This window comes from Amycolatopsis sp. NPDC049159, from assembly GCF_040648295.1.
Lineage (GTDB): Bacteria > Actinomycetota > Actinomycetes > Mycobacteriales > Pseudonocardiaceae > Amycolatopsis > Amycolatopsis pretoriensis_A.
In genome coordinates this window covers 277,100-333,139 of the sequence record NZ_JBEZDL010000010.1, presented here as the reverse complement: position 1 = coordinate 333,139, position 56,040 = coordinate 277,100, and the positions used below count along the sequence as shown (strand labels likewise).

Sequence of the window (56,040 nt, the reverse complement as noted above, 5' to 3'; positions counted from 1 at the left end):
AGGGCTTGGACGTCGTCGTCATCGGCGGCGGTGACACGGGCGCGGACTGCGTCGGGACGTCGCACCGCCAGGGCGCGCGTTCGGTGACGCAGCTGGAGATCATGCCCAAGCCGCCGGAGTCGCGTTCGGACGCCCACCCGTGGCCGACGTACCCGATGATCTACCGGGTGTCCTCGGCGCACGAAGAGGGCGGCGAGCGGCTGTACGCGGTGAACACGCAGGAGTTCCTGGGCGACGCCGACGGCCGCGTGCGGGCGCTGAAGCTGGTCGAGGTGCGCAACGAGGGCGGCAAGTTCGTCCCCGTCGAAGGCTCCGAGCGCGAGCTGCCCGCGCAGCTCGTCCTGCTGGCCATGGGCTTCCTCGGCCCGCAGAAGCAGGGCCTGCTCGAAGACCTCGGCGTCGAGCTGGACGGGCGCGGCAACGTCGTCCGCGACAAGGCGTTCAAGACCAGCCTCGACAACGTGTTCGTGGCCGGCGACATGGGCCGCGGCCAGTCCCTGATCGTCTGGGCGATCGCGGAGGGCCGCAGCGCCGCGGCCGGCGTCGACGCCTTCCTGACCGGGCGGGACTTCCTGCCCGCCCCGATCGCGCCGACGGACCGGCCGATCGCGTAAAGCCCGGCGCCGGCGGGGGTGTCACTGTCGCCACCTCCGCCGGCGCTGTCCCACTCCTACCCGAAGTAGTGGCCCTTCTCGACGTCTTCGAGGAGGCCGGGCCGCGTCGGGCGCCAGCCGAGCAGCTCCTGCGTGCGCGCGCTGCCCGAGGGCTGGTCCACCGACAGGATCAGGCCCAAGAAGCCCAGCTCCCCGGCCGGAACCGACGTGGGCGGCAGGTTCAGCCGGGTGCCGATCACCGCGGCCAGGTCGCGGATCGCCACGCCTTCGTCGCCGACCGCGTGCAGCACCGCGCCCGCCGGGGCCTGCTCCAGCGCCAGGCGGAACAGGTGCGCGGCGTCCACGACGTGCACCGCGGGCCAGCGCTGCGTCCCGTCGCCGACGTAGGCGGAGACGCCCTTTTCGCGGTCCAGGCCGATCAGCTGGGCGATGAAGCCGTGGCTGTCACCTTCGCCGTGCACCGACCGCGGCAGGCGGACGACGGACGACCGCACCCCGCGCCCGGCCATCGCGACCACCGCGCGGGCGATCTCGGTGCGGCCCGCCACCGGACCGGCGCCGTCCGGGTTGTCGTCCTCCAGCGACGCGCGCCCGGGCACGACCGGCGTGCCCGACGCGACCACGAACGGCTTGCCGGCCAGCGCCGAGCCCATCGCTTCGACGGCCCGCGCGTCGGTCTCGATCGTTTCCTCGATCCGGCTGAAGTCGTGCCCGAAGGCCAGGTGGACGACGCCGTCGGCGTCCGCTGAGGCGTTCCGGAGCAGCTCGAGGTCGGTCAGGCCGCCGCGGAGCGCCTCGCCGCCCATGGCCTCGATCGCGGCCGCCGAGGCGTCCGACCGGGCCAGCCCGGCGACCTCGTGGCCCGCGCCCAGGAGTTCGGGGACGAGGGCCGAGCCGATCCAGCCCGACGCACCGGTGACGAAAACACGCATGACGACCTCCGCGCAGTGATGACACTTGGTGTCATCACCATAGCACCGTGATGACACCGAGTGCCATCGCCTAAGCTGGGCCCATGAGCCGGTGGGAGCCGAACACGCGCGAGCGGCTGATGCGCGCCGCCGTGGCGGAGTTCCTCGACCGGGGCTACGAGAGCGTCACGGTCGCCGAGATCACCGAGCGGGCCGGGCTCACCAAGCGCACGTTCTTCCGCCACTACGCCGACAAGCGCGAAGTGCTGTTCGCGGGCCAGGACATCCTGAGCCGCCTCTTTTCCGAATCGATCGCTTCGGCGCCCGCGGAAGCGACGCCGGTCGAGGCGATCTCGGCGGCCCTGACGGCGATCGGCGAGGTGTTCGGTCCCGAGCGGCGCGAGTGGGCGCGCAAGGTCCAGGTGGTGGTCGCGGGCCACAGCGACCTGCGGGAACGAGAGTTGCTCAAGCGCGCGAAACTGCGGGCCGCGACGGCCGAAGCGTTGCGGGAACGCGGCGTCGGCGAACCGGCGGCGAGCCTGGCGGCCGAGATCGGCGGCCTCGCCTTCACCACGGGCTTCCAGCGGTGGGTGGAGCCGTCGAACGAACGCGGCTTCGGCGAGCTTTGCCGGGAAGCGCTGGCCGAGCTGGTGGCGGCGACCGCTTCACTCGGCTGACGTCAGCTGTCCAAGAGAGCGCTTCCCAGCGGGGTGAGCGAGTGCAGCACGGTGTTGCGCTCCCGGTGCGTGATGATCAGCCCGGCGCGCCGCAGCACCGTCGTGTGCTTGCTGACCGCCGACGGCGTGACCCCCAGCCGGGCCGCCAGTTCCGACGTCGAGCAGCCGACCGCCAGGATGGTCAGCGCCGCCGCGCGGGTCGGGCCCAGCAGGTCCGCCAGCGCGTTGCCCGGCGGCTTCCGGACCGCCCGGTCGAGGCCCGCGGCGTGCGCCGCGTGGCGGACGCACGGGTAGAGCAGCCGGGGGACGCCGCCCGGCACCGGCGGGACCAGCGCCGGGCCCACCGAAAAGTACGTCGGCACCAGCAGCAGGCCGGTGCCTTCCGACGGGAGCGAGCCGGGGAGCCCGTCGTCGGCCTCCAGGACCGGTGCCGCCCAGCGGATCTTCGGGCGCAGGCCGGTCAGGAGCGCGTCGACGCCGCCGTGGAGCAGCACCTGCGTGCGCATCCCGAGGTCCGCGTCCACCTGCGCGCACACCGCGTCCCAGCCCGGCGCGACCGCCAGGTCGTGGTAGTCCTGCATGGCCTGGACCAATCGGGGCAGGCCCGCGGTGTCGCCGTCGGCGAACGCGGCCGCCCACGACGGCAGGTCACGATCGGGCGGCGCGGTGCGCAGCGATGCCTTGAGGCTCACCGGATCCGCCTTCAGCACCGCCGCGAGCCCTGTCTCGAGGTCGTAGCGGCCCGCCGCGGGCACCAGGAACTCCGGGATCGGCGCGTCCGGCCGGCACAGCCACATCAGCACCGCCGCGGAGTCCGGCAGCCCCTGCCAGACGCGGTAGCGCCACCGGTTGAACGCCGCGGAAGCCGCGTTGCGGCCGCCGTCGCGCCGCTGCAGGAGCTGCAGGCTCGCGGCCAGCTCACCCATCGGGTCGGCCGCGGCGGCGAGGCCGACGCGGACGAGGTCCGGCAACGTCAGTTCGATGCGCACGATCCCCCCGGGTCTTTGCCCCTCCATCGGGTGAAGATCTCGTTCCGTTACATATCTGACCTGCGTTTTTGCCTCTCCGGGAAATCTTCTCGACGGGGACGGACCGGCCCTGAATGATGGTTTCAGAGACCGCTTTCGGGGGTTCGCGGTCTCGACGAGGGGGATTCGCCGGCACTTCCCGGCGCCGGGCCGCAGCGGCCCGGCGCCGGTTGCCGCGCGCCTTCGTCGTCAGCACACCGATGATCCGAAAAGGGGAACGATGACGAAGATGAAGCGCCTGATGGTGACGGTCGCCGCGACCGCGGGCCTGTTCGGCCTGATCGCCGTGCCGCAGGCCGGCGCCGCGCCCGCCGACGGCAAGGGCACCGCGGTCTCGTCGCTCGGCCAGCTCAAGCTGCGCCCGGCGAAGGTGGCCGGCGTCCAGCAGAAGAAGTCGACGAACACGATGGCCGCCGCGGCCGTCGACCCGGGCCCGTACATCATCGAGTCCGCGGCCTTCGGCCGCTGCTGGGACGCCGACGCGAACACCATCAACGCCAACGGCACGAAGGTCCAGCTGTGGGACTGCAACGACACCGCCCCGAACCAGGCGTGGTGGCTGACGCAGAACCCGGAGGGCTACTACCGGTTCCAGAACTACCAGAGCGGCCGGTACCTCGACGCCGACGCGAACTCGATCGGCAAGAACGGCACCAAGATCCAGCTCTGGGACTTCCAGGCCGGTGGCAAGAACCAGTGGTGGAGCCTGACCGAGATCCCCGAGGGCTACCTGCGCCAGCAGACCCCGGCCAGCCCGCGCTACCTGACCGCCGAGGGCACGGTGGGCGGCAACGGCACGAAGCTGCAGCTGTGGGACTTCATCGCGGGCGGCAAGTCCCAGTGGTGGTTCTGATCCGCTAGGCACCGGAACGCGGGCCCCGCACGGGGCCCGCGTTTCCGCGTCCCGGCACCGTCACGCGTAGTACCTTGGCAGCTCGGGAAGGTGCTGCGGAGGGATGGGCTTGGACCGGCACGAACGGCTCAGCGCACTGCTGGACATGGTGGGGCAGCGGGAAAAGATCGACGTCGAGGCCTCCGCGGATGAGCTCGACGTCTCCCCCGCGACGATCCGGCGCGACCTTGACCACCTGGCCGGGCGCCGGCTGCTGACCCGCACGCGGGGCGGCGCGGTGGCCAGCAACGTGGCCTACGACCTGCCGCTGCGGCACAAAGCCGCGCGCAACGCCCCCGAAAAGCAGCGCATCAGCGCCGCCGCCGCCGGCCTGGTCGAACGCGGCATGGTGATCGGGCTCAACGGGGGCACGACGAGCACCCAGGTCGCCCGCGCGCTCGCGCTGCGCCCGGAAGCACCCGGCCGGGACGGCTCCCCGGCGCTGACCGTGGTGACCAACGCGCTCAACATCGCCCACGAGCTGGCGGTGCGCCCGCACATCAAGATCGTGGTGACCGGCGGCGTCGCGCGGCAGCACTCCTTCGAGCTGACCGGGCCGCTGGCGACCCTGTTCCTCGACCAGATCACGCTCGACCTGCTGTTCCTCGGCGTGGACGCGTTCGACGCCGAGCGCGGCGCGTACGCCCACCACGAGGGCGAGGCGAGCATCAACCGGCTGATGGCTTCGCGGGCCCGGCACGTGGTGGTGATCGCGGACAGCGGCAAGCTGGGCGGCCACGCCTTCGCCCGCATCTGCGACACGACGGCGGTCGACCGGCTGATCACGGATTCGGGCGCGGACCCCGGCCACGTCGCGGCGTTCGAAGCGGCCGGGGTCGACGTCCTCCTGGCTTAGCCGTCCAGCAGGTCCAGAGCCAGCAGGCCGGCGCCCAGGCGGCCGGCTTCGTCGCCCAGCTTCGCGATCCGCAGCTCCGGCATCGTCTGGAACGTCAGGTGCGCGGCCAGCCACTCGCGCACCGGCTCCAGCACGTAGTCGGCCGCGGTGAACAGGCCGCCGCCCAGGACGATCACCTCCGGGCCGAGCAGCGTCAGCAGCGTCCGGATGCCGTGGCCGAGCCCGTCGAGGGCGTCCTGGACCACCGCGACCGCGACCTCGTCGCCGCCGCGGGCCAGCTCGACCACTTCGCGGGCGCCGTCGGCCGGGCGGCCGGTGCGCTCGGTGTAGCGGCGGGCGATCGCGGCCGCCGACGAGATCGCCTCCAGGCAGCCGGTCGCGCCGCAGCCGCACTTGCCGGGGTGGCCCACGTCGATGTGGCCGACCTCGCCCGCCTGCCCGTGCGCGCGGTGGATCCGGCCGTCGAGCAGCAGCGCGGCCGCGATCCCGGTGCCGACCGGGATGAACGCCGCGTTCGTCGCACCCTGCCCGGCGCCGACCCGGAACTCGGCGATGCCGCCCGCGGTGACGTCGTGCCCGAACGCCACCGGCAGCCCCAGCCGTCCTTCCAGGAGCTCGCCGAAGTGCACTTCGCGCCAGTCGAGGTTGGCGGAGAAGTGGCAGATCCGGGTCTGCTCGTCGACGATCCCGGGCACCACGACGCCGACGGCGGCGGGCTGCCCGGTGCCCGCCTGCTCCGCCAGCGCGGCCACGATGTCCACGACCTGCGCCGCCAGCGCCGTCCCGTCCGCGCTGCGGGCCGTCTCCGCCCGCAGTGCCGCCTGGGGCTGCAGCTGCTCGTCGAGCAACGCCGCCTTGATCGTCGTCCCGCCCACATCGAGGGCCGCCACCATTCGAGTCACCGCGGCATTGTCACATTGACGCGCGCGGAACGGCGGACCTACGCTCAACCGGCCAGACGAGGAGATTCCGGAACGCGGTGCAAGTCCGCGCGGTCGCGCCACTGTGACCCCCGCCAGGGGGAAGCCAGACCCGGACCCTCGTGACCGACCCCGATGAGGCCGCGAAAGCCCGAGGAGGCCACGCTCATGTCCCACCCGGCAGTTCCCGCCGTCCCGCTCCCGATCCGCATCCCGATCCGTGAGATCGTGCCGTGGGCGGTGTTCGTGGTGCTCCTCGCGCTGATCGCGCTGTACTTCGTGAGCGCCGAGCAGGGCGCCACCGCGGTGTTCGCGAACATGTACGTCCACGAGTTCGTGCACGACGGCCGGCACCTGCTGGCCTTCCCCTGCCACTGATCGGCGGCACGCACTCCCATGATGAAGACCCTGCTGGTCCGCGGCATGCTCGCGGGCCTGATCGCCGGTGTGCTCGCGTTCGGGTTCGCCTACGCCTTCGGTGAGCCGTCGGTGAACACCGCCATCGGCCTCGAAGAGTCCGGCGGCCATTCCCACTCGCACGACGCGGGCACCGGCGCCGAGCCCGCTGGAGAGCACGAAGAGGAGCTCGTCCCCCGGGACGTCCAGAGCACCGCCGGCCTGCTCGCCGGCGTCCTCGTCTACGGCGTGGCGATCGGCGGCCTGCTCTCGCTCGCCTTCGCGTTCGCCCAAGGCCGGCTCGGCAACCTCCGGCCGAGGGTGACGGCGCTGCTGCTCACCGCGGGCGCGTTCGCCGTGGTGTTCCTGGTGCCGTTCCTGAAGTACCCGGCCAACCCGCCCGCGGTGGGCCAGCCGGGCACGATCGGCTCGCGCACCGAGCTGTACTTCGGGTTCGTCGCGGTGTCCCTGCTCGCGGGCATCCTCGCGACGGTGTTCGGCCGCAAGCTGGCCGACCGCTTCGGCGCCTGGAACGGCTTCCTCCTCGCCGCGGCGGGCTACCTCGTCGTGATCGGGGTGGTGGCCTGGCTGATGCCGGTGGTCGACGAGGTCCCGGCGGAGTTCCCGGCGTCGACGCTGTGGAGCTTCCGCACGGCGTCGGTCGGCACCCAGGTGACGCTGTGGCTCGCGCTGGGCCTGGCGTTCGGCGCGTTCGCGGAGAAGGCGTTGAACAAGAAGACCGTCGCCGTCGCCGCCTGACTAGGGAGCGCCCGGCGGGACGAACGGAAGTCCCGCCGGCGCGCCCCGGTCGAGCAACGCCAGCAGCGTCGCCGCGTCCAGGTGCTCCTCGATCGCGTCCGCGAGCTTGTCGAGCATTTCCTCGCGCAGGTCCCCGAACCCGGACGCATCGGGCGCCGGGGCCCACTCGATGCCGGCCTGCGCCGCCGCTTCGGTGAGCCACGCGCGGCGGAAGGCATCGTTCTCGAAGGCGCCGTGCCACATCGTGCCCCACACCGGGCCGGCGCGTACACCGTCCAAAAAGGACTCCGCGGCGGTGTTCACAGTCACCGAACCGTGGTGAATCTCGTAGGCGAGCACGGGGTTGCCGCGCCATTCGCCCGACGGCCGGGCGAGGACCTTCTCGGCGGCGAACGTCACCCGCGCCGGCAGCAGGCCGAGGCCGGGCACCGCACCGGCGCCGGACTCGACGTCGTCCACAATGGACTCCGCGAGCATCTGGTAGCCACCGCAGATGCCGAGCACCGGCCGGCCGGCGGTCTTACGGGCCGCGACCGCCGTGTCGAGGCCGCGGTCGCGCAGCCAGGTGAGGTCGTCGACGGTGGCGCGCGAACCGGGCAGCACGACGACGTCCGCGGCCACGACGACGTCGGGATCGGCGGTCAGCGTCACGGTGACCCCGGGTTCCGCAGCGAGCGCGTCGACGTCGGTGGCGTTGGACGCGCGCGGGAACCGCACGACGGCCACGCGCAGGCCACGACCGTGGGCCTCCCGGCGCCAGCCCGCCGCCGCCAGCGCGTCCTCGGAGTCGATCCACACGCGGTCGAGCCAGGGCAGGACGCCCAGCACGGGCCGTCCGGTGACCTTTTCGAGGCTGTCCAGGCCCGGGCGCAGCAGGCCGACGTCGCCGCGGAACTTGTTGACCACCCAGCCCGCGACGAGCGCCTGGTCTTCGGCCGAAAGCAGCGCGAGGGTGCCGAACATCGCGGCCAGCACGCCCCCGCGGTCGATGTCGCCGACGACCAGCACCGGCAGGCCGAACCGCCGCGCCAGCCCCATGTTGACGTAGTCGCCGCCGCGGAGGTTGATCTCCGCCGGGCTGCCGGCGCCCTCGCAGACGACGACTTCGTAGCGCCCGCTGAGGTCCTCGAACGCTTGGAAGGCGATCTCCGCGAGCCCGGCCCGCCCGGTGGCGTACTCGCCGGCTTCGAGCGTCCCGAACGGCTTCCCGAGCGCGACGACGTGACTGCGCCGGTCGCTGCCGGGCTTGAGCAGCACGGGGTTCATGGCGGCCTCGGGCTCGACCCCGGCGGCGCGGGCCTGCACCCACTGCGCCCGGCCGATCTCGGCGCCGTCGCCGCAGACCATCGAGTTGTTGGACATGTTCTGAGCTTTGAAGGGCGCCACACGGACGCCGCGACGGGCGAGCCACCGGCAGATCCCGGCGGTGACCAGGCTCTTCCCGGCATCGGACGTCGTCCCGGCGACGAGAAGGCCGCTCATCGCGCCGCCACCGCTGCCGCGGCGAGGACCGCCGCCGCCCCGACCAGGCGGGACAAGAGCACCGCGCGCCTCAGGTCCACCGGCTCCGGGTCGCGCCCGTCCCCCAGCCTCGCCCGGCTCTCGACCTCACCGCCGTAGCTGTTCGTGCCGCCGAGCCGGATGCCCAGCGCGCCCGCGAAAGCCGCCTCGACCTGGCCGGCGTTCGGGCTGGGGTGCCGCGAACCGTCCCGGCGCCACACCCGCCAGGATTCCCGCGCCCGGCCGCCCGCGCACACCACCACGAGCGCCGCACCCAGCCGCGAGGGCACCAGGTTGGCCACGTCGTCGGCCCGCGCCGCGGCCCAGCCGAAGTTCCGGTACCGCGGGGAGCGGTAGCCGACCATCGCGTCGAGCGTGTTGAGCGCCCGGTAGCCGAGCAGGCCCGGCAGCCCGGCCACCGCACCCCAGAACAGCGGCGCGACCACGGCGTCCGACGTGTTCTCGGCGATCGACTCGGTGGCCGCGCGGGTCAGCTCGGCGGTGTCGAGCGTCGTCGCGTCGCGCGCGCAGAGGTGCGAGAGCCGCTGACGCGCTCCGGGCACTTCGCCCGCTTCGAGCAGTCTGGCCATTTCGGCGCCTTCGGCGGCGAGCCCACGGCCCCCGAGCACGACCCAGGTGGACGCGGCAGTGACCGCGAAGCGCGCGAAAGGGCTTCGCCGCGTCGCCGTCTGAAGCGCGACGCCCAGCCCTACGGCGGCGAAGGTGCACAACCCCGCGTACGCGACTCCGCGCGGCTTCGAGTCCGCCCACAGACGGTGTTCCAGGCGAGCCGCGGCACTGCCGAACAGGGCGACCGGATGGCCCGTTCGGGGGTCACCGAACAGAGCGTCGGCGACGTATCCGGTAACGAGTCCGGCCGCTGTTGTCCCTAGACGGAGTGGCACGTGGCGCACGGTAGCGCGTGCACCACAATGCCGGGTATGACCAAGCTGACCTACCGGCTCGCCGGGTACCTCGAGACCCTGGCACGCGCCCTCCGCCGGTACGGACGCGACGAAGGCAAGGTGCTCGTCCTGGGCGGGGTCCGCTCGGGGAAGTCGCGGCACGCCGAGCGGCTCGTCGCCGGCCACCCGCACCTCGTCTACGTCGCGCCCGGCCTGCCCGCGGGCGAAGACGACCCCGAATGGGCCGCCCGGGTGGCCGCGCACCAGGCGCGGCGGCCGTCGCACTGGAAGACCGTCGAGACGACCGACCTCGCCGGCACCCTGCGCACGGCGACCGAGCCGCTGCTCATCGACTGCCTCGGCACCTGGCTCTCCCGCGTCCTCGACGACGTCGGCGCGTGGGACCAGAAGCGCGGCTGGGAGCACCGGCTGGACGACCGGCTCGAAGACTTCCTCGCCGCGTGGGCCGCGGCGAGGGTGCCGGTGGTCGCGGTCAGCAACGAAGTCGGCAGCGGTGTGGTGCCCGCAACGTCGTCCGGACGGCTGTTCCGTGATGTGCTGGGCGCACTCAACAACCGGGTGTCCGCCGACGCCGACCGGGTCGTGCTGGTCGTCGCGGGCCGGGCGCTCGACCTGTAGCTGGAGGCGCCCGTGTTCGACGTACCCGTGCCCGACCCCGCCGCCCGCGCCGCCGCGCTGGAGCGGCTCGACGGCCTGGTCAAACCGCTCGGCGCGCTCGGCAGACTGGAGGAGCTGGCGGCCTGGCTGTCCGCGGCGCACGGCAGCGTCCCGCCGCGCCCGCTCGACGACGTCCGGGTGGTGGTCTTCGCGGGCGACCACGGCGTGTCGGCGCTCTCGGCGTACCCGCGCGAGGTGACGGCGGCGATGGTCCGGGTGTTCCTGGCGGGCAAGAGCGGCGTGAACGTGCTGGCCGCGCAGGTCGGCGCGCAGGTCCGGGTGGCCGACCTCGGCGTGGATTGGGACGGTTCGGACGTACCGGCCGCGGTGACGGCCCACAAGATCCGCCGCGGTTCGGGCTCGATCGACGTCGAGGACGCCCTGGCTCCCGGCGAAGCACGCGCGGCGTTCGAGGCGGGCCGGGCGATCGCCGCCGAGGAGGCCGGCGCGGACCTGCTGATCCCGGGCGACATGGGCATCGGCAACACCGCGGTGTGCGCGGCGGTGGTCGCGGCTTCCCTGGGCCTCCCGGCCGCGGAGGTGGTCGGCACGGGCACGGGCGTGGACGCGGCGGGCCTGTCCCGCAAGACTTCGGCGGTGGCCGCGGCTTTGTCGCGGGCAGAGGGCCGCGTCGAGGACCCGTTCGACCGCCTGACGACGCTGGGCAGCGCATGCCTCGCGGCCACGGCGGGCTTCCTGGTGGAGGCGGCGGTCCGAGGCATCCCGGTCCTGCTGGACGGCGTGTTCTCCGGCGCGGCGGCCTTGGTCGCCCGGGACATCGCCCCGGGCGTGGAGCAGTGGTGGCTGGCCGGGCACCGGTCGACGGAGCCGTCGCAGGCGTTCGCGCTGAAGGCACTGGGCTTGGAGCCGATCCTGGACTTCGGCCTGCGGCTGGGCGAAGGCAGCGGCGCGGTGCAGGCGGTCCCGGCCCTGCGAGCGGCCCGGGCGATCCTGGCGGACATGGGCCTGCTGGCGGACCTGGCGTGACGCACGAGCCGCCCGGGGGCCCCGACCTGACGTCCACGGCCCCCGGCTCCGGCCCGGGCAGTTGCTGCCTGGCCGCCCCCGGGAGAAGACAAAACCCCACCACTCCCAGGGGGCCGTCCCACGTCCAGTCTACCGGCCGCCGCACCGCCGAAACCCCCGCTCGGCGATCTGTGGACAACTCAGCCACCGCCGAGCCACCTGTGGACAACCAGCCGTGAGCCGCTGGGCCGACTCCGCGCGGATGGCCGTCGGGACCCTCACCACCATCCCCGTCCCGGCGCCCCGGGTCATCGACCGCCGCACGGCGGGCGGCGCCATGCTCCTGGCCCCCCTCGCCGCCGTCCCCCTGGCGCTCGCCGCCGGGCTCGCCGCCGCCGCCGGGCAAGCGCTCCACCTCCCGGCCCTCGCCACCGCCGCCCTCGCCATCGGGGCCGTCGCGCTCGGCAGCCGCGGCCTCCACCTCGACGGCCTCGCCGACACCGCCGACGGCCTCGGCGCGTCCTACGACCGCACCAAAGCCCTCGACGTCATGCGCCGCGGCGACGCGGGCCCCACCGGCGTCGCCACCCTCGTCCTCACCCTCCTCGTCCAAGCCGGCGCCCTCACCACCCCTTACCAAGCGTTCGCCGCCGTCCTCATCGGAAGGTGCACGCTCTCCATGGCCTGCGCGAACGGCGTCCCCTCCGCGCGCCCGGAAGGCCTCGGCGCCACCGTCGCCGGCTCGGTCCCCCGCACCGCCGCGCTCGCCATCGGCCTCGCCGCGGCCGCGCTGAGCACGCTGCTGCCCGGGCTCCCCTGGTGGCGCGGACCGCTCGCCGTACTCCTCGCCTACGGAGTCACCGCCCTCCTCCTCAAGCGGTGCACGACCAGGCTCGGCGGCATCACCGGAGACGTCCTCGGCGCCGGCGTCGAAGCCGCCGTCGCGGCCGCCCTCCTCACGCTCGCCTGAAACTGTCGTACCCCACCCCTAAAGTCGGCCGCGTGAACCGCACCGACCGTCTGTACGCGCTCGTCGAAGAGCTCCGCGCCGTGGCACCGAGGCCGCGCAGCGCGCGCTGGCTCGCGGCCAGGTTCGAGGTCAGCGCCCGCACCGTGGAGCGCGACATCGGCGCGCTGCAGCAATCCGGCGTCCCGATCTACGCCGAACCCGGCCGCACCGGCGGGTACTGCCTCGACCGCGCGCACACGCTGCCGCCGGTCAACCTCACGCCCGGCGAAGCCGTCGCGATGGCGCTCGCGTTGCGCCGGCTGGACGGCACGCCCTTCCGCGCCGAAGCCGGCTCGGCGCTGCGCAAGCTCGTCGCGGCGATGCGGCAGGACGACGCCGCCGCGGCGCAGGACCTCGCTTCCCGCGTCCACCTGCTCGGCGACGCGAGCAGCCCACCGCCGATGCCGCAGGTGCTCGACACCCGCCGCGTCCTGCGCATCGGCTACCGCGATCGCGCGGGCGCCGTGACGCGGCGGGACGTCGAGCCGCTCGGGTACGTCGGCAAGCCCGGCCACTGGTACCTGGTGGCGTGGTGCCGGCTGCGCGAGGAGATCCGCGCCTTCCGCACCGACCGGATCACCTCCGTCGCCGTCACCGCCGAGGTGCCCCCGCCCCGCCCGTTGCGGCGCGAGGACCTCGACATCCCCTACGGCGTCGTCGACCAGCTCACTTTGGCGGGGTGAACACGGAAAAATGGTTGCCGGCCGGGTCGAGCAGGTGCGCGAAGGTGACGCCGACGGGGTTGACGGTGGGCGCGCGCTGCACGCGGCCCCCGGCGGCTTCGGCGCGCTCGCACGCGGCGGCGACGTCCTCGACGAGCACGGTGAAGATCGCGTAGTCCTCGGTACCGGTGGAGAGCCCGCCGCGCGAGCCGCCGGTGTCGATCACCCGGTACGCCGTGTCGGTGCTCGCCGTGTCGTCCTGCGCGACCTTCCAGCCGAAGACGTCACCGTAGAACCGTTCGGCGGCCGCCGGGTCGGTGGCGCCGATCTCGAACCAGGCGACGTCGTTGAATCCGGGCATGCTGTTCCCTTCGCTGCCACACCGGGTGTTTCCCGGCTCCGCCCACTCTGGGCGGTGGCGGCGACAGCCCCCTGTCGGTGTTTAGCGAACTTCTTCCAGCGCCTTCAAGAACGCGTCCGTCGTCGCGCGGTCGCGCACGGCCAGGCGCAGGTGGTCCGGGCCGAGGCCGGGGAACGTGTCCCCGCGGCGGACCGCGTAGCCGGCGTCGCGCAGCCGCTCCCGCAGCGCCGCGCCGCCGGGAGCCCGCACCAGCACGAACGGGCCGCGCGGGTCGCCGAGCACGGCAACGCCCGCCGAAGCCAGCCCGGACACCAGGTATTCGCGGTCGGACTCCGCCGCGTAGGCCAGCTTCTCGGCTTCCTCCAAAGCGGACGGCCGGCAGCACGCCACCGTGGCGACCCCGGCCAAGGTCGACACCGACCACGGCACCTGCACCGCCCGCAGCCGCTCGACGACGCCGGGTTCGGCGAGCACGTACCCCGCCCGCAGCCCGGCCAGGCCCCACGTCTTGGTCAGGCTGCGCAGCACGACGACACCGGGGTGACCGGCGGCGAGGCTTTCCCCTTCGCCGGGCACCGCGTCCAGGAACGCCTCGTCGACCACGAGCAGCCGCCCGGGCCGCGTCAGGGCCAGCAGCGCGGAAGCGGGGTGCAGCACCGAAGTCGGGTTGGTCGGGTTGCCCACGAACACCAGGTCGGCGTCGGCCGGGACCAGCGCCGGGTCGAGGACGAAGCCGTCCGTTTCGGACAGGATCACGCGCGAAACGTCGTGCCCGGCGGCCCGCAGCGCGGCCTCCGGCTCGGTGAACTGCGGGTGCACGACGACGGCGCGGCGCGGCCGCAAAGCCGACGCCAGCAGTGTGAACGCCTCCGCGGCACCGGCCGTGACCAGGACTTCTTCCACCGCACGCCCGTGCCGCGCGGCCACCGCCGCCGCGGCGTCCACCGAGGAGGGATAGGCCGCCAGAGTGTCCAAAGCGGACACCAGTTCGGCACGCAGCCAGGAGGGCGGCCGCGGGAGGCGGACGTTCACCGCGAGGTCCACGAGCCCCGGCCCGACCTCGCGGTCGCCGTGGTGGTGGAGGTCGTAGTCAGGCACGGGCCCGCACCCGCGCGGCGAACCGGTGCGCCAGCTCCGGGTACCCGGCCCAGTGGACGTGCAGGTAGGACGCGTGCAGCGTCGGCGACGCGAACCCGTCCAGCTGCCGGTCCCAGCCCCAGGCCGCCTTAGCGCCGTGCGAAGGCGTCACCTCGGTGCGGTGGAACTCGTGCCCGGTGACGCGCTGCCCGGCCGCGGCCAGGAGGTTGTCCTCCACGGCGACCGCGCGCCGGTAACCGAGCTTGCCGCGGGCGGTCATCTTCGCGTCCGCGGGCACCGCACCGACCATCGGGAGGCCATCCAGGGACTGGCACAGGTAGAGGAGCCCGGCGCATTCGGCGCTGACCGGCATCCCGCGCTCGATCGCCGAAGCGACCTGCGCGCGCAACGCCGTGTTCGCCGACAGCTCGGCCGCGTGCACCTCCGGGAACCCGCCGCCGAAGTACAGCCCGGCGCACCCCTCGGGCAGGGCTTCGTCGCGCAGCGGGTCGACGTCGACCACGTCGACCCCGCACGCGGCCAGCAGCTCGACGTTCTCGGTGTAGCGGAAGGTGAACGCCGCGCCACCGGCGGCGGCGACCGTCACGCGCGGACCGTCCACACCGTGCGCTTCCCACGGCGGCGCCGAAAGCCGCGGTGCGGCGGTCGCGATCCGGACGATCGCTTCGAGGTCGACGCCTTCGGTGACCCACGCGGCCAGCGCGGGCAGCACGTGCTGCGCTTCCGCGGCCCGTTCCGCCGCCGGGACGAGCCCGAGGTGGCGGCTCGGCGCGTGGATCTCCTCGTTGCGGTACAACGCGCCCAAGAGCGGGACGCCGGTCGCCTCCAGCGCGGAGGCGATCTCGTCGAGGTGGCGCTGCGAGCCGAGCTTGTTGAGGATGACGCCGGCGAGCCGCACACGGTTGTCGTAGTGGGCGAAGCCGAGCACGGTCGCGGCGACACTGCGCGAGGCGGCCGAAGCGTCGACGACGAGCACGACCGGCGCGTCGAGCAGCCGGGCGACGTGCGCGGTCGAGGCGTACCCCTCGGTGCCGAGCGCGCCGTCGAACAGGCCCATCACGCCCTCGATCACGGCGATGTCGGCACCGGCCGAACCGTGGCGCAGCAACGGGATCAGCAGGTCCTCGCCCTGCAGGAAGGGGTCGAGGTTGCGCGCGGGCCGCCCGGTGGCGAGCGCGTGGTAGCTCGGGTCGATGAAGTCCGGCCCGACCTTGTGCCCGGACACGCGGTGCCCGGCCGTGCGCAGGGCCGCCATCAGCCCGGCGGCGACGGTGGTCTTGCCGTGCCCGGAGCCGGGCGCGGCGATCACCACGCGCGCTACCACTCGATCCCCCGCTGGCCCTTCTGGCCGGCGTCCATCGGGTGCTTCACCTTGGTCATCTCGGTGACCAGGTCGGCGGCTTCGATCAGCTCCGGCGGCGCGTACCGGCCGGTGATGACGACGTGCTGGTGCCCGGGCCGCGAGACCAGGGTGGACACGACGTCGTCGACCTCGAGCCAGCCCCACTTGAGCAGGTAGGAGAACTCGTCGAGGACGTAGAAGCCGTGCGCCTCGGCCGCGAGCCGGCGCTTGATCTCCGCCCAGCCCTCACGCGCGTTCGCCGCGTGGTCGTCTTCGGTGCCGGACTTGCGCGCCCAGCTCCAGCCCTCGCCCATCTTGTGCCACTCGACCGGGCCGCCCTCGCCGGTGTCGTCGTGCAGCTTGCCCAGCGCCTTGAACGCGGCTTCCTCGCCCACGCGCCACTTCGCCGACTTGACGAACTGGAACACGCCGATCGACCAGCCCTGGTTCCAGGCCCGCAGCGCCATCCCGAACGCGGCCGTCGACTTGCCCTTCATCTCGCCGGTGTGCACGGCGAGCAGCGGCCGGTTGCGGCGCTGGCGCGTGGTCAGCCCGTCGTCCGGCACGGTTTCCGGTTTGCCCTGCGGCATCAGGCGGCCCTTCCGGTCCGGGCGCGGACGGCGCCCGCCAGCGATTCGGCGGCGACGTCGGCGAGGGGAACGTGGTCCGCGCCCAGGTGGGCGGCGAGGTCGGCGGCCAGGCCGAGCCGCATCTTGCCGCTCTCGCAGTCCATCACGACCGTCGTGACGCCGGTCAGGAGCCCGGCGGCGGCCTGGGCGCGCGCGACGGCGTCCGGGCCGCTGGTGGCGCGGCCGTCGGTGACGACGACGAGCAGCGGACGGCGCCGCGGGTCGCGGATCTCCTCGACGCGCAGCACTCGCGCGGCCTCCAGCAGCCCTTCCGCCAGCGGCGTCCGGCCGCCGGTGGGCAGGCCTTCGAGGCGGGACGCGGCGGCGTCGACGCTGATCGTCGGCGGCAGCGCCAGTTCGGCGGCGGCACCGCGGAACGTGACCAGCCCGACCTTGTCCCGGCGCTGGTAGGCGTCGAGCAGTAGCGACAGCACCGCGGTCTTGACCTCGCGCATGCGGGCCTTCGCGCCCATCGAGCCGGACGCGTCGACGCAGAACAGCACGAGGTTGCCCTCGCGGCCTTCCCGCCGCGCGTACCGCAGGTCTTCGGGACGCAGCTTCAGCGCGGCGCCGTCGCGGCCGCGGGCTTTCTGGTGCGGTGCCGCGGCTTTGACGGTCGCGACCAGGTGCGGTCGTCCGTCGCGGACGCTCGGCGGCTGCACGCCGATGGTGCGGCCGCTGTCGGTGATCGCGCGCGAGCGCCGGCCACGCTCGCCCTCGCCCGTGCCCTTGACCCGGAAGACCTTGGCCTTGAACGTTTCCCCGGCACCGACGGTCTTCTGCTGCCCGCCGTTCTGGTGCTGCTGCGGCTGCTGCCCCTGCGGAGCGTCGCCCTGGGGAACCTCCTGCGGGGCCTCGTCCGGCGTCGAACCCGAGCCGGGGCCGTCGTCCTCGGGACCGGGCTGCTCTCCCGCCCCGGCGTCCTGCAGGGCCTGCTCCAGCTGCTCTTCCGAGATGCCGGGCGCGTCGAACGGGTTGCGGCGGCGCCGGTGCGGCAGCGCGAGCCGCGCGGCGACGCGGACGTCTTCGGTGGTGACCTCGTCGCGGCCGGCCCAGGCCGCGTGCGCGACCGCGGTGCGGGCGGTCACGATGTCCGCGCGCATGCCGTCCACCTCGAAGGACGCGCAGATCTCGGCGATCTGGCGCAGGGCGTCGTCGGGCAGCTTGACCGCGGGCAGGAGCTTTTGCGCCGACTCGATCTCCTCGGCGAGCCGGGCGTCTTCTTCGGCGTACCGCGCGGCGAAACCGTCGGGATCGGCTTCGTAGGCGAGGCGCCGGCGGACGACCTCGACGCGCTGCTCGGGGTCGCGGCTGGAGGCGACCTCGACGGTCAGCCCGAACCGGTCCAGCAGCTGCGGGCGCAGCTCGCCCTCTTCCGGGTTCATGGTGCCGATCAGCACGAACCGCGCCGCGTGCGAAACGGAAACGCCTTCGCGCTCGACGGTCGCGCGGCCCATCGCGGCGGCGTCGAGCAGGGTGTCGACGAGGTGGTCGTGCAGCAGGTTGACCTCGTCGACGTAGAGCAGCCCGCGGTGCGCGGCGGCGAGCAGGCCGGGCTGGAAGTCCGTGACGCCTTCGGCCAGCGCGCGTTCGAGGTGCAGCGAGCCGATGACGCGGTCTTCGGCCGCGCCGACCGGCAGCTCGACCAGCTTCGCGGGCCGCCGGTGCGCCGCGGCGCCGTCGTGCGGGCCGTCCGGGCAGAGCGGGTCGGGCGCGGCGGGATCGCAGGAGAACCGGCACCCGTCCACGACGTCGACGCCCGGCAGCAGCCCGGCGAGCGCGCGGACCATCGTCGACTTCGCGGTGCCCTTTTCGCCGCGCACCAGCACCCCGCCGACGGCGGGCGAAATCGAGGAGAGGACCAAGGCGAGACGCAGGTCCGGCAACCCGACGACGGCGGTGAACGGGTAGGGCTTCAACAGCACTCCTGAGGTCGGCGACCGGCCGATCATCGCACAGCGCCCGCCTCGCTTAGGGTGGGAAATCGTGCGCGAAAAATCACGTCGACCTGGCTCGGAACAGGCGGCACCCGACGGCCCCGCCCGCCTGACGGTGGTGGGGATCGGGGCCGACGGGTGGCCCGGCCTGTCCGAACCGGCCCAGGCCCTCGTCCTCGGTGCCGACGTCGTGCTGGGTGCGCCGAGGCAGCTCGCGTACCTGCCGCCGGAGGTAGGCGGGGTGCCGTGGCCCTCGCCGCTGCTGCCGGCGCTCGACGCGTTCATCGCGGAGCACGAAGGGCAGCGGATCTGCGTCCTGGCCAGCGGGGACCCGTTTTTGTCGGGGGTCGGCACTACGCTCGTGGCACATGGATACGAGGTCGACGCGTTCCCCGCGGTCTCGTCGGTGACACTGGCCCGGGCCCGGCTGGGCTGGTCCGCCGAAGAGACCGAGGTGGTGACGATCGTCGGCCGCTCGTCGGCCCGCGTCGCCCGGGTGCTGGCCCCGCGGCGGCGGGTGCTCGTCCTGGGCGCCGACGCGACGGCTCTGCGCTCCCTCCTCACCGTGCGGGGGTATGGCGAGAGCGAGCTGTTCGCGCTGGAGAACCTGGGCGGCCCCGAGGAGCGCATCACCGACGGCTGGTCCGGCGACCCCGGCCCGCTGACGGTGTTCGCGCTGGAGTGCGTGGGTCCGGCGCTGCCCCTGATCGGCATCCCGGACGACGTGTACGCCCACGACGGCCAGCTGACGAAGCGCGACCTGCGGGTTTCGGCCCTGTCGAGGCTCGCGCCGAGCCCCGGCGAGCTGCTGTGGGACGTCGGCGCGGGCGCGGGCAGCGTCGGCATCGAGTGGTCGCGGCTGAACGGGCTGAACCGGGCGATCGCGATCGAGCGAGACCCCGAGCGAGCGGAGCGGATCGGCCGCAACGCGGTGGACCTGGGCGTACCGGAACTGGAGGTGGTGACGGGAGAGGCACCGGAGGTGCTGAGCGCGTTGCCGGCCCCGGACGCGGTGTTCATCGGCGGCGGCGTGACGGTGACGGGAGTACTGGAGGCATGTGTGGCCACGGGAGCGCGCGTGGTGGCGCACGGGGTGACGGTGGAGGCGGAACAGGTGCTGGCCCGGGCGTACGCGGAGCACGGCGGCGAGCTGGTGCGCATCGGCGTGGAGCGAGCGGCCCCACTGGGCGGCTTCACGGGCTGGTCGCCGGCCCGGGTGGTGACGCAGTGGAGCAGCCGATGAGCACGGAAAGCAGCCGCACACGGCCGAGGCCGAGCGGGCGGCCGAGGGCCACCATCGCCAACCGCACCTGGCCTAGTTGGAGCGGGCGGCCAACCACCGCCACCACCGACCGCACACGCCCGAGTCCAAGCGGGCGGCCAACCACCGCCACCACCGACCGCACACGCCCGAGTCCAAGCGGGCGGCCGAGGGCCACCAACGCTGGGCGCACCTGGCCGAGGCTGAGCGCGCGGCCAACCACCGCCACCACCGACCGCACACGCCCGAGTCCGAACGGGCGGCCAACCACCGCCGCCGCCGGCCGCATCCTCGGGAGCCGCCGGTGACCGTCCACTTCATCGGCGCCGGGCCCGGTGCCGCCGACCTCATCACCGTGCGGGGGCGGGACCTCCTCGCCCGGTGCGGCGTCTGCCTCTACCCCGGCAGCATGACGCCCACCGATCTCCTCGCCTACTGCCCGCGGGAGGCGATCCTCATCGACACCGCGAACCTCGCGCTCGAAGCGATCGTCGCGCGGATGGTCGGTGCGCACCAGGACGGGAAGGTCGTCGCTCGGCTGACGTCCGGGGATCCGTCGCTCTACAGCGCCGTCGCCGAACAGATGCGGCGGCTCGACGTCGCCGGTGTCCCGTACGAGGTCGTCCCCGGCGTGCCCGCCTTCGCCGCGTCGGCCGCCGCGCTGAAACGGGAGCTCACCGTGCCCGAGATCGGGCAGAGCCTCGTCATCACGCGCGTCCAGGCGCGGTCCACGAAGATGCCGCCCGGGGAGACGCTCGCCGGGTTCGCCGCCACCGGGGCGACGCTCGCGCTGCACCTCGCCATCAACCACGTCGAGCGGGTGGCCGGCGAACTCGTCCCGCACTACGGCGCCGACTGCCCCGTGGCCGTCGTCGCGCTCGCGAGCCAGCCCGGGGAAACCGTCGTGCGCGGAGTGCTGGGCGATCTCCCCACGCTCGTCCGCGGAGCCGGGATGACCCGCGCGGCCACGATCTTCGTCGGGCGGGTGCTCGCCGCCACGAACTTCCCCGACAGCTTCCTCTACTCGAGTGCCCGTGACCGGGCCGACCAACCGGAGTCGTTGTGACGGAACTGCGCTGGGGCCTGCTGGCCGCCGGGACGATCGCCGGCCACTTCGCCGCGGGTGTCCAAGAGAGCGAGCACGGCACGCTCGCCGCCGTCGGCGCGCGAGATGCCGGGCGGGCGCGGGACTTCGCCGCGCGGTTCGGCATCCCGAAGGCGTACGGCAGCTACGAAGACCTCCTCGCCGACCCCGGCGTCGACGCCGTCTACGTCTCGACACCGCACGCCCTGCACAAGGACTGGGCGATCGCCGCCGCCGAGGCGGGCAAGCACGTGCTGTGCGAGAAGCCGCTGACGCTCACCGCCGCCGACGCCGAAGAGGTCATCGCCGCCGCGCGGGCGCACGACGTCTTCCTCATGGAAGGGTTCATGTACCGGCTGCACCCGCAGACGCGGCGGCTGGCCGAACTCATCGCGAGCGGCGCGATCGGCGAAGTCCGCGCGGTCGACACCACGTTCTCCTTCGACAGCAACCCCGAAGAGACCGCCCGCCTCAGCGATCCGGCGCTCGGCGGGGGCGGGATCCTCGACGTCGGCTGCTACTGCACGTCGCTCGCCCGGCTGGTCGCCCAGGCCGCGACCGGCGAAGACGTCGTCGAGCCGCTCGAAGTCAGCGGGATGGCCCGGCTGAGCGAGCACGGCGTCGACGAGTACGCGACCGGCCTGCTGCGGCTGCCCGGCGACATCCTCGCGACGATCTCGTGCGGCATCCGCCTGACCCGCGAAGACGGCATCCGCGTGTACGGCTCGCGCGGGCACCTCCACATCCCGCGGCCCGCCTGGATCCACCCGCTCCGGACGCCGGGCACGTCGCAGATCATCCTGACGCCGGCCGGCGGCGAACCGGAGGTCATCGAGGTCGAAGCGTCCCAGGGTGTCTTCGCGCGCGAAGCCGACCACGTCGCCACGCACGTCGGGAATCGGCAGGCCCCCGAGCTGAGCTGGGCCGAAACCCTGGCCAACCTGCGGACTCTCGACCGGTGGCGCGAGGCCGTCGGGTACGGACGTCCCCGGTGATCCTCATCCTCGGCGGCACCGGCGAAGCGCGGGAACTCGCCGAAGACCTGACAGCGCGCGAAGTCCGCGTTGTCTCTTCGCTCGCGGGACGCGTGGCGCGGCCGCGGTTGCCCGTCGGCGAAGTGCGCGTAGGTGGCTTCGGCGGCGCAGAAGGACTCGCGGCGTGGCTCCGCGAGAACGACGTGAAAGCCGTCGTCGACGCCACGCACCCCTTCGCCGAACGCATCGGCGCCAACGCGGCGAAGGCGGCCGGGCTCACCGGCATTCCCCTGCTGCGGCTCGCCCGCCCGGGCTGGCAGCCGGGCCCCGGGGACGTCTGGCACTGGGCGGACGACCTCGCCGACGCCGCGAAAAAGCTCCCCGAACTGGGGAACCGCGTGTTCCTCACCAGCGGCCGCCAAGGGCTGCCCGCCTTCGCGCACCTCGACGACCTGTGGTTCCTGATCCGCTGCGTCGACCCGCCCGAGCCGCCGCTGCCGCGCCACCACGAGCTGATCCTCGCCCGCGGGCCGTACGAAGCGGCCGCCGAGCGTGAGCTGCTCGGCCGCGTCGACGTCCTGGTCACCAAGGACTCCGGCGGCGGCCGGACCAGCGCGAAGCTGACCGCGGCCCGGGAGCTGGGCAAGCCCGTCCTGGTCGTCCGGCGCCCGCCGCGGCCGGCGACCGAGACCGCCGCGACCGTCCCCGAAGCCGTCGAATGGGTGCTGCACCGATGATCGAAGAGTTCTACGAGGTCCTGCGCAAGCGGCGGGACGTCCGCGGCGAGTTCACCGGCGCGCCCGTCCCGGAAGCGACTCTGACGAGGGTCCTGGAAGCCGCGCACGCCGCGCCCAGCGTCGGGCTCACCCAGCCCTGGGACTTCGTGCTGGTCGACGACCACCCGACGCGCGAGAAGTTCGCGAAGCACGTCCACGAAGAGCGCGAGGTGTTCGCCGCGCAGCTGGCCGAGGACCGCGCCGGCACCTTCGCGAACATCAAGGTCGAGGGCGTCCTCGAGTCGAGCCTCGGCATCGTCGTCACCTACGACCCGGCCCGCGGCGCGCCCGACGTGCTCGGCAGGCACGCCATCGCCGACGCCGGCCTGTACTCGGTGTGCCTGGCCATCCAGAACCTGTGGCTCGCCGCCACCGCGGAAGGCCTCGGCGTCGGCTGGGTGAGCTTCTACCGGGAGCCGTTCCTGAGCGAGCTGCTGGGCATCCCGGACGGCGTCCGGCCGGTCGCGTGGCTCTGCGTGGGCCCGGTGAGCCGGCTCGAGAGCGTGCCGGACCTGGAGCGCCACGGCTGGCGCAACCGCCGTCCCCTGACGGAGGCGGTCCACCACGGGCGGTTCACCCCACGTGATCCGGGGGCTGCGTCAGCCGCCGACCGCTGACCCGTTAGCGTTGCGCCGATGCGTCTGATTGCCGTAGCGCTGGGGTTGCTCTCGGCCTTGTGCGCGCTGGCTTTCCCCTTCCTGCCGGTGGTGCAGGACACGGCGGAGGTCGTCTGGCCGACCGGCAGCGACACCCGCTCCGTCAACGCGCCCTTGACCGGGTACTGGGCCCAGGACCTGCGTGCCGAACTGCCGTGCGCGGCGATCCGCTCGGTCGACGCCCGCACGAACGGCCCGGGCCTGCTGTTCGCCACCGTGCCGGACGGCCGCACCGACCCGAAGTCGGGCAACGGCGTCGGCATGCAGCTGCGCGTCGACAACGGCGTGCTGCTCGCCTCCAGCCAGGGCCAGCAGATCGCCCAGCAGCCGCTGCCCGCCGAGAAGTGCGACGTCGAACTGGACGTCGACGCGACGCAGATGACCCTCGCCGTGGCCGGGACGCCGATCTTCCACGCCAACGGCGACGTGCGGCCCCGCGTCGTCGGCATCTACTCCTCGATCAACTCGAGCAAGGACCCGATCGCCGGCCTGCACGTCTCGGTCGTGCCGGACACGCGCTACCAGACGTCGCCGACCGCGCTGAAGATCGTCGTCGGCGTGGTCGCCATCCTGTCGTTGATCGGCTGCATGATCGCGGTCTGGCGGCGCGACTCCGGCTTCGCGCGCCGCGCCCCGCGCTGGGCGCCGGTCGGCTGGTGGCGGCTGACGCTGCGGGACGCGACGGTGATCGCCGCGCTCGGCGCGTGGGTCTTCATCGGCCCGGTGACCTCGGACGACGGCTACATCCTCACGATGGCCCGGGTCACCGAATCGACCGGCTACCTGACGAACTACCACCGCTGGTTCGGCGTCGCCGAAGCGCCGTTCGGCTGGTTCTACCACGTGTTCGAGCTGATGACGCACGTCAGCACGGTGCCGCCGTGGATCCGGCTGCCGTCGTTCCTGCTCGGCGTGCTCAGCTGGCTGCTGATCAGCCGCGAGGTGATGCCGCGCCTGGGCACCCAGATCCGCACCAGCCGCCCGGCCAGCTGGGCCGCGGCGACGGTGTTCCTGATCTGGTGGATGCCCTACAACAACGGCGTCCGGCCGGAACCGGTGGCCGCGCTCGGCTCGCTGCTGGCGATCTGCGCGGTCGAGCGCACGCTGGTGACGCGGCGGCTGCTGCCGCTCTGCCTCGGCCTGACCGCCGCCGGGTTCACCCTGGCCGCGACGCCGACCGGGCTGCTCGCGGTGGCGCCGTTCCTGGTCGCCGCGCGGCCGCTGTTCAAGCTGGTGCGCCAGCGCGCGAACGAGAGCGGCTGGCTGCCGGTGCTGGCGCCGGTCGCCGCGGCCGGGCTGCTCGTGCTGGTCGTGGTGTTCGCCGACCAGACGTTCGCGACGGTGCAGGAGGCCACCCGGATCCGCACCCAGGTCGGCCCGAACCTGTCGTGGTTCCAGGAACTCGCGCGCTACCAGCTGCTGTTCGAAAGCCTGCCGGACGGCTCGGCGCCCCGCCGCTTCCCGGTGCTGCTGGTCGGCCTCTGCACCGCCACCTGCCTGGTGATGCTGCTGCGCCGCGGCCGCATCCAGGGCGCGGCGCTCGGCCCCGCGCGCCGCCTGATCGGCACGACGGCGTTGTTCTTCCTGCTGCTGGCGCTGACGCCGACGAAGTGGACGCACCACTTCGGCGCGTTCGCCGCGGTCGGCGCGTCGATGGCGGCGCTGACCGCGCTCGCGACCAGCTCGACCGTGCTGCGGTCCCAGCGCAACCGAGCGGCCTTCCTGGCCGGGCTGCTGGTCGTCGCCGCGCTGGCCGCGACCGGGCCGAACACGTACTGGTTCGTCTCGCGCCTCGGCGTCCAGTGGACGAACGTGGCGCCGTCGATCGGCGGCATCCCGCTGTCGACGATCCTGCTGGTGGCGGCGGCGATCGCCGGGATTTACGCGTTCGTCGAGAACGTCCGCGCGCACCGGCCGGGCGCGCCCCCGCCGGTGCAGGAGGGCCGGCTGCGCGCGCTGCGGCTCGGGTCGCTGTCGCTGGTGGTGGTCTGCGGCCTGGTGGCGGCGGGCGAGTTCGTCACGATGGCGTGGGCGATCCACAACCAGGCCGGCAGCTACAGCCTGGGCGCGGCGAACGTCGGGCACCTGTTCGGCAAGAGCTGCAACCTTTCCGACCACGTGATGGTCGAGCGCGACGCGGCGACGAGCATCCTGCACACGCAGTCCGAGCAGCGGACCGTCGCGGAGAAGCCGCAGGAGAACTCGCCGCTGCCGAACCCGGACCAGGACAACGGCCGCGTCCAGACCGGCTTCCACACCCGTCCGGTCGACGACAAGGACCCGCTGGCCGAGCCGCCGCACGGGTTCACGCCGGAGAAGGTCCCGATGTGGTCGAGCTTCCTCGACCCCGAGACGCGCGCCGGCCGGCTGCGCAGCGACTGGTACGCGCTGACGGAGAAGCGGGCGGACGGCCAGGTCGTGGTGGCGACCGCGGGCGCGGCCCGCCGCCCGACGTCGGTCAGCCTCGACTACGGCCACAACACCCCGGACGGCGTGAAGATCGTCCGCAGCCAGTTCATGCTCCCCCCGGGCGCGGGCACCGGCGGCTGGAACGACACCCGCATCAACCTGCGCGACCTCCCCCCGGAGACGGACGCGGTCCGCATCAACATCGTCGACAACGACCTCACGGAGGACGGCTGGATCGCGGCGTCCGCCCCCCGCGTCCCGACGTTCACGACCCTGACCGACCGCATCGGATCCAAGCCGGTGTACGTGGACTGGCCGGCGTCGTTCGTGTACCCGTGCGTCCAGCCGGTGACGTCCCACGACGGCATCTCGCAGGTCCCGGCGTACCGCATCACGGCGGGCGGCCTGGCGGACGAGGCCCAGTGGGCGTCGTCGACGAACGGCGGGCCGATCGGGTGGCTGGAGGAGCTGGCCGAGGAGCCCGAAGTGCCGAGCTACCTGATCGGGCAGCCGAGCCAGTCGTGGGGCCAGCTGCTGCAGATCGAGCCGTTCACGGAGGGCATCGCCCCGACGGTGGTGCACGGCGAGAAGACGGTGCCGGGCTGGTGGTCGGCCGGGCCCGGACCGCGGCAGCCGAACGGCAAGGACCCGACGCGCTGACGCGGTCGTGAAGGCCACCTTGAGGAACTCCATGTTCCTCAAGGTGGCCTTCACGAATTTCTGGTCGGGTCCCTGATCATGGCCCGGTCGCGCCGCCGATGCTTCTCACGAGTTCGGCCAGCGCGACGAGCATGGCTGGATCGCCCCGATCGATCACGAACAACGCAAGCAGCAGCACACCCGCTATCACGAGCAGCCACAGCGCATTTCCACGGCGCACGATTACGGCGATCGCAGCAACGATCACGACACCCACGAACGCCACTCCGGCGAGCACCAAGTGTGCCGCAAGAAGCCGTTTTCGAGCACTACCCAAAGACTAATATTGATCTTGTTATTGCCATCTCTGCAGCTCAAGCGGCTCAGGGATGCGAAAAATAAATTCTTCGCCGGGCGAAGATCAAAATTCTGAGCCTCCTCAATAGCTGCGCGGGGTCCAGACGATGCCGTTCTCCGCGCGGGTTCGGGACGAGCCCACGATCAGCAGGCAGCGCATGTCCACTGTGGACGGATCGAGGTCCCCGAGGGTCGTGACGCGGATGTCCTCCTCCGGCCCGCCCACATCCCGTGCCACCACCACCGGTGTCTCGGCAGAACGGTGGCGGAGCAGGACCGCACGAGCGTCAGCCAGCTGAGTCGTCCGAGTGCGTGAAGCCGGGTTGTACAGCGCCAGCACGAGATCCGCCGCGCCCGCCGCGTCCAGGCGCTTCTCGATGATCTCCCACGGCTTCAAGCGGTCCGACAGCGAAAGCACGCAATAGTCGTGCCCCAGCGGTGCGCCCACCCGGGACGCCGCCGCCTGGGCCGCCGTCACGCCCGGGACGATGCGGACCCGGACGCCCGTGCCGTGGCCTGCCGCGACCTGCTCCAGGACCGCCGACGCCATCGCGAACACGCCCGGGTCGCCCGAAGACACCACCGCCACCCGGGCACCGGCCGCGGCCAGGGAAAGGGCCTCGCGGGCGCGGTCCGCCTCCACGCGGTTGCCCGACGCGTGCCGCTGCTGGCCCGCCTTCTGCGGCACCCGCGCGACATACGGGCCGTACCCGACGATGTGCTCGGCCTCGGAAAGCTCCGCCGAAGCCTCCGGCGTCAGCCACTCAGGACCGGCGGGACCCAGGCCGACCACCACGACTTCGCCACCGGACCCGGCAGAAACCGGAGCAACAGCAGGCGACTGCCGCGAAGCGTAAGCCGGCGAAGGCAGCAGAGCCAGCGAGAAGTACGGCACCGTCGACGGGTCCACCTCGGCCAGCGGCTCGATCCGCTGCTGTCCCCACGTCGCCCGCTCGACGAACACCGCGTCGTCGAGCTTTCCCGCCTCCGCGAACGCTTCCCGCACCGAAGAGAACGTGCGGCCCAGCTTCAGGACGGCCGCCGCGTCGGTGTCGGCCAGGCGGCGGGCCAGTTCCGGGGCCGGGAGGGTGCCCGGGAGCACCGTCAGGACTTCGTCGCGCTGGACGAGCGGGCGGCCGAGCACCGACGACGCCGCGCTCACCGACGTCACCCCCGGGACGACGATCGCTTCGAAGCGGCTGGAAAGCCGTTCGTGCATGTACATGTACGAGCCGTAGAAGAACGGGTCGCCCTCGCAGAGGAGGACGACGTCGCGGCCCGCGTCGAGGTGCTCCGCCAGCCGCTTCGCGCTCAGCTCGTAGAAGTCCGCGATCGCGCCCTCGTAGCCGCCCGGGTGGTCGGTCGTCTCCGTGGTGACCGGGTAGACGAGCTTCTCCTCGATCTGCCCCTCGCGCAGGTACGGCTCGGCGACCGAACGCGCGATGCTGCGGCCGTGCCGCGCGCTGTGGTACGCGATCACCGACGCCTCGGAGATCAGCCGCGCCGCTTTGACCGTCATCAGTTCCGGGTCGCCGGGGCCGAGGCCGACGCCGTAGAGCTTGCCCAGGCTCATTCTTCGGCGCTCGCGAGTGCGTTGATCGCCGCCACGGCCATCGCGCTGCCGCCGCGCCGGCCGTGCACCACCAGGTACGGGGCCGGGGCGCGCTTCGCCAGTTCCACTTTGGACTCGGCGGCGCCGACGAAGCCCACCGGCACGCCGATGATCGCCGCGGGCGCGTCCACGCCTTCGTCGAGGATCTCCAGCAGGCGGAACAGCGCGGTCGGCGCGTTGCCGATCGCCACGACCGAGCCGGGCAGCTTGTCGCGCCACAGTTCCAGGGCCGCCGCCGAGCGCGTGGTGCCCATCCGCTCCGCGAGCCCGGGCACGCTCGGGTCCGACAGCGTGCAAAGCACTTCGTTGGCCGCGGGCAGCCGACGGCGGGTGACGCCGCTGGCGATCATCTGCGCGTCGCACAGGATCGGCGCGCCCGCTTCGAGCGCGGCGCGGCCGGACTCGACGACGTCGAGGGTGTAACGCAGGTCGTCGACCAGATCGACCATGCCGCAGGCGTGGATCATCCGGACCGCCAGCCCGGCCACGTCGTCGGGCAGGATCGCCAGGTCCGCTTCCTCGCGGATCGTGGCGAACGAGTGCCGGTAGATCTCGGCACCGTCCCGCAGGTAGTCGATCACAGGGTTCCCTTCACCTCGTCGAGCGGCACCCAACGGCCGTCGACCCGATATCCGTCCGCTTCCGCCACAACGTCCACATGGGACTGCGACGGCTTGCCGCACCGCCGTTCACAGCCCGAAAAGTGCGCGCGCAGCCCGGGCCGGAACACCGCGTCGGCGCGCACGTCGGCGCGCGACTTCGCGCAGCCGGGCCGGCCGATGCAGGCGGTCGTGCCCAGAGCGGTCGCGCCGAAACCCAGCCGCTCGAAGACGTCCGCGGGCACGTCCGGCAGGACCACGGACTTCCACGGCGTGACCACCGCCGTCCCGAACTCCGCCAGGGCCCGCGCCTGCGCGGCCGAAAGCTGCCCGAAGCGCGGCACGACCCCCGCCGCGAGCCCGCCGTCGTCCCGCGGGAACACCCCGGCCACGACTTCGGCGTCCGCGAAGGCGACCGGCGTCCCGCGCCAGGCCGGGTCGTCGAGTTCGGCGACGCGCCAGGCGGTCCCGCGCACGCGGACGAACTCCCGCGCGAGGTCGAGCAGCGCGGCGACGGCGTCCGCGCGCGCCACCCGGCGGCCGGTGTCGCCGCCCGCGAGCAGCAGCGTCCCCTCGGCCGGACCGGTCGCCCGCCAGCAGACGTCGGCGCCTTCCCCGGCGACGTCGCCGCGCCCGTCGTCGAAGGCGAAGAGGAACCGCCCGGGCAGCGCGGCCAGCTCCGGCGCCGCGCACAGCGCGAGGTCGAGCGCGGCGGCCAGGCCCCGGACGTCGGCGAGCCCGCCGCGCAGCCCGCTCGACGGCGACGCGAGGACGTTGCGGACCCGCTCGTGCGACGGCGAAGGCAGCAGGCCGGCGTCGGTCAGCCGCTCGGCGAGGCCGGGGCGGGTGACGCCGCGCAGCTGGACGTTGCCGCGCGAAGTGAGGTGGAGGTCGCCGTCGCCGCACGCCTCGGCGGCGTCGGCCAGCGCGCGCAGCCGGACCGCGGAAATCGTGCCGCCGGGCAGCCGCACCCGCGCGAGTGGCCCGTCGGCGGCGTCGTGCGGTGCGAAAACACCAGGGCACGCGTCGGCTCGCACGCGTGCTGGGGTCGGCATGGGGTCACTGTAGCTGGCCGTTTTCCGGCCCCGGCGGGTCCGAACGGGGCCGGATCTTCGCGATCCCGGCGTCCAAGTCCACGTCACGCCACGGAGGCGCCCCTTCGGCGTCCTGCTCGACGAGCATCGACATCGTTTCCCGGTGTTCCAGCTCACGCCGCTTGGTGCCGTAGAGGAACGCGGTCGTCTCCTCGACGTACGTCGCGGACAGCCGCGCCTTGAAGCGCGAGCCGTCCTTGCGCGGCCGCAGTTCGATCGCGGCCACGACCAGCAGGACCACGACGCCACCCGGGAGCGCGAGCCCCAGCCAAGTACCCATGCCCGGCGAACCGGATGACCGCGGGTCAAGTTCCCGCCGAAGCAGAACTCTGATCGAATGTAGTAGGTGTGCTACATTCGATCGCATCAGTCAGATGGGGGTGACGCGCGATGAGAGATCCAGCCGATCCGGTGGTCCGCGTGCGCGGGCTACGCATGCGCTACGGCGCGAACGACGTGCTGCACGGGGTCGAGTTCGAGGCGTACCGCGGTGAGGTCGTCTGCCTGCTCGGGCCCAACGGCGCCGGCAAGACGACCACGATCGAGATCCTCGAAGGCTTCCGCATGCGGTCGGCCGGCGAGGTGAGCGTGCTGGGCACCGACCCGGCGCACGGCGGGGAGGACTGGCGGGCGCGGCTGGGGGTCGTCCTCCAGTCCTGGCGCGACCACGGGAAGTGGCGCGTCCGGGAGCTGCTCGCGCACCTCGGCCGGTACTACGCGCCGTACTCGACGCCGTCGATGCCGCGGCCGTGGGACGTCGACGAGCTGATCGGCGCGGTCGGGCTGACCGACCACGCGCACAAGAAGCTCAAGCAGCTCTCCGGGGGCCAGCGGCGGCGGCTCGACGTCGCGATCGGCATCGTCGGGCGGCCCGAGCTGCTGTTCCTCGACGAGCCGACCGCGGGCTTCGACCCCGAGGCGCGCCGCGAGTTCCACGACCTCGTGCACCGGCTCTCCGACGAGCTCGACACCACGATCCTGCTCACCACGCACGACCTCGACGAGGCCGAGAAGCTGGCCGACCGGATCCTGATCCTCAACGGCGGCCGGATCATCGCCGACGGCTCGGCCGACGAGCTGAGCCGGCAGATCGCCGGGGAGGCCGAAGTCCGCTGGAGCGTCGGCGACCAGCGCTTCGTGCACTCGACGACCGAAGCGACGAAGTACGTGTACGACCTGTTCAAGCAGCACGGCGAGGCGGTCGCGGACCTCGAGGTCCGGCGGGCGTCGCTGGAAGACACCTACATGACGCTGGTCCACCGCGCCGAGACCGCCGGCGAAACGGAGCTCGGCCTCCAGGAAGCGGGTGCGCGATGAACGCCAAGACCGCCGCGTTGCGCACCGGCCTGGCGCGCGGCTGGATCGAGTTCAAGCAGACCTGGACCAACCGGGACGACGTCGTCGGGCAGCTGGTCTTCGTCGCGCTCTTCCTCGGCGCGCTGTTCTTCATGCGCAACGCGACCCTGCCCGGCACCGGCTTCTCGCTCGGCGCGGCCACCGTGCCCGGCGTGCTCGGCGCCGGGATCGTGTTCAACGGCTTGAACAGCACGGCGGGCTACCTCGCCATCGACCGCGAGGACGGCACGCTGCTGCGCGCGAAGGCGACGCCGAACGGCATGCTCGGCTACCTGGTCGGGAAGACGACGGCGGTGGCGATCGCGCAGGTCACCTCGATCCTGCTGGTGCTGATCCCGTGCCTGTTCCTGTTCGACTCGCTGGCCCCGGACGGCGGCTGGTCGTACCTGCACCTGGTGTGGGTGCTGGCGCTCGGGCTGGTGGCGACCCTGCCGCTCGGGGCCGCGCTGGGCTCGCTGACCAACAGCCCGCGGTCGATCGCGCTGATCACGCTGCCGATCATGGGCCTGGGCGCGATCTCGGGGATCTTCTACCCGGTCACCGCGCTGCCGGGCTGGGTGCAGGGCGTCGCGCAGGTGTTCCCGATGTACTGGCTGGGGCTCGGCATGCGCTCGGCGCTGCTGCCGGACACCGCGGTGGTCGTCGAGATCGGCCAGTCGTGGCGGCCGTTGCCGACCCTCGCCGTGCTCGTCGCGTGGGCCGTGATCGGATTGGCACTGGCCCCGGTCCTGCTCCGCCGCATGGCGCGGCGCGAAGCGGGTTCGTCGGTGGCCGAACGGCGGGAGAAGGCCATGCAGCGTGTGGGGTAGTCATGAGTGAGGTCGTCTACAACCGGATCGCGATGCTGCGCGCGGAGCGGTCGATCTCCCGCCGCCAGCTCGCGGAGGCCCTCGGCGTGCACTACCAGACGATCGGCTACCTCGAACGCGGCGAGTACAGCCCGAGCCTCTACCTGGCGCTGCGGATCGCGGAGTTCTTCGAGGTCTCGGTGGAGGTCCTGTTCTCCACGAAGCCGTTCCCCCGCCTCGGAGAACGCTCCGCGTGAGGCGTCAGCGAAACAGGTAGGCCGCCATCGCGAGGACGGCGCCCGCTGCCACGCACAGCGGGTCCGCCGTCCCGAGGGCCGCGCAGCCGGCGCTGCCCGCGGCGAGCACGGCCGCTCTCGCCACCACGGCCCACGAAACGGCCTCGGTGCCGAAGCAGCCGCACGGCACGCCCGGTCGTCGCACGCGCAGCACGCCCGCGTAACCGGCGTACGCGACGTATAGGACAGCCTGCGCAAGCACGGCCGGCGTGGCGGCCGCCGGAACCGCGAGCAGGACCAGCAGCACGGCGGCGCCGACCAGCAGCTCCACCAGCGTCGTCGGGACGGCGAGCGCCGGGGGCAGCAGGCGGTGCGCCCGCAGCACCGCGCGGTGTTCCCGGTGGCGCACCGCGTGCCCGAGCCCGGCCGCGACCAGAAGAATCGCCCCCGTCGCGGACAAAACGGTCATCGCCGCCGTCCAGAAAACATTCACGGAGCGGTATGTTATTCGCTGGCAGAATTGCCGTCCCCATTCGGCGGCAGGCACGCCGCCCGATGGCCGAACAATCGTGACCGGAGCCGAATTCGTCGGTTAGTCTCGCAAGGCGGAATATCCGCCGAATCGGAGGTCCGATGGCGATCCAGACACTGCGGTTGACGGCGCCGAGCGGCGGCCGCGTCACCGTCGGGCTTTCCGCGGGGGCCCCGGTTTCCCACGTCGTCGCCGGAATCCGGTTCGTCGGCGGCTCGTACGGCACCGGCTTCCAGATCGGGTCGCGCGGCTACCACGACTTCGCGTGCACCCGCGTCGCGCCGGCCCGCACCCGCGAACGCCTGCTCGTGCACGGCCGCGAGGTCGTCGTGGCCGAGGCGGCCGACGGGCAGTCGTCCGTGGCCACCCTGCTCGGCGACTACCACGAGCTGATGACGGTGTACGCCGGTCCGGCGCCGCACCGCGACCGCGTGGCCGGCCTGTTCGGCTCCCTGCGCATCGAGGACCAGGTCGGCGGCATGGTCGTCACGCCGCGGCCGGCGACCCTGCTCGACCCCGCCGGCGAGCACCTCGTGGTCGTGGTCCGCGACCACGGCTCGCTGTCCATCCCCGCCCCGCGCGAGGCCGCCGCGCTGATCCCGCCGCACGCCGGCGCGCGCACGAAGCACGGCGAAGTGTGGAAGACGAACGCCCGGTCGTTCGTGCTGGGCTGCGCGGCCGGGGTGGCCGAGGTCCACCTCGCGGACTCCGCGGCGAAGACCGAGCGGGAGCGGCTCGACTGGCTGGACGAGCTCGACGTCGGCTGGCAGCGCCGATGACGACGTCGACCGCGGTGCTGCTGATCACCTGGGCGGCGATCGCCGTGCTCTTCTTCGGCCTCGCGGCGGTGCTGCGCGAGGTGCGGCTGCTGCGCGGGATCGTCACCCGGACGTCCGACGGCTTCGTGGCGGCGCCGCCGGACGTCGTCCTGGGGCCGCGGTTCGCCGGCCGGGTCGTGGCGGCCGTCGACTCCGGCTGCCCGCTCTGCCTGACCGTCGTCGACCGGCTGGCCGAGCTGGGCGCCGGGACGACGCTGCTGACCCACGAACCGGCGTCGGCGTGGCAGGACCTGGCCCGCGGCCTGCCGGTGGTCTCGGACGCCGAAGCGTGGCGCTCGGTCTCGCACCTCTCGCCGCCGGTGCTGATGCTGGCCGACGAGGACGGCCGCGTCCGGCGGCTGCGGCTCCCGGTCCGCGCGGGCGACGTGGACACGACCTTGGCCGGCTGGGCCGGCCCGACGGCAGGAGGGGATGTCGGTGGCACTCGAGCTGGCGCGGATTCCGGAGCTTGACCGGGCGGAGCCGGACGCCGGGCGCACGCGGGCGGGGTCGAAGCTGCCCGGGACCACCGCCCGCCGGACGTTCCTGCGGGCGGTGGCGCTCGGGGTGCTGACGATCGGCGCGACCGCGCTCGACTGGTCCGGCCTGTCGCGGCTGCGGCGCGCGAACGCCGAGACCGGCCCCGACGGCATGCAGGGCTGGGACCGCAACGACTGCCGGGACGCCTACGCCACCGGCTACCCCGAGCTGCTCGACACCAGCGGCACCTACGTCAACACCTACGCCGCCTGCTTCGGCGGCTACTGGCGTGGCAGCACCTACTGCGAAGCGGGCTGGCACAAGTACGGCACGTGGAACGAGAACGGCGTGCAGGTCGACCACCAGCCGCTGTCCAACACCTGCGGCCAGACGATCGCCAAGAACGCGTGGCGGTGGACGACGCCGGACAAGAAGGTCTACCGCTGCTCGGACGGGTTCTCGACGTTCTGGGGCGACGGCAGCACCGGGCAGACCTACCTGACCATCTGCCGGGCCGAGCTCTGACCGCGGCGCTCCCCCGGCGCCGCTGGCACCCGCTGACGATCGCCGGCGGGCTCGTGGTGGCGGCGCTGGCCGTGGCCGGCGCGGCCGTGCTCGCGCCGCCGGGCTGGCTGCTGCCGAGTGCGTGGCTCGTCCTGTGCGCGGCCGCCGGCTTCGCCACCAGCGGCTCCGTTTGAAGCCGGAACTCGGCCTCCGTGCTGAGCTCGCCGGTCTGGCGGGGCACACCGACACTGGCGTTCTGCGCGGGACTCGTCTGCGGGGGCGCCCTCACCGCCCTCGTGCTCGTGGTGGCGGGATCGCTGCTGCGCGCGCCCCTGCCGGTCGCCGTCCGCTGGGGCGTGGTGGCCGTGGCGCTGGCCGCCGTGCTGCTGCGCGAGACCGGCGTGTGGTCGTTCCGGCTGCCGGAGAACCGGCGGCTGGTACCCGACACCGTCTTCCGGCTGGGCCGGCACCTCGGCCCGCTGCAGTTCGGGTTCGAGATGGGCACCGGCGTCCGCACCTACCTGCCCAGCGGCCTGCCCTACGTCGCCGCGGTCGCCGTGGCGCTCACCGCCCCGCTGCCCGCCGCGCTGGCCGCGGGCGCCGGGTTCGGGCTCGGCCGGGCCCTGATGACCACGGCGAACACGCGCTACGACACCGAGGGCGGCTGGGACGGCGAGTGGCTGGCCCACCGCCGGGTGCTCCGGCTGCTGACCACCGCCGCCTTCGCCGTCCCGCTCGCCGTCGTCACCCTGACGTCGTCCGGTACGCCCTGAGCCCACGCCGGCCGCGCCGCCCGCCCGATGTCACGGACCCGCGCAACGGCACGAACCCGACCACCGCCGACCTCGCCGCCGTCACTCCACTGACGCCATTGCCGACGCCGAGGCGCCCCAGCCCTGCCGCGGTGGTCGTCCGCCGCCGCCGACCTCGCCGCCGTCACCCTGCTGACGTCGTCCGGTACGCCCTGAGCACGGTCTGGGTGACGCTGTTCCCCACGGTGTCGCGGGCCGTGATGCGCAGCGAGACGAAGCTGTCCCCCGCCGGGTTGCGCACCACCGCCAGGCCGCCGTCGCCGAGCCGGATCGCGTGCGCGTCCGCCCACGTCGTGCCGTCGTCCGCGGAGGTCTCGACCCGCAGGTCCGCGAGGCGGAACGCGCCCGCGCCCGGCTGCCGCTGCGCCGTCAGCGCGAGCAGGAACGGCCGGCCCGCCGGAGCGCGGCTGTCGTCGTCGAGCGCGCCCTGCGCCCGGACCACCATGAGCGGCAGCGGAACGGCCTCGCCGGTGTCGCGGAACGTCCACGCCACGTCGACGTGGGTGCCGAGCAGCGACCACGGCACGCTGCGGGTGGCGACGGACCGCAGGGTGAGCGGGCCGGCGCCGGCGGGCACGGTGAACGCCCCGAAGGCCGGATCGGGGCTGGTACCCAGCTCCACCCCGCCGCGCGACAGCGTCGCCGTGCCGGACAGGCCCACCGGCGGCGCGCTGTACTGCTCCGGGTCGCTGCCCGAGACCACCGGGATCGCGTAGGTCAGCTGGTCACCCGCGCGCAGCACGCCCCAGCCGTCCCGCGGCGCACCGAACGCGGGCCCCACCGGGCCGCTGTTCCAGTCCGCGCGCTGGGCACCGGGCCGGTAGGTCCGGTAGGAGAACTGGTTCTCCGAGTCGGTCAGGTCCGGCGGGTACACCGCGAGGATGTGCTGCCAGCTCACCGACGGCCCCGGCGTGTAGTACTCGGTCCGCCGGCTCGGCAGCGTGTGCGGCAGGATCTGGTACGCGCCGCTGTCCGCGCCCGGGAAACCGAACGACGCGTAGTCGACGCGCAGGCCGTCCGTGGTCCCACCCTGGGTGCGGTAGCGGGCATCGACGACGGCGAGGTCCCGGTCGCGCACCCGGAACACCGGGTCGGCGGGCACGCGGCCGCGTTCGAGCAGCGCCAGCTGGTAGACGTACCCGGCCGGATCGGTGCCCGGCTCGCGGGCGGCCAGCGTGGCCCGCAGGTACATCGCGTAGGTGTGGTCGGTGACCTGGCGCCCGGAACCGGCGGCGAACAGCTCGTTGCCGGGCTGGACGAGCCAGGCGAGCGTGCTGGTGCGGTCGCCGGCCGGGTTCCCCGACACCAGGCCGAGCTCGCCCGACTGCAGGCGCGCGTCCGCGTGGTCGACCACCGCGCGCACCGGCTTGCCCGTGCGGGCGTCCAGCGTGAATGAGGTGTTCGCGGTGATCGCGACCCCGGGCTTGGACAGCAGGGTCACCGCCTGGCCCGAGACGTCGAACGCGTTGAGGTCGTAGCTGCCCTTGGGCACCCGGACCACGGCCACGCCGTCGGCCCCGATCGGCCGGACGCCGAACGCTTCCCCGGTCGTGGTGCTGACGAGCTTGGCGATGCCCGCGCCGGGCCCGCCGCCGCGGCCGGTCAGCCGGACCGTGACGTCGTAGCTTTCGCGCTCGAGGGAGGCGCCGAACGCGGTCTGCACGGCGATCCCGGGCGCCGTCGCGCTCAGCCGGCCGCTGTGCGGGCCGGTCGCCGCCGCCGTGGGCCGGAGGGTGACGGCGACGTCGGCGGTGCCGTGCGCGGGGACCACCACGGTGGCCGCGGACGGCGTGACGAGCCCGTCGGAGCTGGTGAGCGCGAGGGTGACGGCGGTGGCCCCGTCGTTGCGGTAGGTCACGGTCTTCGTCACCGGCGTGGTGTGCGGCCAGGCGAAGAAGCCGTAGCCGAGGCTCCCGGTGGTGGCGGAGACCTGCTGCGTGACCGCGCGAGCCGCGTCCACCCGGCCCGCGCCCTGACCCGCGACGTCGCCGGTGGGCTGCGCGGTGCTGGTCAACGTGGGCTTGAGCCGGCCGGCGGTCCAGTCCGGGTGCTCCTGCCGCAGCAGCGCGGCCACGCCGGCGACGTGCGGCGCCGCCATCGACGTGCCGGACAGCCGGGCGTAGTCGGCGTCGACCGGCGCCGCGTCGCCGTCCCGCGTGCCCGCGGCCCGTGCCGAGACGATGCCTTCACCGGGCGCGGACAGGTCGGGCTTGACCCCGTAGTCGCCGAGGCGCGGCCCGCGGTTGGAGAACGGGCTGGTCACGTCGGTCGCGGACACGCTGCCGACGGCGAGCGCGGCGTCGGCCGCGGCGGGCGCGACGACCGGCAGCGGCTCGGGCAGGTCGAGCGTCCGGTCGTTGCCCGCCGGGGCGACGAAGAGGGTGCCGTACTGCGCGGTGAGGGTGTTCACCGCCTGGGACAACGGGTCCGTGCCGTCGGTCGCGTCGCCGCCGAGGCTGAGGTTGACCACCGGCACCTGCGGCGCGATCCACTCCATGCCGGCGATCACCGCCGACTCCGGGCAGCCGTAGGCGACGCAGACCTTGCCGCTGATCAGCCGCGCGTCCGGCGCCACGCCCCGGTAGCGGCCACCGGAGGCGGCGCCGGTGCCGGCGATGATGCCCGCGACGTGCGTGCCGTGGCCGAGGTCGTCGCTCGCGTCCGGCCGGGTCCCGGTGAAGTCGCGAGCGGCCACGACCTTGCCCGCCAGGTCCGGGTGGTCGGCCTTGACGCCGGTGTCGAGCAGCCCGACGGTGACCCCGCTGCCGGTGTAGCCGGCCTGCCAGGCGGCCGGGGCGCCGATCTGCGGCACGCTGACGTCGAGGGCGGGGGTGGCCAGGCCGTCCAGCCACACCTTGCCGATGCCGGGCCGCAGCGTGCCCGGGGACGCGGTGAGCCAGGTCCAGAACTCCGGGCCGCGCCGCCGGTCCTGGCGCACGGCCGCCCCGCGCACGCTGGGCAGGTCCCGGACGGTCGTGGCGGCCGCCGCGGCCGGCCGCGGCCCGGCGGCGTAGGTCATGATCAGCGGCAGGCCCGGTTCGGGGTCGGCCAGGTGCTGGCGCAGCAGTTCGGAGACGTCGAACAGGCGCGGGTCGAGCCGCCCGGCGGCCAGCAGCGGCAGCGCGTCCGCGGGCACCACGGTGACGTCGCCCGGCCGGCCGCCGGTGCTCGTCTCGCGCAGGAAGCCGATGCCGCCGCGGCCCGCTCCGGGCTCGACCACGACCGCGGCCGCCGCCCCGCGCGCCCCGGGCAGCACCCGCACTCGGTCGCCGGTGACGAGCGTGACCGACTGGCCGTCCGCCGCCGGAGCCGTGGTCGCCGCCGCGGCCACCGCCGGGACGGGGAATGCCATTCCGGCCGCCGCGGCGATCGCCACCACTCGTTGTTTCCGACGCACGAAGGGCCTCCCCGAATAAAGATCGGAATTGCGGGCCGGTCGCGCTGCGAGCCCCCATGACCCCATTCCGTCGAAATCGTGGAATACGAGAACGACCGGCCTCCGCACTTTACGGCGCAGGGGTGTGGTGTCAATCACCCGTCGCGGTCGAAAAAAAGTATCAGGGTTTGGTGAGGTCGGCTTCGGTCAGCGCGCGGACGACGTCGGCGCGCCGGTCCGGCGCCTCGCGGACCGTCCGGCTCATCTCCACGTGCAGGAACACCGTGTCGTCCGAGGCGGCCATCTTGCCCTGGACGTTCGTCGTGCCTTCCAGGCCCTTGCAGCGCTCTTCCCACGCGCGGCACACGGCGAACCCGTCGGCCGTCAGCCGGTCGGCCGCGCGCCGGGCCGCGTCCCCCGCGACCGTGGCGCCCGAGGAGAGCACCACGTCGGTCGCGGGCAGGTTCTGGTCGTGGAAGCCGTGCAGCTGGACCTGCGGCAGCCCGCGCCCCGCGAGCGCGGTGGCGACGACGTGGAACACCGAGTCCTCTTCGTGGGCGACGTCGGCCTTCCCGTCGCCGGCCTTGCGGTGCGCGCCCGCCACCAGCAGCACCGCGCCCGGCACGCGCCGGAACAGGTCGACGCCGAAGAGCTCGGTGCGCAGGTCGAACGCCGGGTGCGGCACCTCCACCACGAGCGACGGCGGCGCGGACCGGTCGATGACGTACATCCCCCACGCCCGGTCGCCGCCGGCTTCGTTCACCGCGATCGTGTACGGCCGCCCGGTCGCCGGGTCGACGCCGTCGCGCACGGAGAAGCCGAGCTTCTCGAAGTCCGCCGTGCCGCGGCGATCCACCACGGCGGCGAACCCCGCGGCCGCCGTACGACGTTCGTCGGATTTCGGTGAGCGGTACTCCTGGTCAGCGGACAGCCCGGCGGTGAACTTCGTTACGAGTGAATCCAAACCGGCCTCCGGCACGGGCTGCGGTCGCTCGTCGTCACCGAGGACCAGCACCAATGTGAGGACCAGCCCCAGGGCCACGACCACGCCGGCCACGCTGAGCAACGTCCGAGGGCGGCTGATCACCACCAGGAGTGTACTTACTCTGCCCAGTCGTCACTCCGTGCCGCCGTTTGTCCCACGATGGGGTCAGTTGTACGGTCACCGCTGACAACTTCGAGACCTTCACGTGACCCGAAAGAGTGGACCTTCCACTAACGGCCCCTGTGGCCCGTTACTTTCCGGGATCGCTCGACCGAAAGGGCCCTGGGGACCCAGGTGAACCGGCCAACACCGCACGGCGATCGCGTCGCCCGGTTGCGCGCGCAGATCCCGGAAGCGGGTTTCCCGCGCGGAGTGGGCGTCGCGTCCGCGACGACGTTCGCGCTGCTGCTGCTCATCGCCGCCTTCACCGCGCTGTACCTGTCCACCGCGGGCCCGCTTTCCCTGGTCCGCGCCGACGACCGGGCCGGCCGGGTCTCCGACGAGGTCACCGCGAGCAGGCAGCGCACCACCGCCGGGATCGCGCAGAGCGTCGCGACGTCGGCGACGGCCGCCGCGGGCGACCTGCAGGTCGCGGCCGGCTCCGGGGTCTTCGACACCGCCGACGACGACGCGCTCCTCACCCGCCTGGGGGAAACCTACGACGACTGGCGCGGCATCGCCGTCTACGACCTGGCTTCGCAGAAGGTGCTGGCCACGCGTGGCGAGCCGGTGCCGGTGGAGACGCTGCGCGGGGTCGCTGTCACGAACCTCACCGTCCGCCCGGTCGCCCGCCCCGGCGACACCCCGCTCGTGCTGACCGCGCTCCCGCTCACCGGGACCCGCGCCGGCAAGCTCCTCGTCGTCTCGACGGCGTTGCGCGGGATCGGCGGCGAACTGGCCGAGGGCACCCAGGTCCGCCTGGTCACTTCGGACGGCGCGGTGCTGCACACGCACGGCACCGACGTCGCCGCGACCGACCGGCCCGCGCAGGAACTGCTCGCCCGCGCCTCGACCGCGGCCGCCGCGGGCCAGGCCGGCGTCCTCACCGGCGACGCCGAAGCGGCGGGCAAGCGCGCCCCCGTCGTCGCCTACGCCCCGGTCTCGCCGTCCGGCACCGGCGGCAGCCTCGGCCTGTCCGTCGTCTCGTTCGGCCGCTCGCCGGTCGACGCGGTGCCGGTCCGCTGGCCGGGCCTGATCCCCGCCGCCGCGCTGCTCGTCCTCGCCGTGCTCGGGTTCGTCCTGCTGCGGCGCGCGGTCGTCGCGCCGATCCGCCGCCTGCGCACCGACGCGCTCGCCGTCGCGGCCGGCGGGCTCGGCAAGCCGGTCCGGCCCTCGCGGATCCGCGAAGTGAACGTCCTCACGACCGCGGTCGAGCGCTACCGCTGCCGGCTCCGCCGCCGCAAGCCCGCGAAGCCGGTCCGCCCGTTCCTCTCCGCCCAGCTCGTCATCGCGGCTGTCGCACTGGCGCTGCTCGGCTGGTCCGGTGCGGTCGCCGCGACGCTCGGGCGGCAGCACGCCGAGGTCTCGCCGACCACGCTCAGCGAACACGGCGTCCGCGTCACGCGCTCGGCCGACACGCTGCGCCGCAGCCTCGCCGAGGGCCTCACCGACCTGCAGTCCGTCGCGCGGCTCGGCAAGGGGAAGCAGCCGGACCGGCTGCGCGGCATGCTCGACCAGCTGGCCGGCACCGAAAGCCGGTTCCGCAGCGTCTACGTCGCCGACGAGCAGGGGTCGGTGGTGCTGCAGGCCGGGCGCGAGTCCCTGCGCGACCCCGGCAAGCTGCCGGATGGCGAGGGGCTGCGCCAGCACAACACCAGCGGCCGCGTCCCGGTCGTCTACGCCTTCACGCCGCTGCCGGATTCGAAGAACGTCCTGGTCGGCGAGTACGACGTGCCGCGGATGGCCGCGCTGCTCGGGCCGGCGGGCGGCCGCGTCCGCGTCGTCGACGAGGGCAAGCGGACCATCGCCGACACCGAGGGCTACCTCGCCTTCGACGCGCTCACCGATCCGGCGCTGATCAAGAGCGTCGACGCGGCGCAAGCCGGCAAGGACGCCCGCCAGACGACGTCGTCGGCGCTCGTCGCGGCGCAGCGCCTGGCCGACAAGGGCAACGCGGCTTCGCTGAAGTGGGTCGTGGTCGCCGAGCAGCCGATCGGCTCGCTCGGGCTCGCGGACAACACCGTGCGCTCGGGGGCGCGGGTCGCCGCCCTGCTCACCGCCGTCGTCGCGCTGATGCTGTTCGCCTGGCACTTCCTGGTCGTCGTGCGGCCGCTGCGGCGGGTCGGCGAAGAGGCCCGGCGGATCGCCCGCGGCGACACCGGCGCCGTCGTCTACCCGCAGCGGCAGGACGAGATCGGCACCATCGCCTCCTGCGTCGAGATCTGCCGCCAGGCCCTGACCGAAGGCCGGGACCGGCTCGGCGAGGTCCGGCGCCCGGTGGGGGCGGCGACCGACGAAACCGTGCTGCTCCAGCGCATCGAGCTGGACGGGGCCGGGGTCTGACGTGACGTTCCTCTACGTCGTGCTGCTCCTGGCATCGGCGGCGATGCTCACCGCCGGGATCGCCGAACAGCGCCAGCACTACCGGCACCTGCACAGCATCCCGACGCGCGTGCTCGTCAACGGCATCCGCGGCAAGTCCTCCATCACCCGGCTCTGCGCGGGCGCGCTGCGCGGCGGCGGGCTCGTCACGACGGCGAAGACCACCGGCACGGCGGCGCGGTTCATCCACCCCGACGGCAGCGAAGAGCCGGTCTACCGCAAGTTCGGCATCGCCAACGTCGTCGAGCAGATCGGCATCGTCCGCCGCGCCGCGGCCTACCGGCCCGACGCGCTCGTCATCGAATGCATGGCCGTGATGCCGGACCTGCAGGAGATCAACCAGAGCAAGCTCATCCGCTCCACCATCGGCGTGCTGTGCAACGTCCGCGAAGACCACCTCGCCGAGATGGGCCCGACCCTCGACGACGTCGCCCGCTCGCTGTCCCGCTCGATGCCGGTCGGCGGGATCTGCCTGACCGCGGAGAAGGACCGGCTGCACATCCTCCAGGAGGAGGCGGCCAAACGGGACTGCGAGCTCATCGCCGTCGACCCGGAATCCGTGTCCGACCAGGAGATGCGCGGCTTCGGCTGGATCACCTTCAAGGAGAACGTCGCCATCGCGCTCGCCGTGGCGGACCTGCTCGGCGTCAACCGGCAGCTGGCGCTGGACGGCATGTGGGCCGCACCGCCGGACCCGGGCGTGCTCCAGGTCCACCAGTACCGCGCCGGCCGCCGCCACCTGCGCTTCGCCAACGTCTTCGCCGCCAACGACCCCGAATCGACGTTGATGAACATCGACCAGCTCCGCGCGCAAGGCGCGATCTCCCACCCGCTGCACGTGATCATCAACTGCCGGCCGGACCGCGTCGAGCGCAACGGCCAGATGGGCGCGCTGATCCCCCGCATCGCCCCGGAGCGCGTCGTGCTGATCGGCGAACCGACCCGCAGCGCCCGCGCCGCGATCCCCAGCGAGTGGCACGACCGGGTCGTCGACCTCGGTGGTTCGCGCTCGCCGCGGGAACTGCTGCGCGGGATCGTCGGCGGCGTCGAGCGGCAGGCGTCGCTGATCGCCATCGGCAACATCCACGGCCAGGGGGAACTGCTCATCGAGGAACTCGCGAAACTGGAACCGGTCTCCTGATGCTCACCACGTCCCTCGCCCCCGAGGTCGCCACCGTCGGGCTCGCCATCGGCCTGCTGCTGTCGCTGGTCTGCTACCTGACGACGAACCTGTCCCCCGGCGGGATGATCACGCCCGGCTGGATCGCGCTGACGATGGTCGAGGACTACCGGCGCGCGGCGATCATCGTGCTGATGACGGCGCTGACCTTCGGCGGCACGAAGGCGTTGCAGCGCATGGTCATCCTGTACGGCAAGCGGCTCTTCGCCGCGGTCGTGCTGCTCGGCGTGCTGCTGCAGACGACGTTGCTGCTCTTCCTCCAGGCCGACTTCCCGCTGCTGTTCGTGCACCAGACGCTCGGGTTCGTGGTGCCGGGCCTGGTCGCCTACCAGCTGGTCCGGCAGAAGCCGGTGGCGACGATGCTCGCCACCGGCGGCGTCAGCCTGGCCAGTTACGCGGTGCTGATCAGCGGCGTGCTGATCGGCCTGGTCCCGACGGTGTGAGGTGACGATGCGCAAGGCGGTCCGGATCGGCGTCCTCGCCGCGGTCATCGGCCTGTCCGGCGCGGCCGCGCTGTACGTCGCCACGCAGGACCGGCAGGACATCACGGCCATCTCGGCGTCGCCCGCACCCTCGGGAGCGGCGGTCACCGGCGGCTACACCTACGACCGGCTGGCCGACCCGGCCCGGACGATCGTGCGCGACGGGGCGGGCGCCCAGCTGGCGTCGTTCACCGACGGCTCCCGCACGGTCATGCTGACCGGCCGGTCCCGGACGTTCACCGAGCCGAAGTTCACCACGGCCGGCATCACGTCGACGGCCTGGATCCGGCTCGCGCCGCAGCCGTGGCAGGCGGGCGCGGAGAAGGAGCCGTGGTTCACCGGCTGGTTCCCGAAGGCGGCCGCCGACACCGGCCCGGACGTGCTCGCGATGGCGCTGCAGTACACCGACGGCGCGGCCGACCAGGTCGTGAAGAAGCTGCGCGTGGCCGGGGACGCCAGCTTCGGCCCGGACAGCGCCGAGGGGCGGCTCGAGAAGTCCGATTTCTACGACTACCTGGGCATCGGCTGGGACTTCCCGGACGGCGTCCACGAGGCCGCGGAGCCGCGGCGCGCCCGGTCCCTCGACTGCTCGGGGTTCGTGCGGATGGTCTACGGCTACCGGGCGGGCTACCCGCTGCTCGGCACGAACACGAAGGGCCCCGGCCTGCCGCGGCGGGCGTGGGCGCTGGCCGAGCTGGGGCCGGGCACCACGCTGATACCCGACGAGAAGAAGCAGGTGACGGACTTCAGCCGGCTCCAGCCGGGTGACCTGCTGTTCTTCAACCTCGAGCCGCAGCTCGGCCCACAGGTCTCGCACACGGGCATCTACCTGGGCATCGACGGCGACGGGCACCACCGCGTGCTGTCCAGCCGCAAGGTGGCGAACGGCCCGACCTTCGGCGACGCGGGCGGGGTCTCGCTGATCGACGGGTCCGGGACGTACGCGAAGGCGTTCCGCACGGCCAAGCGGCTCTGAGCCGCGCACGTCACCTTGACGCCGGGTCGGCCGCACCGGAGAGTGAGCTGGAACCCACGCGTCGGCAGGTGGAGGAACCCGGTGAGAGTCCGGGGCGGTCCCGCCACTGTGACCGGGAGAGATCCCGGAAGCCAGGAACTCCCGCCGGCGCGTCCGTCTACCCGGGGCGCGGACCCCGAGGAGGAACCTCGTGATCCTGCTGCTGTCCACTTCGGACACCGACCTGCTCAGCGCCCGTTCGGCCGACGGCGAGTACCGGCTCGGCAACCCCGCCCGGCTCGACGTCGCCGAGCTGCCGGCGCTGCTCGACGGCGTGAAGATCGTCGTCGCGCGGATCCTCGGCACCCCGCGCAGCTGGCAGGAGGGCCTGGACACGCTGCGGGCGTCGGGCGCGCACGTCGTCGTGCTGGGCGGGGAGCAGACGCCGGACGCCGAGCTGATGAAGCTCTCGACCGTCCCGGCGGGCATCGCCGCCGAGGCCCACGCGTACCTCGCGCAGGGCGGCCCGGCGAACCTCACCCAGCTGCACCGGTTCCTCTCCGACACGCTCCTGCTCACCGGCGACGGCTTCGAGCCGCCCGCCCGGCAGCCGGGCTGGGGCGTTCTCGAGCGGCCCTCGCGCGCCGAGGGCCCGGTGATCGGGATCCTGTACTACCGCGCGCACCACCTGTCCGGGAACACGCAGTTCGTCCACACGCTCGCCGACGAGATCGAGGCCGCCGGCGGGCGCGCGTTGCCGATCTACTGCGCTTCGCTGCGGACGCGCGAGCCGGAGATGATGGCCGAGCTGGGGAAGGTGGACGCCCTGCTGGTCACGGTGCTGGCGGCGGGCGGAACGAAGCCGTCCGAGGTCGGGGCCGGCGGGGACGACGAGGCCTGGGACGTCGCCGAGATGGCCGCGCTCGACGTCCCGATCCTGCAGGCGCTGTGCCTGACCAGCGACCGCGAGACGTGGGCGGCGAGCGACGACGGGCTCTCCCCGCTCGACGCCGGCAACCAGATGGCCGTGCCGGAGTTCGACGGGCGGCTGATCACGGTGCCGTTCTCGTTCAAGGAACTCGACGAAGACGGCCTGCCCCGGTACGTCCCGGACGCCGAACGCGCGTCCCGCGTCGCCCGCATCGCGCTGGCGCACGCCCGGCTGCGGCACACGCCCCCGGCGGAGCGGCGCATCGCGCTGATGCTGTCCGCGTACCCGACGAAGCACTCCCGCGTCGGCAACGCGGTCGGGCTGGACACCCCGGCGTCGACGATCGAGCTGCTGCGGCGGATGCGCGAGCAGGGCTACGACCTGGGACCGGACGCCTTCCCCGGCGTCGACCCGACCGGGACCGACCAGCCGGACGGCGACGCGCTGATCCACGCGCTGATCGCGGCCGGCGGGCAGGACCCGGAGTGGCTGACCGAGGAACAGCTGTCCGGCAACCCGATCCGCGTCCCCGCCGCGCGCTACCAGGAGTGGTTCGACGCGCTGCCCGCGGAGCTGCGTTCGGAGGTGGAAGAACACTGGGGCCCGGCGCCGGGTGAGCTGTACGTCGACAACGGCGACATCGTGCTGGCGTCGCTGCAGAGCGGCAACGTCATCATCATGATCCAGCCGCCGCGCGGGTTCGGCGAGAACCCCGTCGCGATCTACCACAACCCGGACCTCCCCCCGAGCCACCACTACCTGGCCGCGTACCGCTGGCTGGAGGAGGAGTTCGGCGCGCACGCCGTCGTCCACCTCGGCAAGCACGGGTCGCTGGAGTGGCTGCCGGGCAAGACGGCGGGGCTTTCGGCGTCGTGCGCGCCGGACGCCGTGCTCGGGAACCTGCCGCTGGTGTACCCGTTCCTGATCAACGACCCGGGCGAAGGCGCGCAGGCGAAGCGGCGGGCGCACGCGACGATCGTCGACCACCTGATCCCGCCGATGGCGCGCGCGGAGTCCTACGGCGACATGGCGCGGCTGGAGCAGCTGCTCGACGAGCACGCGAACATCGCGGCGATGGACCCGGCGAAGCTGCCCGCGATCCGCGCCCAGATCTGGACGCTCATCCAGGCCGCGAAGCTCGACCACGACCTCGGCGTCGAGGCACGCCCGCACGACGCGGAGTTCGACGACTTCCTGCTGCACATCGACGGCTGGCTGTGCGAGGTCAAGGACGCGCAGATCCGCGACGGGCTGCACGTCCTCGGCGCGGCACCGGTCGGGGAAGCGCGGGTCAACCTGGTGCTGTCGATGCTGCGCGCGTCCCAGATGTGGGGCGGCAAGCAGGGCGCGGTGCCGGGCCTGCGTTCGGCGCTGGGCTTGAAGGAAGACGCGCCGATGTCCGAAGTGGACGCGGTCGAGAAAACGGCGCGGGAACTCGTGCAGACGATGGAAATGCGTGGCTGGGACGCCACCGCCGTCGCGTCGGTGGCCCCGGACGCCCAGGTCGCGCGGGTGCTTTCGTTCGCGGCGGAGGAGATCGTCCCGCGGCTGGCGGGCACGACCGCGGAACTCGACTCGGTGCTGCACGCCCTCGACGGCGGTTACATCCCGGCCGGGCCCAGCGGGTCGCCGTTGCGCGGGCTGGTCAACGTGCTGCCGACCGGGCGGAACTTCTACACCGTCGACCCGAAGGCGATCCCGAGCCGGCTCGCCTGGGAAACCGGGCAGGCGCTGGCGGACTCGCTGCTGAAGCGCTACCGCGAGGACACCGGCGACTGGCCGCGTTCGGTCGGGCTTTCGGTGTGGGGCACGTCGGCCATGCGGACGTCCGGCGACGACGCCGCGGAAGTCCTGGCGCTGCTGGGTGTCCAGCCGGTGTGGGACGAGGCTTCGCGGCGGGTGACCGGGATCGAGGCGATCCCGCTGGCCGAGCTGGGCCGGCCCCGGATCGACGTCACCATCCGGATCAGCGGCTTCTTCCGCGACGCCTTCCCGCACGTGATCACGATGCTGGACGACGCGGTCCGGCTGGTGTCCGCTTTGGACGAACCGGCGGACCTGAACTTCGTGCGGGACCACGTTTCCGCGGACCTGGCCGCCCACGGCGATTCCCGGCGGGCCACCACGCGGATCTTCGGTTCGAAGCCGGGCGCGTATGGCGCGGGCCTGCTGCCGCTGATGGACTCCGGGAACTGGCGCGACGACAAGGACCTCGCCGAGGTGTACGCGGTGTGGGGCGGCTTCGCCTACGGCCGCGACCTCGACGGCCGCCCGGCGCGCGAGGACATGGAGAACTCGTACAAGCGGATCGTCGTGGCGGCGAAGAACACCGACACGCGCGAGCACGACATCGCCGACTCGGACGACTACTTCCAGTACCACGGCGGGATGATCGCGACGGTCCGCGCGCTGACCGGCTCGGCCCCGGCGTCCTACGTCGGCGACAGCACGTCCCCGGACGCGGTCCGCACGCGGACGCTGGGCGAGGAGACGGCCCGGGTGTTCCGCGCACGCGTGGTGAACCCGCGCTGGCTGGCGGCGATGCGCCGGCACGGCTACAAGGGCGCGTTCGAGCTGGCGGCCACGGTGGACTACCTGTTCGGCTTCGACGCGACGGCGGGCGTCGTCGGCGACTGGATGTACGAGAAGCTGACCGAGTCCTACGTGCTGGACGAGGTGAACCAGGAGTTCCTGCGCCAGGCGAACCCCTGGGCGCTGCGCGGCATCGTGGAGCGGCTGAACGAAGCGGCGGACCGCGGGCTGTGGGAAGAGCCGGATCCCGCGCTCCTGGAGAAGATGCGCGAGGTGTACCTGTCGCTGGAAGGTGACCTCGAAGCGGAGTGAGCCGTAACGCCGAACCGGTTCGAGCGACTACTCCGACATGCTCGAGGTCGAGTCCCCCGCCACGATCGAGGACATCGCGAACGAGGTGTTCGAGCGGCAGGAGTTCAAGCACTACCAGGCCCACCAGGCCGTCATCGTCGAGCGCCTCCTCGCCGAGCACGCCGGATCGATCGCCGTCGCGACTTCGATCGACCGGACCGCTTACGAGGAGGCGCGCCGGCGGGCCGACGAGGCCCTCACCACGCGCACCCGGCGCTCGGTCGCCCGGCTGCTCCTGCTCGGGCTGCTGACGCTCCTGGCTGCCGGGTCCGTCGCGCTCATCACCCAGGTGCCGAAGCCGGAGCTGCTCAAGCTCCTTTCCCTCGACACCGAGCACAGCTGGATCGGCCGCAAGTTCGGCATCGTGGAAGCGGGTGGCTACCTCGTCCTCACCCTCTGCGTGGTCACCTGGTCGGGGTGGTTGCTGCGACGACGGACAGCCGTGGCCGCGCTCAAGCGACCGGCCGCGACAGCAGCCAGCACCTTCGCCCGTTCACTGGCCGCGGCCGTGCAGGAGGCTGTCGCCACGTCGATCAACGACGAGCTCGGTCCCCAGGGCATCATCGCGTTCCCCACCCACGCGCCGAGGCTCGTCGAACTGGACGTCACCCAGGTCCGCCGGTCGGCGACCGCGGCCTACGTGAAGGAGTTCATCCTCGAGCACGAGTCGTCGGCGATCGGCCTCGCCGGCACCCGCGGCTCGGGGAAGTCGACGGTCATGCGGGCGCTGCAGAGCGATCCGGTGATGGCCGGGCCGGTGGTCGTCGTGCCGTCGCCGGTGCGCTACGACGCCGGGGACTTCATCCGGCTGCTGCTGGCCGAGATCGCCGGAGCCATCATCAGCCGGCAGCCGGACCGGCTGACCGACTGGCTGTACCGGTTCGCGGACCGCCTGACCTTCCGACGACTGGTGGCCGTCGCCTTTTCCGTGTCCTTGGTCGCTCTTGTCCTCAGCCTGGACGTTTTCCGCGGCTTCGCGTTCGGCCTCAGCGCCTTCCTCGTGGTCCTCTTCGCGGGCCAGATCCTCAAGGTCGTCAAGCGGCTCGACACCGCCACGCGGAAACCCCACGTGAAACGAGCCGTGGAACTGCTCCGCGACCTGCGCTGGGAAACCGAACGGGCGACCACCGGCAAGATCGTGCTGAAGTTCCAGTCGTTCTGGGAGTCGAGCAGGGAAAACGGCGTCAAGCTGAAGAGCCGTTCCCTCGGCCGGGCCGAGCTCGTCGGCGCGCTGCGGGACCTGCTGCAGACCTTCGCGGCCTTCAGTGAGAGCGAGCGCATGATCGTCTGCATCGACGAGCTCGACAAGATCGGCGAGTCGGCCGACCTGGTCGAGATCGTCAACGAGCTGAAGGATCTCTTTCACATCCAGAAAGTCCACTTCGTGGTCACCGTGTCCACGGATGCCCTCGACTCCTTCGAACGCCGGGGGCTCGCCGGGCGGGACGCGTTCGACTCGGCGTTCGACACGGTGATTCACACCCGGCGGCTGACGCTGGACGAGTCGCTCGACGTCATCCGGGCGCGGGCCACCGGGTTCCCGCCGATCGTCGCGATGCTTTGCCACGCCTGGTCCGGCGGGCTGGCCAGGGATCTGTTGCGCAGCGCGAGAGCGGCCGTCGAGCTGCAGCGACGCACCCCGCTGACGCCGTTGAGCATCGACACGATCACCGCCGCACTGGTGTTCGACGATCTCACCGGCGCGATCAGCGCGTCGATGCGCAGCCTCGACCCCGGCGACGACCAGATCGACACGCTCTGGGCGTTGCAGCAGGCCCTCGACACCGCTCGCGATGGCGACCTCGACCGGGCACTCCGAGCCGTGGCGGCGTTCGACGGGCTCCAGGCCCCGGTGCTCAAAGCGCTTCACTCGAAGGCGAAAGTCGGGCTGTCCCTGCTCCGGCTGGCCCAGGTCGCCCGGTCGCTGCCGCACTACTGGGTGGACGACGGCTCGGCCCTGCAGGGGGTCCGCAAGGCCGCCGGCGAACACGCGAACGCCATCGCGGCGCTGAACGAGCCTGCCCCGGTGCACGAATCCGCGGTCCGGAAGGCCATCCGGGACTTCGATCCGCTCGTGCTCGCCGCGCAGGCTTCGCCGGACGGACGCGAGGAGAAACCGACGGCGGCTGGGCGGACCGGATCCGCTCCCGGAAAACCGACTATCCGACAGGTTTCGCCCAGAACTCCGCCGTCGGCTTGACTTCGTCAATGGTCTAGTCCAATGATCTGTCCACCCTCGATCCCCACCGGGAGGACAGCTCATGCGCAAGAGCAGACTGGCCGCCGTCGGGCTCGCCGCCGCCACTTTCGCCGCCACCGCCGTCAGCCTTGTGCTCGGCGCTCCGGCGGCCACCGCGGCGTTGAGCAACAACTGGTACGCCGCGGCGCCGTACCTGATGCCCCAGAGCAACAACCCGCCCGATCCCGTCACCGTGATGAACGCGACCGGGCTCAAGGCGTTCCAGCTCGCGTTCATCCTGGCGCCCAACGGCGGCGGCTGCAGTCCCACCTGGGACGGCACCGACCCGATTTCCAGCGACACCACCGTCGCCGCGGCGATCTCGAAGATCCGCGGGGCGGGCGGGGACATCTCCGTCTCCGTCGGCGGGTACGGCGGCACGAAGCTCGGCCAGACCTGCGGCACGGTCGCCGCGACCGCGGCCGCCTACCAGCAGGTCGTCACGAAGTACTCGCTCAAGGCCATCGACTTCGACCTCGAAGAGCCCGAGTACGAAAACACCGCGGCCATCGCGAACGAGCTCGGCGCGGCGAAGACGTTGCAGGCCAACAACCCCGGCCTCTTCGTGTCGGTGACCATGCCGGGCACCGCGGCCGGCACCGGCTGGTTCGGCACCCAGCTGCTCGACCAGGCGAAGTCGATCGGGTTCACGCCCAACAACTTCTCGATCATGCCGTTCGACGGCGGCTTCAACGGCGGCTCGTCGCAGATGTCGGCGCTGGAGGCCCTGCACGGCCTGCTGATGTCGCACATGGGCTGGGACAGCGCGACCGCCTACTCGCACGAGGGTTTCTCGGGCATGAACGGCAAATCGGACGCGTCCGAGATGTTCTACACCGCGGACTTCCAGACGGTGTACGACTACGCGACCAGCCACGGCCTCGGCCGCTTCACGTTCTGGTCGGTCAACCGCGACCGCGCCTGCGTCGGCACGACCGACAACGGCGTCTGCAGCAACGTCCCGCAGAACGACTGGGACTTCACGAAGTTCAGCGTCCGGTTCGCGGGTGCGACGCCGCCGCAGACGACGCCGACCCCGCCGACCACCACGACCCCGACCACCCCGGGCGGCGGCTCGTGCACCGCGGCCGAGTGGGACCGGACGAAGGTCTACGTCAAGGACAACGTCGTTTCGCACAACAGCCACAAGTGGACCGCCAAGTGGTGGACGCAGGGCGAGGAGCCCGGCACCACCGGCGAATGGGGTGTCTGGCAGGACAACGGCGCCTGCTGATCGCCGCGCGTCAGAAGTCGAGGTGGGTGTTCTCGCGCTGGACCTCCGGGGTCAGCGCGGGCACCTCGACGACGTGCCGCCCGGCCTGCCGCAGCAGTTCGGTGCCCCGGGCGTCGACGAACACCGGCGGCTCGCGCCACGCGAACACGACGCGCGGGATCCCGGCGTCGAGGATCAGCTGCGTGCAGCTGCGCGGGTGCGAGCTCCGGTGGCTGCACGGCTCCAGTGAGCTGTACATGGTCGCCCCGGCCAGGCGCGGGTCGCCGGCGCACTTGGCGAGGGCGGCTTCTTCGGCGTGGTTCGCCGGGCCGCCCTCGCCGGAGTGCCCGGTGGCGACGACCTCGCCACCGGCGTCGGTGATCACGGCGCCGACGCGGAAGGTGTGGCTGGGCGGGCACTCGGCGGCGAGCGCGATCGCTTCCTTGAGCCGCCGGACGTCCGGTCCGCTCGGCTCGGCCGCGGCGCGGTACTCGAGGATCGCCATCCCCTGCAGTTCCCGCACGCCGGCCAGGGTGAGCGGCCGCGGGTAGAGCCCGGGCCCGACGAACCGCGGCGCACCCGGCTGCCCCACGAAGAACGGCGCGATCGCGAGCCGCAGCTCGTCGGCCAGGCCTTCGGTGAGGAAGCGGGTGTGGATGCCGCCGCCCCCTTCGACCAGCAGCTTCCCGATGCCGCGCTGCCCGAGGTCGTCGAGGACGCGGCCGAAGTCGGGCGGGTTTCCGGCGTCCACGACGGTGGCGACGCGCTTCAGCTCGCCGGCCGCCCCCGGTGGTGCGTAGACGATCTTTTCGGTGTCCCCCACGGTGAAGAACTGCGCCTCCGGGTCCAGCCCGCGCGTGGTCACGGTGACTTTGAGGGGCTGCTCGGGCTTCCCCTGCTCGACCCGCTGCCGCCGCAGTTCGGGCGACCGGACGAGCAGCCGCGGGTTGTCGGCCCGCACGGTTCCGGCGCCGACGAAGATCGCGTCCGCCTCGGCCCGCAACCGGTCCACGACGGCGAAATCGTCCTCAGTGGACAGCACGAGCCGCTCGGGCGAAGTGTCGTCGAGGTAGCCGTCGAGCGACTGCGCGGCGGACAGCAGAACGTGCGGCCGGGAGATCACCCGGACCAGTATGCCGTAACGCCTTCGGGGATCCGGGCGTCCTACGACGTATCCCCCGTCGAGCCCATCCCCCGGAGCTGCGAAGTATGACCACGCGAGGCTGGTACAAGGAACGGACGCTCACCACGGTCGACACGGTCGGCCGGGAGGTGTCGGTGACCACCGGGCTCACCCGCGACCCCGAAGGCCGCCTGGTCGCCGCGATCGCGATCAGTGACGGCCCGACCGCCATCTACCGCCACGCCGCCGACCAGGAAGCTCGGACGGAACTCCTGACCAACGTGACCGAGACGGTCGACGAGCTCAGGAAGCTGGCTCACGTCCCGCCGCGTTAGGGTCCGCGGCCCGGAACCGGCGGCGCAGCTCCTGCCCCGCCGGTGAATCCGGGTCGAACCCTTCGAGCGTGGTCTGAGCGCCGCCCGCGAAGCCGAGCGCGTTGTGGCAGCGGAAGCAGAAGGCGATCTCGAAGAGGACGCCTTCCGCACCGTGCACCCTGAGCGCGTACACCGGGTGGTAGCACCGCATCATCCCGGCGTCCGGGAGCTCGGAGACGAGCCTGACGAGCGCCTCCGCGTCCGCACCCGTCACCGACTCGAGGACGGGACCGGGAACGCTGGTCCACTGTTCCCATTCACGGTCACCCGCCACGCGGATCAGGTCCGCGCGCCGGACGTCCGGCGGGTCGATCGGCAGAAGCACCGTCAGGCCGGCAGGACGGCGTACTGGCGGACGTAGAGGTCCGTGTACGTCACCGGGCCGCGGGGACCGGGCACCTTGTCCAGGTTGATGCCGGTTTCCGGGACCGCGAGCAGCTTGAACCCGTCGAGGAGCCGGGTCGGCGCGTTCCAGAAGACGCCCGTGCCGGTGTAGCCGTCGAAGAACGCGTCGGCGGCCGACTCGTCCTCGGTGGCGATGCCCGCCGCGAGGCCCGAGGTCTGCTCGTTGGCGATCCCGACGGCGTCGGCGAGCGCGCCGACCTTGGCCACCGTGACGGTCGCCTCCCGGTCGGAGTCCAGCGCCCACTCGTAGCCGATGGCGTGCTCGTGCGGGGCCAGCGACGGCGTGACGCCCCGCTCGGCCAGCGCGTCCGAGATCGCCGGCCACACCTCGTCGTGGATGTCCTCGTGGATCAGCAGCAGGTTCAGCCGGTTGCACACCCCGAGCCGGTCGAGGCTGTTGTAGACCAGGTCACGCGCCTTGGTGACGTCCGCGCCGCGGTCGACGTACAGCACGCCGCCGCCGTCCGCGTGGGCCAGCGTGCCCACACCGTGGATCGCCGCCTCGGTGGCCAGGGCGCGGGTGCTGTCGCCGCTGCCGCGCAGGATCACCAGCGGCACCAGGTTCGGCAGCCGGACCAGCGCGGACGCCGCCTCCCGCTCCACCCGCGGCACCAGCTGCACGCAGTCGGCGTCGATCCCCGCCTCGGTCAGCGCGGGCGCGATGACGACCTCGCGCAGCCGCTGCGCCGAGCCGAGCGCGGCCGAGCCGGTGCGCAGCACGCCGCCGTTGCGCGACTTCACCAGCTGCGACGCCACGTCGACGGTCACGTTCGGCCGCGCCTCGTAGTTCGCGCCGATGACGCCGACCGGCCGCCGCCGTTCGACCAGCCGCAGCCCGCCGTCCAGCGTGGACACCTCGACCGAGCGCTCCTGGTGCGGCGCGCCGGCGAGCAGCCGCAGCTGCTCCGCCATGCCGGTGAGGCGCTCGGGGGTGATGGTGAGCCGGTCGAGCAGACCGGCGCTCATCCCCTCGGCCTTCGCGCGTTCGACGTCGGCCCGGTTCGCCTCGAGGATTTCCTCGCGGTGCGCGAGCAGCCGCTCGGCCATCCCGGTCAGCGCGGCGTCGACGGCCTCGGCGGAAGCGGCGGCGAGCGACGGCGCGGCCAGCTTCGCCGCCCGTGCGCACTCCTCCACGGCCTTGGCGACCTCGTCCATCGTTCGTCTCCCTCCGCGCGGACCAGCGAGAGACCAGTTTGCCGCATGGGCTCGCTCAGGTGGCCAGGGGCTCCAGGAGCCAAAGCCCGCCGGCGATCAGGCAGCTGACCGTCGCCACGGCGAAGACCAGCACCCACAGCACCGGCGGCACCGCGGTGAGCCGGCCCAGCTGGTCGGCGTCGGAGTCCCGCGCCTGGCCGCGACGGCGTTTCGTCTGCAGCTCGATCACCGGCCGCACGCCGCCGAACAGCAGGAACCAGGTCACCAGGTAGCTGAACGGCGCCTGCACCTCGACCGGCGCGACGAACGCGACCAGCGCGAGCACCGCGGCACTGGCGACGACGGTGAACACCCCGTAGGCGTTGCGCACCATCACCAGGACCCCGAGCAGCAGCAGCGCGATCAGCACGAGGACCGTGCCGACCAGGTCGTTGCCCAGCAGGCTGGCGAACAGCAGCCCCAGCACCGACGGCGCCAGGTACCCGGCCATCGCGGTGAACGCCATGCCCGGCCCCTCGGGCTTGCCGCGCGAGACGGTGACGCCCGAGGTGTCCGAGTGCAGCTTGATGCCCTGCAGCCGCCGCCCGACCAGCACCGCGGCCAGGGCGTGCCCGGCCTCGTGCACGATCGTCACGACGTTGCGCGCCCGCCGCCACGGCGAGCCGCCGACGAGGACGACCAGCAACGCCACACCGCCGGCCACCAGGGTGATCACCGCGGGCGTCTGGGCCTGCTCGAGCAGCGAGCCGGCCGACGAGGTGTCGGCGGCGGCCGTCCGGAGGGCTGACAGGGCGTCACCGGCCGGGCTGCCGAGCGCGAGAGGAACTGGCGAACTCACCCGGACACCTCACCACAGGCGACATCTGGCTACGGTGAGTCCCCGCCGATGGCGGTTTCGCGGGCTCCGGTAGTGGGTTCGTGGTGGTCTCCTTTCCGTCGATGATGGGTGGCGTCGAGCGATGGACCGGTTCGAGACGAAGAGCTTCGCCCTGATGCCCGGTCAGCGGGTCGAGGCCAGGGTCGTCAGCCACCACCCGTGGGGCGTGCTCGTCGAGATCGCTGGACACGAGG

General features: G+C 73.0%; 54 protein-coding genes and 1 riboswitch (2 of these 55 only partly in view). Of the genes, 32 read left to right on the top strand and 22 right to left on the bottom strand.

Annotation, left to right across the window (positions count from 1 at the left end; all coding sequences use genetic code 11):
• On the top strand, window positions 1–614 hold the final stretch of the coding sequence (locus AB0B33_RS20870) for a glutamate synthase subunit beta (protein ID WP_360774126.1). It extends 835 nt beyond the left edge of the window; 614 of the gene's 1,449 nt are visible here — the last part of the coding sequence; its start codon lies off the left edge, out of view; the stop codon is at window positions 612–614.
• Between the two features lie 56 nt (window positions 615–670).
• On the opposite strand, the gene AB0B33_RS20865 is transcribed toward AB0B33_RS20870, so the two are convergent.
• Entirely contained in the window at window positions 671–1,546 is an 876-nt protein-coding gene (locus tag AB0B33_RS20865; RefSeq protein WP_360774124.1) for an SDR family oxidoreductase, read from the bottom strand.
• A gap of 83 nt (window positions 1,547–1,629) precedes the next feature.
• On the opposite strand from AB0B33_RS20865, the gene AB0B33_RS20860 reads away from it, so the two are divergent.
• Window positions 1,630–2,202 carry a helix-turn-helix domain-containing protein gene (locus tag AB0B33_RS20860; RefSeq protein WP_360774121.1) on the top strand — a complete coding sequence of 191 codons (573 nt, stop codon included), beginning with the start codon at window positions 1,630–1,632 and terminating at the stop codon, window positions 2,200–2,202.
• Window positions 2,203–2,204: 2 nt separating this feature from the next.
• On the opposite strand, the gene AB0B33_RS20855 is transcribed toward AB0B33_RS20860, so the two are convergent.
• The gene (locus tag AB0B33_RS20855; RefSeq protein ID WP_360774118.1) at window positions 2,205–3,191 is read right to left on the bottom strand and encodes a winged helix-turn-helix domain-containing protein; all 987 of its coding nucleotides are present in this window, start codon (window positions 3,189–3,191) and stop codon (window positions 2,205–2,207) included.
• A gap of 259 nt (window positions 3,192–3,450) precedes the next feature.
• Here AB0B33_RS20855 and AB0B33_RS20850 point away from each other — a divergent pair, with 259 nt between their 5' ends.
• Window positions 3,451–4,083 (top strand): RICIN domain-containing protein, encoded by a 633-nt coding sequence (locus tag AB0B33_RS20850; RefSeq protein WP_247019954.1) that lies wholly within the window; start codon window positions 3,451–3,453, stop codon window positions 4,081–4,083.
• A 109-nt stretch (window positions 4,084–4,192) separates the two neighbouring features.
• Window positions 4,193–4,978, top strand: a complete 786-nt coding sequence (locus tag AB0B33_RS20845) for a DeoR/GlpR family DNA-binding transcription regulator (RefSeq protein WP_360774163.1) — start codon at window positions 4,193–4,195, stop codon at window positions 4,976–4,978.
• Here AB0B33_RS20845 and AB0B33_RS20840 read toward each other — a convergent pair.
• The gene (locus AB0B33_RS20840; RefSeq protein WP_247025027.1) at window positions 4,975–5,871 is read right to left on the bottom strand and encodes an ROK family protein; all 897 of its coding nucleotides are present in this window, start codon (window positions 5,869–5,871) and stop codon (window positions 4,975–4,977) included. The two genes, AB0B33_RS20845 and AB0B33_RS20840, sit on opposite strands and share 4 nt — an antisense overlap.
• 195 nt (window positions 5,872–6,066) lie before the next feature.
• Between AB0B33_RS20840 and AB0B33_RS20835 the strand changes: the two genes are divergently transcribed.
• A complete protein-coding gene (locus AB0B33_RS20835; RefSeq protein WP_086864381.1) occupies window positions 6,067–6,276 on the top strand; it encodes a CbtB-domain containing protein in 210 nt (69 codons plus the stop codon).
• 18 nt (window positions 6,277–6,294) lie between these two features.
• Window positions 6,295–7,053: a CbtA family protein gene (locus AB0B33_RS20830; protein ID WP_360774115.1), complete on the top strand. Its 759-nt coding sequence runs from the start codon at window positions 6,295–6,297 to the stop codon at window positions 7,051–7,053.
• Here AB0B33_RS20830 and AB0B33_RS20825 read toward each other — a convergent pair whose 3' ends face one another.
• Together AB0B33_RS20825 and AB0B33_RS20820 are read right to left on the bottom strand one after the other, a co-directional pair.
• Window positions 7,054–8,535, bottom strand: coding sequence for a cobyric acid synthase (locus AB0B33_RS20825; RefSeq protein WP_360774112.1), 1,482 nt, complete (start codon window positions 8,533–8,535; stop codon window positions 7,054–7,056).
• Window positions 8,532–9,458, bottom strand: a complete 927-nt coding sequence (locus AB0B33_RS20820; RefSeq protein ID WP_360774109.1) for a cobalamin biosynthesis protein — start codon at window positions 9,456–9,458, stop codon at window positions 8,532–8,534. Before AB0B33_RS20820 ends, AB0B33_RS20825 begins: the two co-directional genes overlap by 4 nt.
• Window positions 9,459–9,494: 36 nt before the next feature.
• Here AB0B33_RS20820 and AB0B33_RS20815 point away from each other — a divergent pair, with 36 nt between their 5' ends.
• From AB0B33_RS20815 to AB0B33_RS20800, 4 genes are all read left to right on the top strand, one after another.
• Entirely contained in the window at window positions 9,495–10,097 is a 603-nt protein-coding gene (locus AB0B33_RS20815) for a bifunctional adenosylcobinamide kinase/adenosylcobinamide-phosphate guanylyltransferase (RefSeq protein WP_360774106.1), read from the top strand.
• 12 nt (window positions 10,098–10,109) lie between these two features.
• On the top strand, window positions 10,110–11,123 hold the full coding sequence (gene cobT, locus AB0B33_RS20810; protein ID WP_360774103.1) for a nicotinate-nucleotide--dimethylbenzimidazole phosphoribosyltransferase: 1,014 nt from the start codon (window positions 10,110–10,112) through the stop codon (window positions 11,121–11,123).
• A gap of 241 nt (window positions 11,124–11,364) precedes the next feature.
• Window positions 11,365–12,072 carry an adenosylcobinamide-GDP ribazoletransferase gene (locus tag AB0B33_RS20805; protein WP_360774160.1) on the top strand — a complete coding sequence of 236 codons (708 nt, stop codon included), beginning with the start codon at window positions 11,365–11,367 and terminating at the stop codon, window positions 12,070–12,072.
• 32 nt (window positions 12,073–12,104) lie between these two features.
• Window positions 12,105–12,794 (top strand): YafY family protein, encoded by a 690-nt coding sequence (locus tag AB0B33_RS20800; protein ID WP_247019941.1) that lies wholly within the window; start codon window positions 12,105–12,107, stop codon window positions 12,792–12,794.
• On the opposite strand, the gene AB0B33_RS20795 is transcribed toward AB0B33_RS20800, so the two are convergent.
• From AB0B33_RS20795 to AB0B33_RS20775, 5 genes are all read right to left on the bottom strand, one after another.
• A complete protein-coding gene (locus AB0B33_RS20795) occupies window positions 12,778–13,134 on the bottom strand; it encodes a VOC family protein (RefSeq protein ID WP_247019939.1) in 357 nt (118 codons plus the stop codon). The genes AB0B33_RS20800 and AB0B33_RS20795 overlap by 17 nt on opposite strands.
• A gap of 81 nt (window positions 13,135–13,215) precedes the next feature.
• Entirely contained in the window at window positions 13,216–14,232 is a 1,017-nt protein-coding gene (gene cobC / locus AB0B33_RS20790; RefSeq protein ID WP_360774099.1) for an Rv2231c family pyridoxal phosphate-dependent protein CobC, read from the bottom strand.
• Window positions 14,225–15,556: a cobyrinate a,c-diamide synthase gene (locus AB0B33_RS20785; protein WP_360774096.1), complete on the bottom strand. Its 1,332-nt coding sequence runs from the start codon at window positions 15,554–15,556 to the stop codon at window positions 14,225–14,227. The genes cobC and AB0B33_RS20785 overlap by 8 nt, the downstream gene beginning before the upstream one ends.
• The gene (gene cobO / locus AB0B33_RS20780) at window positions 15,550–16,164 is read right to left on the bottom strand and encodes a cob(I)yrinic acid a,c-diamide adenosyltransferase (protein ID WP_360774093.1); all 615 of its coding nucleotides are present in this window, start codon (window positions 16,162–16,164) and stop codon (window positions 15,550–15,552) included. The genes AB0B33_RS20785 and cobO overlap by 7 nt, the downstream gene beginning before the upstream one ends.
• Entirely contained in the window at window positions 16,164–18,122 is a 1,959-nt protein-coding gene (locus AB0B33_RS20775; RefSeq protein ID WP_360774090.1) for a putative cobaltochelatase, read from the bottom strand. The genes cobO and AB0B33_RS20775 overlap by 1 nt, the downstream gene beginning before the upstream one ends.
• A gap of 67 nt (window positions 18,123–18,189) precedes the next feature.
• On the opposite strand from AB0B33_RS20775, the gene cbiE reads away from it, so the two are divergent.
• From cbiE to AB0B33_RS20745, 6 genes are all read left to right on the top strand, one after another.
• Window positions 18,190–19,383 (top strand): precorrin-6y C5,15-methyltransferase (decarboxylating) subunit CbiE, encoded by a 1,194-nt coding sequence (cbiE, locus tag AB0B33_RS20770; RefSeq protein ID WP_360774087.1) that lies wholly within the window; start codon window positions 18,190–18,192, stop codon window positions 19,381–19,383.
• A gap of 322 nt (window positions 19,384–19,705) precedes the next feature.
• Complete coding sequence (gene cobM / locus AB0B33_RS20765; protein WP_360774084.1) at window positions 19,706–20,467, top strand: precorrin-4 C(11)-methyltransferase; 762 nt, start codon at window positions 19,706–19,708, stop codon at window positions 20,465–20,467.
• Entirely contained in the window at window positions 20,464–21,480 is a 1,017-nt protein-coding gene (locus AB0B33_RS20760) for a Gfo/Idh/MocA family oxidoreductase (protein ID WP_360774082.1), read from the top strand. Before cobM ends, AB0B33_RS20760 begins: the two co-directional genes overlap by 4 nt.
• The gene (locus AB0B33_RS20755; RefSeq protein WP_360774079.1) at window positions 21,477–22,196 is read left to right on the top strand and encodes a cobalt-precorrin-6A reductase; all 720 of its coding nucleotides are present in this window, start codon (window positions 21,477–21,479) and stop codon (window positions 22,194–22,196) included. The genes AB0B33_RS20760 and AB0B33_RS20755 overlap by 4 nt, the downstream gene beginning before the upstream one ends.
• Window positions 22,193–22,852, top strand: a complete 660-nt coding sequence (gene bluB / locus AB0B33_RS20750; protein ID WP_360774076.1) for a 5,6-dimethylbenzimidazole synthase — start codon at window positions 22,193–22,195, stop codon at window positions 22,850–22,852. The genes AB0B33_RS20755 and bluB overlap by 4 nt, the downstream gene beginning before the upstream one ends.
• A gap of 18 nt (window positions 22,853–22,870) precedes the next feature.
• Window positions 22,871–25,960 (top strand): arabinosyltransferase domain-containing protein, encoded by a 3,090-nt coding sequence (locus AB0B33_RS20745; protein WP_360774073.1) that lies wholly within the window; start codon window positions 22,871–22,873, stop codon window positions 25,958–25,960.
• A 76-nt stretch (window positions 25,961–26,036) separates the two neighbouring features.
• Here AB0B33_RS20745 and AB0B33_RS20740 read toward each other — a convergent pair whose 3' ends face one another.
• The 5 genes from AB0B33_RS20740 to AB0B33_RS20720 form a co-directional block, all read right to left on the bottom strand.
• The gene (locus AB0B33_RS20740; protein ID WP_247019918.1) at window positions 26,037–26,216 is read right to left on the bottom strand and encodes a hypothetical protein; all 180 of its coding nucleotides are present in this window, start codon (window positions 26,214–26,216) and stop codon (window positions 26,037–26,039) included.
• Between the two features lie 162 nt (window positions 26,217–26,378).
• Window positions 26,379–27,869: a precorrin-2 C(20)-methyltransferase gene (locus tag AB0B33_RS20735; RefSeq protein WP_360774069.1), complete on the bottom strand. Its 1,491-nt coding sequence runs from the start codon at window positions 27,867–27,869 to the stop codon at window positions 26,379–26,381.
• Window positions 27,866–28,489 carry a precorrin-8X methylmutase gene (locus AB0B33_RS20730; protein ID WP_360774066.1) on the bottom strand — a complete coding sequence of 208 codons (624 nt, stop codon included), beginning with the start codon at window positions 28,487–28,489 and terminating at the stop codon, window positions 27,866–27,868. Before AB0B33_RS20730 ends, AB0B33_RS20735 begins: the two co-directional genes overlap by 4 nt.
• Window positions 28,486–29,562: a precorrin-3B synthase gene (locus AB0B33_RS20725; protein ID WP_360774063.1), complete on the bottom strand. Its 1,077-nt coding sequence runs from the start codon at window positions 29,560–29,562 to the stop codon at window positions 28,486–28,488. Before AB0B33_RS20725 ends, AB0B33_RS20730 begins: the two co-directional genes overlap by 4 nt.
• Window positions 29,563–29,566: 4 nt before the next feature.
• On the bottom strand, window positions 29,567–29,881 hold the full coding sequence (locus AB0B33_RS20720; protein ID WP_360774060.1) for a DUF6191 domain-containing protein: 315 nt from the start codon (window positions 29,879–29,881) through the stop codon (window positions 29,567–29,569).
• Between the two features lie 110 nt (window positions 29,882–29,991).
• Here AB0B33_RS20720 and AB0B33_RS20715 point away from each other — a divergent pair, with 110 nt between their 5' ends.
• Genes AB0B33_RS20715 through AB0B33_RS20705 form a run of 3 tightly spaced genes read left to right on the top strand, consistent with a single transcriptional unit; the run spans window position 29,992 to window position 32,002 of the window.
• Complete coding sequence (locus AB0B33_RS20715) at window positions 29,992–30,918, top strand: ABC transporter ATP-binding protein (RefSeq protein WP_360774057.1); 927 nt, start codon at window positions 29,992–29,994, stop codon at window positions 30,916–30,918.
• Window positions 30,915–31,766 (top strand): ABC transporter permease, encoded by an 852-nt coding sequence (locus AB0B33_RS20710; protein WP_247019905.1) that lies wholly within the window; start codon window positions 30,915–30,917, stop codon window positions 31,764–31,766. The genes AB0B33_RS20715 and AB0B33_RS20710 overlap by 4 nt, the downstream gene beginning before the upstream one ends.
• Window positions 31,767–31,768: 2 nt before the next feature.
• Window positions 31,769–32,002, top strand: coding sequence for a helix-turn-helix transcriptional regulator (locus AB0B33_RS20705; RefSeq protein WP_043784651.1), 234 nt, complete (start codon window positions 31,769–31,771; stop codon window positions 32,000–32,002).
• A 4-nt stretch (window positions 32,003–32,006) separates the two neighbouring features.
• Here the strand turns inward: AB0B33_RS20705 and AB0B33_RS20700 are convergent, their stop codons facing one another.
• Window positions 32,007–32,474, bottom strand: coding sequence for a MauE/DoxX family redox-associated membrane protein (locus AB0B33_RS20700; protein WP_360774053.1), 468 nt, complete (start codon window positions 32,472–32,474; stop codon window positions 32,007–32,009).
• A gap of 140 nt (window positions 32,475–32,614) precedes the next feature.
• Between AB0B33_RS20700 and AB0B33_RS20695 the strand changes: the two genes are divergently transcribed.
• The 4 genes from AB0B33_RS20695 to AB0B33_RS20680 all read left to right on the top strand — a co-directional run bounded on the left by AB0B33_RS20695 (window position 32,615) and on the right by AB0B33_RS20680 (window position 35,088).
• Window positions 32,615–33,292, top strand: a complete 678-nt coding sequence (locus AB0B33_RS20695; RefSeq protein ID WP_247019900.1) for a hypothetical protein — start codon at window positions 32,615–32,617, stop codon at window positions 33,290–33,292.
• A complete protein-coding gene (locus tag AB0B33_RS20690; protein ID WP_360774050.1) occupies window positions 33,289–33,804 on the top strand; it encodes a hypothetical protein in 516 nt (171 codons plus the stop codon). Before AB0B33_RS20695 ends, AB0B33_RS20690 begins: the two co-directional genes overlap by 4 nt.
• The gene (locus AB0B33_RS20685; RefSeq protein WP_360774047.1) at window positions 33,770–34,336 is read left to right on the top strand and encodes a hypothetical protein; all 567 of its coding nucleotides are present in this window, start codon (window positions 33,770–33,772) and stop codon (window positions 34,334–34,336) included. The genes AB0B33_RS20690 and AB0B33_RS20685 overlap by 35 nt, the downstream gene beginning before the upstream one ends.
• Before the next feature lie 191 nt (window positions 34,337–34,527).
• Complete coding sequence (locus AB0B33_RS20680) at window positions 34,528–35,088, top strand: hypothetical protein (protein WP_247019894.1); 561 nt, start codon at window positions 34,528–34,530, stop codon at window positions 35,086–35,088.
• 163 nt (window positions 35,089–35,251) lie between these two features.
• Here AB0B33_RS20680 and AB0B33_RS20675 read toward each other — a convergent pair whose 3' ends face one another.
• Together AB0B33_RS20675 and AB0B33_RS20670 are read right to left on the bottom strand one after the other, a co-directional pair.
• On the bottom strand, window positions 35,252–38,479 hold the full coding sequence (locus AB0B33_RS20675) for a S8 family serine peptidase (protein WP_360774044.1): 3,228 nt from the start codon (window positions 38,477–38,479) through the stop codon (window positions 35,252–35,254).
• 205 nt (window positions 38,480–38,684) lie between these two features.
• Window positions 38,685–39,590 (bottom strand): hypothetical protein, encoded by a 906-nt coding sequence (locus AB0B33_RS20670; protein WP_360774041.1) that lies wholly within the window; start codon window positions 39,588–39,590, stop codon window positions 38,685–38,687.
• A gap of 192 nt (window positions 39,591–39,782) precedes the next feature.
• On the opposite strand from AB0B33_RS20670, the gene AB0B33_RS20665 reads away from it, so the two are divergent.
• The 7 genes from AB0B33_RS20665 (at window position 39,783) to AB0B33_RS20635 (ending at window position 51,933) form a co-directional block, all read left to right on the top strand.
• Window positions 39,783–41,990 carry a HAMP domain-containing protein gene (locus AB0B33_RS20665; RefSeq protein WP_360774038.1) on the top strand — a complete coding sequence of 736 codons (2,208 nt, stop codon included), beginning with the start codon at window positions 39,783–39,785 and terminating at the stop codon, window positions 41,988–41,990.
• A gap of 1 nt (window position 41,991) precedes the next feature.
• On the top strand, window positions 41,992–43,170 hold the full coding sequence (gene pgsB, locus AB0B33_RS20660; RefSeq protein WP_360774035.1) for a poly-gamma-glutamate synthase PgsB: 1,179 nt from the start codon (window positions 41,992–41,994) through the stop codon (window positions 43,168–43,170).
• Window positions 43,170–43,652, top strand: a complete 483-nt coding sequence (locus AB0B33_RS20655; RefSeq protein ID WP_247019884.1) for a poly-gamma-glutamate biosynthesis protein PgsC/CapC — start codon at window positions 43,170–43,172, stop codon at window positions 43,650–43,652. Before pgsB ends, AB0B33_RS20655 begins: the two co-directional genes overlap by 1 nt.
• Window positions 43,653–43,659: 7 nt before the next feature.
• Window positions 43,660–44,667 carry an NlpC/P60 family protein gene (locus AB0B33_RS20650; protein ID WP_360774157.1) on the top strand — a complete coding sequence of 336 codons (1,008 nt, stop codon included), beginning with the start codon at window positions 43,660–43,662 and terminating at the stop codon, window positions 44,665–44,667.
• Window positions 44,668–44,698: 31 nt separating this feature from the next.
• A riboswitch (cobalamin riboswitch) is annotated at window positions 44,699–44,827 on the top strand.
• 30 nt (window positions 44,828–44,857) lie between these two features.
• Window positions 44,858–48,421: a cobaltochelatase subunit CobN gene (cobN, locus tag AB0B33_RS20645; protein WP_360774031.1), complete on the top strand. Its 3,564-nt coding sequence runs from the start codon at window positions 44,858–44,860 to the stop codon at window positions 48,419–48,421.
• A gap of 37 nt (window positions 48,422–48,458) precedes the next feature.
• The gene (locus tag AB0B33_RS20640) at window positions 48,459–50,660 is read left to right on the top strand and encodes a P-loop NTPase fold protein (RefSeq protein ID WP_360774028.1); all 2,202 of its coding nucleotides are present in this window, start codon (window positions 48,459–48,461) and stop codon (window positions 50,658–50,660) included.
• A 61-nt stretch (window positions 50,661–50,721) separates the two neighbouring features.
• Window positions 50,722–51,933, top strand: a complete 1,212-nt coding sequence (locus AB0B33_RS20635; protein WP_360774025.1) for a chitinase — start codon at window positions 50,722–50,724, stop codon at window positions 51,931–51,933.
• Window positions 51,934–51,943: 10 nt separating this feature from the next.
• Here AB0B33_RS20635 and AB0B33_RS20630 read toward each other — a convergent pair whose 3' ends face one another.
• Window positions 51,944–53,035, bottom strand: a complete 1,092-nt coding sequence (locus AB0B33_RS20630; protein ID WP_360774022.1) for a dihydrofolate reductase family protein — start codon at window positions 53,033–53,035, stop codon at window positions 51,944–51,946.
• A gap of 86 nt (window positions 53,036–53,121) precedes the next feature.
• Here AB0B33_RS20630 and AB0B33_RS20625 point away from each other — a divergent pair, with 86 nt between their 5' ends.
• On the top strand, window positions 53,122–53,370 hold the full coding sequence (locus AB0B33_RS20625) for a hypothetical protein (RefSeq protein ID WP_247019873.1): 249 nt from the start codon (window positions 53,122–53,124) through the stop codon (window positions 53,368–53,370).
• Here the strand turns inward: AB0B33_RS20625 and AB0B33_RS20620 are convergent.
• The 3 genes from AB0B33_RS20620 to AB0B33_RS20610 are packed head-to-tail and all read right to left on the bottom strand — an operon-like array spanning window position 53,339 to window position 55,807.
• On the bottom strand, window positions 53,339–53,734 hold the full coding sequence (locus tag AB0B33_RS20620) for a hypothetical protein (RefSeq protein WP_360774019.1): 396 nt from the start codon (window positions 53,732–53,734) through the stop codon (window positions 53,339–53,341). The genes AB0B33_RS20625 and AB0B33_RS20620 overlap by 32 nt on opposite strands.
• Before the next feature lie 2 nt (window positions 53,735–53,736).
• Window positions 53,737–54,969 (bottom strand): aldehyde dehydrogenase family protein, encoded by a 1,233-nt coding sequence (locus AB0B33_RS20615; protein ID WP_360774016.1) that lies wholly within the window; start codon window positions 54,967–54,969, stop codon window positions 53,737–53,739.
• Between the two features lie 55 nt (window positions 54,970–55,024).
• The gene (locus AB0B33_RS20610; protein ID WP_360774012.1) at window positions 55,025–55,807 is read right to left on the bottom strand and encodes a M50 family metallopeptidase; all 783 of its coding nucleotides are present in this window, start codon (window positions 55,805–55,807) and stop codon (window positions 55,025–55,027) included.
• Between the two features lie 121 nt (window positions 55,808–55,928).
• Between AB0B33_RS20610 and AB0B33_RS20605 the strand changes: the two genes are divergently transcribed.
• Window positions 55,929–56,040: the beginning of a hypothetical protein gene (locus tag AB0B33_RS20605; RefSeq protein WP_360774009.1), read on the top strand. It continues 395 nt past the right edge of the window; 112 of the gene's 507 nt are visible here — the first part of the coding sequence; it begins with the start codon at window positions 55,929–55,931; its stop codon lies beyond the right edge, outside the window.

What these genes read in the sequence shown, in the direction of transcription:
- AB0B33_RS20835 (WP_086864381.1), top strand. Translation starts at nt 6,067, where the DNA reads ATGTCCCACCCGGCAGTTCCCGCCGTCCCGCTCCCGATCCGCATCCCG.
- AB0B33_RS20695 (WP_247019900.1), top strand. Translation starts at nt 32,615, where the DNA reads ATGGCGATCCAGACACTGCGGTTGACGGCGCCGAGCGGCGGCCGCGTC.
- AB0B33_RS20840 (WP_247025027.1), bottom strand. Translation starts at nt 5,871, where the DNA reads ATGGTGGCGGCCCTCGATGTGGGCGGGACGACGATCAAGGCGGCGTTG.
- AB0B33_RS20690 (WP_360774050.1), top strand. Translation starts at nt 33,289, where the DNA reads ATGACGACGTCGACCGCGGTGCTGCTGATCACCTGGGCGGCGATCGCC.
- AB0B33_RS20615 (WP_360774016.1), bottom strand. Translation starts at nt 54,969, where the DNA reads ATGGACGAGGTCGCCAAGGCCGTGGAGGAGTGCGCACGGGCGGCGAAG.
- AB0B33_RS20675 (WP_360774044.1), bottom strand. Translation starts at nt 38,479, where the DNA reads ATGGCATTCCCCGTCCCGGCGGTGGCCGCGGCGGCGACCACGGCTCCG.
- AB0B33_RS20745 (WP_360774073.1), top strand. Translation starts at nt 22,871, where the DNA reads ATGCGTCTGATTGCCGTAGCGCTGGGGTTGCTCTCGGCCTTGTGCGCG.
- AB0B33_RS20720 (WP_360774060.1), bottom strand. Translation starts at nt 29,881, where the DNA reads ATGGGTACTTGGCTGGGGCTCGCGCTCCCGGGTGGCGTCGTGGTCCTG.
- AB0B33_RS20865 (WP_360774124.1), bottom strand. Translation starts at nt 1,546, where the DNA reads ATGCGTGTTTTCGTCACCGGTGCGTCGGGCTGGATCGGCTCGGCCCTC.
- AB0B33_RS20705 (WP_043784651.1), top strand. Translation starts at nt 31,769, where the DNA reads ATGAGTGAGGTCGTCTACAACCGGATCGCGATGCTGCGCGCGGAGCGG.
- AB0B33_RS20805 (WP_360774160.1), top strand. Translation starts at nt 11,365, where the DNA reads ATGGCCGTCGGGACCCTCACCACCATCCCCGTCCCGGCGCCCCGGGTC.
- AB0B33_RS20850 (WP_247019954.1), top strand. Translation starts at nt 3,451, where the DNA reads ATGACGAAGATGAAGCGCCTGATGGTGACGGTCGCCGCGACCGCGGGC.
- AB0B33_RS20710 (WP_247019905.1), top strand. Translation starts at nt 30,915, where the DNA reads ATGAACGCCAAGACCGCCGCGTTGCGCACCGGCCTGGCGCGCGGCTGG.
- cobO (WP_360774093.1), bottom strand. Translation starts at nt 16,164, where the DNA reads ATGCCGCAGGGCAAACCGGAAACCGTGCCGGACGACGGGCTGACCACG.
- AB0B33_RS20735 (WP_360774069.1), bottom strand. Translation starts at nt 27,869, where the DNA reads ATGAGCCTGGGCAAGCTCTACGGCGTCGGCCTCGGCCCCGGCGACCCG.
- AB0B33_RS20715 (WP_360774057.1), top strand. Translation starts at nt 29,992, where the DNA reads ATGAGAGATCCAGCCGATCCGGTGGTCCGCGTGCGCGGGCTACGCATG.
- AB0B33_RS20725 (WP_360774063.1), bottom strand. Translation starts at nt 29,562, where the DNA reads ATGCCGACCCCAGCACGCGTGCGAGCCGACGCGTGCCCTGGTGTTTTC.
- AB0B33_RS20650 (WP_360774157.1), top strand. Translation starts at nt 43,660, where the DNA reads ATGCGCAAGGCGGTCCGGATCGGCGTCCTCGCCGCGGTCATCGGCCTG.
- AB0B33_RS20625 (WP_247019873.1), top strand. Translation starts at nt 53,122, where the DNA reads ATGACCACGCGAGGCTGGTACAAGGAACGGACGCTCACCACGGTCGAC.
- AB0B33_RS20815 (WP_360774106.1), top strand. Translation starts at nt 9,495, where the DNA reads ATGACCAAGCTGACCTACCGGCTCGCCGGGTACCTCGAGACCCTGGCA.
- AB0B33_RS20825 (WP_360774112.1), bottom strand. Translation starts at nt 8,535, where the DNA reads ATGAGCGGCCTTCTCGTCGCCGGGACGACGTCCGATGCCGGGAAGAGC.
- AB0B33_RS20640 (WP_360774028.1), top strand. Translation starts at nt 48,459, where the DNA reads ATGCTCGAGGTCGAGTCCCCCGCCACGATCGAGGACATCGCGAACGAG.
- bluB (WP_360774076.1), top strand. Translation starts at nt 22,193, where the DNA reads ATGATCGAAGAGTTCTACGAGGTCCTGCGCAAGCGGCGGGACGTCCGC.
- AB0B33_RS20635 (WP_360774025.1), top strand. Translation starts at nt 50,722, where the DNA reads ATGCGCAAGAGCAGACTGGCCGCCGTCGGGCTCGCCGCCGCCACTTTC.
- AB0B33_RS20655 (WP_247019884.1), top strand. Translation starts at nt 43,170, where the DNA reads ATGCTCACCACGTCCCTCGCCCCCGAGGTCGCCACCGTCGGGCTCGCC.
- AB0B33_RS20795 (WP_247019939.1), bottom strand. Translation starts at nt 13,134, where the DNA reads ATGCCCGGATTCAACGACGTCGCCTGGTTCGAGATCGGCGCCACCGAC.
- AB0B33_RS20860 (WP_360774121.1), top strand. Translation starts at nt 1,630, where the DNA reads ATGAGCCGGTGGGAGCCGAACACGCGCGAGCGGCTGATGCGCGCCGCC.
- AB0B33_RS20830 (WP_360774115.1), top strand. Translation starts at nt 6,295, where the DNA reads ATGATGAAGACCCTGCTGGTCCGCGGCATGCTCGCGGGCCTGATCGCC.